The 56,961-nt window shown below is 69.0% G+C and carries 46 protein-coding genes, 1 pseudogene and 1 riboswitch (1 of these 48 only partly in view); of the genes and pseudogenes, 28 read left to right on the forward strand and 19 right to left on the reverse strand.

Annotated features, from left to right (window positions below; genetic code table 11):
- Window positions 1–186: pseudogene (locus ACAH41_RS26330) on the reverse strand (hypothetical protein); the annotation flags it as partial.
- Window positions 179–1,642, reverse strand: a complete 1,464-nt coding sequence (locus tag ACAH41_RS26335) for an ATP-binding protein (protein ID WP_325649596.1) — start codon at window positions 1,640–1,642, stop codon at window positions 179–181. The gene ACAH41_RS26335 and the pseudogene ACAH41_RS26330, both read right to left, overlap by 8 nt.
- 130 nt (window positions 1,643–1,772) lie before the next feature.
- Between ACAH41_RS26335 and ACAH41_RS26340 the strand changes: the two genes are divergently transcribed.
- From ACAH41_RS26340 to ACAH41_RS26355, 4 genes are all read left to right on the forward strand, one after another.
- A complete protein-coding gene (locus tag ACAH41_RS26340) occupies window positions 1,773–3,095 on the forward strand; it encodes a tryptophan--tRNA ligase (protein ID WP_325649594.1) in 1,323 nt (440 codons plus the stop codon).
- Complete coding sequence (locus ACAH41_RS26345) at window positions 3,092–4,156, forward strand: MBL fold metallo-hydrolase (protein ID WP_325649592.1); 1,065 nt, start codon at window positions 3,092–3,094, stop codon at window positions 4,154–4,156. The genes ACAH41_RS26340 and ACAH41_RS26345 overlap by 4 nt, the downstream gene beginning before the upstream one ends.
- A 111-nt stretch (window positions 4,157–4,267) precedes the next feature.
- Window positions 4,268–5,770: a DUF805 domain-containing protein gene (locus tag ACAH41_RS26350; protein WP_325649591.1), complete on the forward strand. Its 1,503-nt coding sequence runs from the start codon at window positions 4,268–4,270 to the stop codon at window positions 5,768–5,770.
- A gap of 149 nt (window positions 5,771–5,919) precedes the next feature.
- Window positions 5,920–8,178, forward strand: coding sequence for a DUF3857 domain-containing protein (locus tag ACAH41_RS26355; RefSeq protein ID WP_325649590.1), 2,259 nt, complete (start codon window positions 5,920–5,922; stop codon window positions 8,176–8,178).
- Window positions 8,179–8,232: 54 nt separating this feature from the next.
- On the opposite strand, the gene dbpA is transcribed toward ACAH41_RS26355, so the two are convergent.
- Window positions 8,233–9,705, reverse strand: a complete 1,473-nt coding sequence (gene dbpA / locus ACAH41_RS26360) for an ATP-dependent RNA helicase DbpA (protein WP_325649589.1) — start codon at window positions 9,703–9,705, stop codon at window positions 8,233–8,235.
- Between the two features lie 279 nt (window positions 9,706–9,984).
- Between dbpA and ACAH41_RS26365 the strand changes: the two genes are divergently transcribed.
- Window positions 9,985–10,674, forward strand: a complete 690-nt coding sequence (locus tag ACAH41_RS26365) for a DUF1294 domain-containing protein (RefSeq protein WP_325649588.1) — start codon at window positions 9,985–9,987, stop codon at window positions 10,672–10,674.
- A 121-nt stretch (window positions 10,675–10,795) separates the two neighbouring features.
- On the opposite strand, the gene ACAH41_RS26370 is transcribed toward ACAH41_RS26365, so the two are convergent.
- The 5 genes from ACAH41_RS26370 to ACAH41_RS26390 all read right to left on the reverse strand — a co-directional run bounded on the left by ACAH41_RS26370 (window position 10,796) and on the right by ACAH41_RS26390 (window position 16,491).
- A complete protein-coding gene (locus tag ACAH41_RS26370; RefSeq protein ID WP_325649659.1) occupies window positions 10,796–11,800 on the reverse strand; it encodes a dienelactone hydrolase family protein in 1,005 nt (334 codons plus the stop codon).
- A gap of 184 nt (window positions 11,801–11,984) precedes the next feature.
- Window positions 11,985–13,091, reverse strand: coding sequence for an AraC family transcriptional regulator (locus ACAH41_RS26375; protein ID WP_325649587.1), 1,107 nt, complete (start codon window positions 13,089–13,091; stop codon window positions 11,985–11,987).
- A 31-nt stretch (window positions 13,092–13,122) separates the two neighbouring features.
- Entirely contained in the window at window positions 13,123–13,584 is a 462-nt protein-coding gene (locus tag ACAH41_RS26380) for a thioredoxin family protein (RefSeq protein ID WP_325649585.1), read from the reverse strand.
- A gap of 94 nt (window positions 13,585–13,678) precedes the next feature.
- Complete coding sequence (locus ACAH41_RS26385) at window positions 13,679–15,163, reverse strand: patatin-like phospholipase family protein (RefSeq protein WP_325649583.1); 1,485 nt, start codon at window positions 15,161–15,163, stop codon at window positions 13,679–13,681.
- Window positions 15,164–15,174: 11 nt separating this feature from the next.
- On the reverse strand, window positions 15,175–16,491 hold the full coding sequence (locus ACAH41_RS26390; RefSeq protein WP_325649581.1) for a leucine-rich repeat-containing protein kinase family protein: 1,317 nt from the start codon (window positions 16,489–16,491) through the stop codon (window positions 15,175–15,177).
- 199 nt (window positions 16,492–16,690) lie between these two features.
- Here ACAH41_RS26390 and ACAH41_RS26395 point away from each other — a divergent pair, with 199 nt between their 5' ends.
- From ACAH41_RS26395 to ACAH41_RS26405, 3 genes are read left to right on the forward strand one after another with little or no spacing between them, the layout of a single operon-like run.
- A complete protein-coding gene (locus ACAH41_RS26395; RefSeq protein WP_325649580.1) occupies window positions 16,691–18,595 on the forward strand; it encodes a TonB-dependent receptor domain-containing protein in 1,905 nt (634 codons plus the stop codon).
- Window positions 18,595–19,116: a YfiR family protein gene (locus ACAH41_RS26400; protein WP_325649579.1), complete on the forward strand. Its 522-nt coding sequence runs from the start codon at window positions 18,595–18,597 to the stop codon at window positions 19,114–19,116. The genes ACAH41_RS26395 and ACAH41_RS26400 overlap by 1 nt, the downstream gene beginning before the upstream one ends.
- Complete coding sequence (locus ACAH41_RS26405) at window positions 19,113–20,477, forward strand: diguanylate cyclase domain-containing protein (protein ID WP_325649578.1); 1,365 nt, start codon at window positions 19,113–19,115, stop codon at window positions 20,475–20,477. The genes ACAH41_RS26400 and ACAH41_RS26405 overlap by 4 nt, the downstream gene beginning before the upstream one ends.
- A 15-nt stretch (window positions 20,478–20,492) precedes the next feature.
- Here ACAH41_RS26405 and glpK read toward each other — a convergent pair whose 3' ends face one another.
- Together glpK and ACAH41_RS26415 are read right to left on the reverse strand one after the other, a co-directional pair.
- A complete protein-coding gene (glpK, locus tag ACAH41_RS26410; RefSeq protein WP_325649576.1) occupies window positions 20,493–22,004 on the reverse strand; it encodes a glycerol kinase GlpK in 1,512 nt (503 codons plus the stop codon).
- Between the two features lie 12 nt (window positions 22,005–22,016).
- Window positions 22,017–22,784, reverse strand: coding sequence for a DeoR/GlpR family DNA-binding transcription regulator (locus tag ACAH41_RS26415; protein WP_325649574.1), 768 nt, complete (start codon window positions 22,782–22,784; stop codon window positions 22,017–22,019).
- 166 nt (window positions 22,785–22,950) lie between these two features.
- Between ACAH41_RS26415 and glpD the strand changes: the two genes are divergently transcribed.
- From glpD to ACAH41_RS26455, 8 genes are all read left to right on the forward strand, one after another.
- Window positions 22,951–24,579 (forward strand): glycerol-3-phosphate dehydrogenase, encoded by a 1,629-nt coding sequence (gene glpD / locus ACAH41_RS26420; RefSeq protein ID WP_370538679.1) that lies wholly within the window; start codon window positions 22,951–22,953, stop codon window positions 24,577–24,579.
- Window positions 24,570–25,646 (forward strand): ABC transporter ATP-binding protein, encoded by a 1,077-nt coding sequence (locus tag ACAH41_RS26425; RefSeq protein WP_325649570.1) that lies wholly within the window; start codon window positions 24,570–24,572, stop codon window positions 25,644–25,646. Before glpD ends, ACAH41_RS26425 begins: the two co-directional genes overlap by 10 nt.
- A gap of 1 nt (window position 25,647) precedes the next feature.
- Window positions 25,648–26,718 carry an ABC transporter ATP-binding protein gene (locus ACAH41_RS26430; RefSeq protein ID WP_325649568.1) on the forward strand — a complete coding sequence of 357 codons (1,071 nt, stop codon included), beginning with the start codon at window positions 25,648–25,650 and terminating at the stop codon, window positions 26,716–26,718.
- Window positions 26,715–27,608, forward strand: a complete 894-nt coding sequence (locus ACAH41_RS26435; protein WP_325649567.1) for a sugar ABC transporter permease — start codon at window positions 26,715–26,717, stop codon at window positions 27,606–27,608. Before ACAH41_RS26430 ends, ACAH41_RS26435 begins: the two co-directional genes overlap by 4 nt.
- Window positions 27,601–28,413, forward strand: coding sequence for a carbohydrate ABC transporter permease (locus ACAH41_RS26440; RefSeq protein WP_325649565.1), 813 nt, complete (start codon window positions 27,601–27,603; stop codon window positions 28,411–28,413). Before ACAH41_RS26435 ends, ACAH41_RS26440 begins: the two co-directional genes overlap by 8 nt.
- Entirely contained in the window at window positions 28,410–28,595 is a 186-nt protein-coding gene (locus ACAH41_RS26445; protein WP_325649563.1) for a hypothetical protein, read from the forward strand. The genes ACAH41_RS26440 and ACAH41_RS26445 overlap by 4 nt, the downstream gene beginning before the upstream one ends.
- Window positions 28,588–28,896, forward strand: a complete 309-nt coding sequence (locus tag ACAH41_RS26450; protein ID WP_325649561.1) for a DUF2160 domain-containing protein — start codon at window positions 28,588–28,590, stop codon at window positions 28,894–28,896. Before ACAH41_RS26445 ends, ACAH41_RS26450 begins: the two co-directional genes overlap by 8 nt.
- 76 nt (window positions 28,897–28,972) lie before the next feature.
- Window positions 28,973–30,709 (forward strand): ABC transporter substrate-binding protein, encoded by a 1,737-nt coding sequence (locus ACAH41_RS26455; RefSeq protein WP_325649656.1) that lies wholly within the window; start codon window positions 28,973–28,975, stop codon window positions 30,707–30,709.
- Window positions 30,710–30,785: 76 nt separating this feature from the next.
- Here ACAH41_RS26455 and ACAH41_RS26460 read toward each other — a convergent pair whose 3' ends face one another.
- Window positions 30,786–31,313, reverse strand: a complete 528-nt coding sequence (locus tag ACAH41_RS26460; protein ID WP_325649559.1) for a hypothetical protein — start codon at window positions 31,311–31,313, stop codon at window positions 30,786–30,788.
- Between the two features lie 111 nt (window positions 31,314–31,424).
- Here ACAH41_RS26460 and ACAH41_RS26465 point away from each other — a divergent pair, with 111 nt between their 5' ends.
- Window positions 31,425–35,096: a CHAT domain-containing protein gene (locus tag ACAH41_RS26465; protein ID WP_325649557.1), complete on the forward strand. Its 3,672-nt coding sequence runs from the start codon at window positions 31,425–31,427 to the stop codon at window positions 35,094–35,096.
- Here the strand turns inward: ACAH41_RS26465 and ACAH41_RS26470 are convergent.
- Both ACAH41_RS26470 and ACAH41_RS26475 read right to left on the reverse strand, forming a co-directional pair.
- The gene (locus ACAH41_RS26470; RefSeq protein ID WP_370538668.1) at window positions 35,093–35,800 is read right to left on the reverse strand and encodes a hemolysin III family protein; all 708 of its coding nucleotides are present in this window, start codon (window positions 35,798–35,800) and stop codon (window positions 35,093–35,095) included. The genes ACAH41_RS26465 and ACAH41_RS26470 overlap by 4 nt on opposite strands.
- 121 nt (window positions 35,801–35,921) lie before the next feature.
- Window positions 35,922–36,608: a methyltransferase domain-containing protein gene (locus ACAH41_RS26475; RefSeq protein WP_325649554.1), complete on the reverse strand. Its 687-nt coding sequence runs from the start codon at window positions 36,606–36,608 to the stop codon at window positions 35,922–35,924.
- A 155-nt stretch (window positions 36,609–36,763) separates the two neighbouring features.
- Between ACAH41_RS26475 and ACAH41_RS26480 the strand changes: the two genes are divergently transcribed.
- Complete coding sequence (locus ACAH41_RS26480; protein WP_325649655.1) at window positions 36,764–37,258, forward strand: CreA family protein; 495 nt, start codon at window positions 36,764–36,766, stop codon at window positions 37,256–37,258.
- 92 nt (window positions 37,259–37,350) lie between these two features.
- Here ACAH41_RS26480 and ACAH41_RS26485 read toward each other — a convergent pair whose 3' ends face one another.
- Window positions 37,351–38,871: a CoA-acylating methylmalonate-semialdehyde dehydrogenase gene (locus ACAH41_RS26485; RefSeq protein ID WP_325649553.1), complete on the reverse strand. Its 1,521-nt coding sequence runs from the start codon at window positions 38,869–38,871 to the stop codon at window positions 37,351–37,353.
- A 106-nt stretch (window positions 38,872–38,977) separates the two neighbouring features.
- Between ACAH41_RS26485 and ACAH41_RS26490 the strand changes: the two genes are divergently transcribed.
- Together ACAH41_RS26490 and ACAH41_RS26495 are read left to right on the forward strand one after the other, a co-directional pair.
- Window positions 38,978–39,910 carry a LysR family transcriptional regulator gene (locus tag ACAH41_RS26490; protein WP_325649551.1) on the forward strand — a complete coding sequence of 311 codons (933 nt, stop codon included), beginning with the start codon at window positions 38,978–38,980 and terminating at the stop codon, window positions 39,908–39,910.
- 642 nt (window positions 39,911–40,552) lie between these two features.
- The gene (locus tag ACAH41_RS26495; protein WP_325649550.1) at window positions 40,553–41,275 is read left to right on the forward strand and encodes a YecA family protein; all 723 of its coding nucleotides are present in this window, start codon (window positions 40,553–40,555) and stop codon (window positions 41,273–41,275) included.
- 189 nt (window positions 41,276–41,464) lie between these two features.
- Here ACAH41_RS26495 and ACAH41_RS26500 read toward each other — a convergent pair whose 3' ends face one another.
- Window positions 41,465–42,796, reverse strand: a complete 1,332-nt coding sequence (locus ACAH41_RS26500; RefSeq protein ID WP_325649549.1) for an Hsp70 family protein — start codon at window positions 42,794–42,796, stop codon at window positions 41,465–41,467.
- Between the two features lie 47 nt (window positions 42,797–42,843).
- Entirely contained in the window at window positions 42,844–44,151 is a 1,308-nt protein-coding gene (locus ACAH41_RS26505) for a D-amino acid dehydrogenase (protein ID WP_325649547.1), read from the reverse strand.
- Window positions 44,152–44,437: 286 nt separating this feature from the next.
- Here ACAH41_RS26505 and ACAH41_RS26510 point away from each other — a divergent pair, with 286 nt between their 5' ends.
- Window positions 44,438–44,647, forward strand: a complete 210-nt coding sequence (locus ACAH41_RS26510) for a hypothetical protein (RefSeq protein WP_325649546.1) — start codon at window positions 44,438–44,440, stop codon at window positions 44,645–44,647.
- Window positions 44,648–44,671: 24 nt separating this feature from the next.
- Here ACAH41_RS26510 and ACAH41_RS26515 read toward each other — a convergent pair whose 3' ends face one another.
- On the reverse strand, window positions 44,672–45,514 hold the full coding sequence (locus tag ACAH41_RS26515; RefSeq protein ID WP_325649545.1) for a metallophosphoesterase: 843 nt from the start codon (window positions 45,512–45,514) through the stop codon (window positions 44,672–44,674).
- 42 nt (window positions 45,515–45,556) lie between these two features.
- A riboswitch (yybP-ykoY riboswitch) is annotated at window positions 45,557–45,763 on the forward strand.
- 3 nt (window positions 45,764–45,766) lie between these two features.
- Between ACAH41_RS26515 and ACAH41_RS26520 the strand changes: the two genes are divergently transcribed.
- Window positions 45,767–46,339 (forward strand): TMEM165/GDT1 family protein, encoded by a 573-nt coding sequence (locus tag ACAH41_RS26520; RefSeq protein WP_325649544.1) that lies wholly within the window; start codon window positions 45,767–45,769, stop codon window positions 46,337–46,339.
- 52 nt (window positions 46,340–46,391) lie between these two features.
- Here ACAH41_RS26520 and ACAH41_RS26525 read toward each other — a convergent pair whose 3' ends face one another.
- The gene (locus ACAH41_RS26525) at window positions 46,392–48,254 is read right to left on the reverse strand and encodes a phosphoenolpyruvate carboxykinase (GTP) (RefSeq protein WP_325649542.1); all 1,863 of its coding nucleotides are present in this window, start codon (window positions 48,252–48,254) and stop codon (window positions 46,392–46,394) included.
- Between the two features lie 449 nt (window positions 48,255–48,703).
- Here ACAH41_RS26525 and ACAH41_RS26530 point away from each other — a divergent pair, with 449 nt between their 5' ends.
- The 5 genes from ACAH41_RS26530 (at window position 48,704) to ACAH41_RS26550 (ending at window position 54,964) form a co-directional block, all read left to right on the forward strand.
- The gene (locus tag ACAH41_RS26530) at window positions 48,704–48,958 is read left to right on the forward strand and encodes a FeoA family protein (RefSeq protein WP_325649540.1); all 255 of its coding nucleotides are present in this window, start codon (window positions 48,704–48,706) and stop codon (window positions 48,956–48,958) included.
- Complete coding sequence (locus ACAH41_RS26535; protein WP_370538669.1) at window positions 48,955–50,871, forward strand: ferrous iron transporter B; 1,917 nt, start codon at window positions 48,955–48,957, stop codon at window positions 50,869–50,871. Before ACAH41_RS26530 ends, ACAH41_RS26535 begins: the two co-directional genes overlap by 4 nt.
- A 4-nt stretch (window positions 50,872–50,875) precedes the next feature.
- Window positions 50,876–51,124: a hypothetical protein gene (locus tag ACAH41_RS26540; RefSeq protein WP_325649536.1), complete on the forward strand. Its 249-nt coding sequence runs from the start codon at window positions 50,876–50,878 to the stop codon at window positions 51,122–51,124.
- Window positions 51,125–51,236: 112 nt separating this feature from the next.
- The gene (locus tag ACAH41_RS26545; RefSeq protein ID WP_325649535.1) at window positions 51,237–51,806 is read left to right on the forward strand and encodes an MOSC domain-containing protein; all 570 of its coding nucleotides are present in this window, start codon (window positions 51,237–51,239) and stop codon (window positions 51,804–51,806) included.
- 245 nt (window positions 51,807–52,051) lie between these two features.
- Window positions 52,052–54,964, forward strand: coding sequence for a diguanylate cyclase (locus tag ACAH41_RS26550; protein WP_370538670.1), 2,913 nt, complete (start codon window positions 52,052–52,054; stop codon window positions 54,962–54,964).
- Here the strand turns inward: ACAH41_RS26550 and ACAH41_RS26555 are convergent.
- Window positions 54,946–56,049, reverse strand: a complete 1,104-nt coding sequence (locus ACAH41_RS26555) for an alkene reductase (RefSeq protein WP_325649530.1) — start codon at window positions 56,047–56,049, stop codon at window positions 54,946–54,948. The genes ACAH41_RS26550 and ACAH41_RS26555 overlap by 19 nt on opposite strands.
- 59 nt (window positions 56,050–56,108) lie before the next feature.
- Between ACAH41_RS26555 and ACAH41_RS26560 the strand changes: the two genes are divergently transcribed.
- A protein-coding gene (locus ACAH41_RS26560; protein ID WP_325649528.1) for a 23S rRNA (adenine(2030)-N(6))-methyltransferase RlmJ crosses the window boundary here: on the forward strand, window positions 56,109–56,961 show its 5' portion. It continues 35 nt past the right edge of the window; the window shows 853 of its 888 coding nt (coding positions 1–853); the start codon lies at window positions 56,109–56,111; its stop codon lies beyond the right edge, outside the window.

The following is a 56,961-nucleotide window of genomic DNA, read 5'->3' on the forward strand; positions in this document are numbered from 1 at the left end:
GGGCACGCTGGCCGGCGCCGACGGCGGCTCCGGCGGCGCGCTGGCGGCCGGGGCCGGGGCGGGCGGCGCGGGCTGCAGCAGCTCGCAGCCGCCCAGCGCGAGGGCGCAGGCCAGCACGCCCAGTGGCAACAACAACCGGGCGTGGTGCAACAAAGGTCCCTTCAACAGGCAAAAACGTTCAGGCATGGGTGGCTTGGACAGACGCGGGGGTCACCACGGCAAGTGGCGAGCCCAGCGGCAGGAGGATTCGGAAACAGGCCCCGTCGGCGTCGGCAGCCAGCACGACCTGGCCGCCGTGCGCGGCGACCTGCTCGCGCACGATGGACAGGCCGATGCCGCTGCCGCGCGGCTGGTTCTCGGGCTGCACGGTGCCGCGGAAAAACGGGTCGAAGATGCGCTCGCGCTCTTCGTCGGGCACGCCCGGGCCCTGGTCGCTGACCTGCAGCACCACCTGGCCGTTCAGCGTGCCAACCCACCAGCGGATCTGCCCGCCCTGCGGACTGAAGCGGATCGCGTTGGACAGCAGGTTGCCCAGCGCCATGCCCAGGCGCTCAGGGTCCACCGGCAGCACCAGGCGCTCGTCGCCCTCGACCACCAGCTTCAGCCCGCGCGCCTGCCACTGCAGCCGCTGGGCCTCGACGACCTGCTGCAGCAGCGCACGCAGCACCGTGGGCCGGCGCTGCAGCCGGCTGGCATCGAAGGCTGCGGCGTTGTAGCGCAGCAAGTCCTCGATCTGCTGCTGCAGCACCGCGGTGTTGTGCTGCAGGATGCCGACGATCTCGGCCTGGTCGGTGCTCAAGGCACCGCCCACACCATCCTGCAGCAGCGACACGCCTTCGCGCAGCGCCGCCAGCGGCGTCTTCAGCTCGTGCGAGATGTGGCGCAGGAAGCGGTCCTTGTCCTCGTCCAGCTCGGTCAGCCGCAGGCGCAGCCAGTCCAGCTGCTTGCCCAGGCTGGCCAGGTCGGCCGGGCCACGAATGGCCACCGGCTGGTCCAGCCGGCCTTCGCCAAGCGCGACGATGGCCGTGCCCAGGCGGCGCAGCGGCCGCGTGAGCCACACGCCAAAGGCCAGCGCCGCCAGCGCCGCGACCACGATGGCCACCAGCACCTGCTGCACCAGCAGGCTGCGCTGGGCCTCCAGCGCGCCCTGCAGCGCCTGGTTGCGCTCGGCGATGCTCTGCTGCACCTGCAGCGTGAGCCGCCTCGTCAGGTTTTCCAGCACCCGGAATTCGGCGGTGACGGACTGGTCCTGCGCGCCGGCCGGCAGCCCGTGGTCGTCCAGCAGCTTGCCGACCTGGCCGACGCTGCCCACCCATTGCTGCGCCAGCAGCGCGGTGGGCTTGAACTTCAACAGCGGCGCCAGCAGCTCGCGGGCCTCGCGCGAGGCGTCTTCGAAGCGCTGGCGCAGGCCGCCGTCGCCCAGCACCAGGTACTGGCGCGCGGCGCGCTCCATGTCGGTGCTGCGCTCGACCAGGCCGCCGGTCGCCAGGTTCAGCTGGATGGCTTGCTGCCCCGCCTCGCGGCTCTTCGCCAGCAGCCCCTGCAATGCCTGCAGCCCGCTCAGCGACACGGCGCCCAGCATCACCGACATCATCACAAAGGCCAGCAGCAGCAGCTGCCGGAACGAGGCACGCAGGACCAAGGGGAAGACTCCGGCCAACAAAGGGTTCACCCGAGTGTAAGGTCCCTGGATTCGAGGGAAGGCGCAAGCCAGGGAAGCTTGCGACAATGCGTAAGCTCCTTCCTTCATTCCGATTCCCGCCTTGCTGCCCATGTCTTCCGCATCGACCCAGCGCGTCCTGACCGGCGTGACCACCACCGGCATCCTGCACCTGGGCAACTACGTCGGCGCGATCCGCCCGGCGATTGCCGCCAGCCGAGAAGAAGGCATCGAGAGCTTCTTCTTCCTGGCCGACTACCACGCGCTGATCAAGTGCGACGACCCGGCCCGCATCGAGCGCTCGCGCATGCAGATCGCCGCGACCTGGCTGGCCGCCGGGCTGGACCCGGCACGCGTGGTCTTCTACCGCCAGAGCGACATCCCCGAGATCCCCGAGCTGACCTGGCTCTTGACCTGCGTCACCAGCAAGGGCCAGATGAACCGCGCCCATGCCTACAAGGGCGCGGTGGACGCGAACGTGGCGGCGGGCGGGGACCCCGACGCCGGCATCACGATGGGGCTGTACAGCTACCCCATCCTGATGGCCGCCGACATCCTGATGTTCAACGCCCACCGCGTGCCGGTCGGCAAGGACCAGGTGCAGCACATCGAGATGGCGCGCGACGTGGCGCAGCGCTTCAATCACCTCTTTGGCAACGGCCGCGAGTTCTTTGTTCTGCCCGAGGCCAACGTCGAGCCCGAGATGGAGCTGCTGCCGGGGCTGGACGGCCGCAAGATGAGCAAGAGCTACGACAACAGCGTGCCCTTGTTCGAAGGCGGCGAAAAGGCGCTGCGCGAGGCGATTGCCCGCGTGGTCACCGACAGCAAGCTGCCAGGCGAACCCAAGGAGCCGGAAGGCAGCACGCTGATCGCGCTGTTCGACCCCTTTGCCACCGCCGAGGAACGCGCCGCCTTCCGCGCCGAGCTGCGTGCCGGCCTGGGCTGGGGTGATGCCAAGCAGCGGCTGTTCGAGCAGGTCAACCGGCACATCGGCCCGATGCGCGCGCGCTACGACACGCTGATGGCCCACCCGGAGCAGCTCGAAGAGATCCTGCAGCAGGGCGCCCAGCGCGCCCGCGCCATTGCCGCGCCCTTCCTCGCCACGCTGCGCGAAGCCGTCGGCCTGCGCCGCTTCCAGCCGCTGGCTGCCGCCGCGGCGGCGCCGGTCGCCAAGGCCAAGGCCGCGCTGCCGGTCTTCAAGCAATACCGCGAGGCCGACGGCCAGTTCTACTTCAAGCTCAGCGCGGCCGACGGCCGGGTGCTGCTGCAAAGCCAGGCCTTTGCCGGCGGGCGCGATACGGGTGAATGGGTCAAGCGCCTGAAGACCGAAGGCGCCACAGCGCTGGCCGGCGCGCCGGTGGCCAAGGGCGAAGGCGTGGCCGACAGCGAGTTGGCCGACGCGCTGGCCGCCCTGGTCGCGGCAGAAGCAGCGTGAGCGGCGGCCCGGACAAGACCCCGCCCGCGCACCACGTGCCGGGCGGCGGCTACCGCAACCTGGCCGTCGAATTCCGCCCACGCTCGCTGGGCGAGGTCCTGCGCTGGCGCTGGCAGGCCACGCTGGACGGCAAGCCCTTCCCGCCGCAAGCGCCCACGCCGCAGGTCGCCCCGGATCTGGCCCATCTGCTGGCCAACCGCGGTGCTGCGCAGCAACCCGGGGTGACCTGGCTGGGCCACGCCACCGCGCTGGTGCAGCTGGGCGGCATCAGCCTGCTGACCGATCCTGTGTTTTCCGAGCGCTGCTCGCCGCTGCCGTTCGCCGGCCCGAAGCGCCACCAGCCGCCAGGCATTGCGCTGGCGGACCTGCCGCACATCGAGCTGGTGCTGGTCTCGCACAACCATTACGACCACCTGGACGCCGCCTCGGTGCAGGCGCTGGCGCGCCAGCCCGGCGGCCCGCCGCAGTTCATCGTGCCGCTGGGGCTGAAGGCCTGGTTCGCGAAGCTCGGCATCGTCAACTGCATCGAGCTGGACTGGTGGCAGGCGCACACGCTCCCGGCCGCCAAGGGCGACGTGACAGTCGAGCTGGTGCCGGCGCAGCACTGGTCGGCCCGCGGCCTGGGTGACCGAATGGCCACGCTGTGGGGCGGCTTTGCCGTCTTCGCGCCGGACTGCCATTTGTTCTATGCCGGCGACACCGCCTACAGCCGCGAGTTCGCCCACATGCGCGAGCGCTACGCGCCACGCCAAAGCCCGGAACACGGCGGCGGTTTCGACCTGGCGCTGCTGCCGATTGGCGCCTACGAGCCACGCTGGTTCATGGGCACGCAGCACATCAACGTCGAAGAGGCCCTGCGCATCCATCGCGACCTGGGCGCCAAGCGTTCGCTGGGCCTGCATTGGGGCACCTTTGCACTGGCCGACGAAGCGGTGGACGAACCACCGCGCGAGCTGGCCCGGCAACGCCCGGCCAGCGGCCTGAGCGAAGCCGAGTTTTTTGTCACCGCCATTGGCGAAACGCGCCGGCTGCCGGCGCGCGAACACCCGCACGGCGGTTGATGGGAAGAGAAATGCCCGTGTGGCAAGTGCCGGCCTGGGGAGGCCGCAGCACACGGGTTTGAGCAACAACGCATCAAGGAACGCCTGAGGGGGCGTGGAGGGGGAGTCGAGATGCAGGACATGGTCAGGCTGGTGTATGCCGGCGAGATCCTGGAGGGCCACGCAGCGGCCACGGTGCAGCAGGCGCTGGCCGAATGGCTGAAGCTGGACGACACGCGCCGTGCGGCGCTGGGCTCGGGCCGGCGGCTGGTCATCAAGAAGGCACTGGCGGCCGACCAGGCGCACAAGTGGGTGGCGCAGTTCAAGGCCCGCGGCGCGCGCCTGCTGGTCGAGCCGCTGCCGCCGGAAGTGCCACAGGCAGTGCCGGCGCCAACGTCGGCAACCGCGGTGCCGCGGCCCACCATCGCGCCGCCGCCGGTGGCCACCGCGCCGGCGCCGTTCACGCTGGAACTCGCGCCGCTGGCACCGCCCGCCAGCCCTGCGCCGCCACCCTGGGCCGCGCCGCGGGCCGATGCGAGCGCACCGCTGCCGCTGTCCTTGCTCGGCCCGGACCCTGCCGCGATGCCGCAGATGATCAAGACCATCGCCCCGCCGTCCGACGAAATGATGGACTGCCCGGCCTGCGGCGAACGCCAGAGCAAGCGCATCCTGTGCAAGGCCTGCGCCTGCGACATGCCGCGTGGCATCGCCGCCAAGGAAGAGGCCGCCGCCGCGGCCCGCGCCGAACGCGAAGCCGAAGCGCAGGCCAGGCGCGAGACCCGCGGCGGCCCGCGCAAGGCCCCCATGACCGCCACCGAACGGCGCCGCGCAGCGATCGCATCCCGCCAGCGCGGCGAGGAACCCACGACGTATTTCGGCAGCGACGACGCGCCGCTGTTCGGCCTCAGCTTCGAAGGCCGCATGCCGCGCATGCGCTACTTCTTCTCGGGCCTGCTGTTCTACGTCGGCATTGCCGCGCTGGGCATCCTGCTGGCGCTGCTGCCAGGCATGATCTTCAAGGGGCTGCTGGCCATCGTCGGCATCGCGGTGCTCGTCGTCTGGACGCTGCGCGTCACCGTGCTGCGCTTGCATGACATTGGGCAGAACGGCTGGTGGGTGCTGGTGCTGCTGGTCCCGGTGGTCAACTGGATCGCCACCGTCGCGCTGCTGTTCTACCCCGGCGAAGCCTATGAAAACGAGCACGGCCCCAAGCCGGTCGACGACAGCGGCCGAGGGGTGGTGATCGCGCTGGGCGTGCTGATCCTGATGTTCCTGCTGCTGCTCAGCCTGGCCTTGCCCGCGTACAAGCACTACGTGGACAAGGTGCACGAAGAAATGGACGACGATCGTCCCGACGCGCAGGAACGCGGCGACGACACCATGCCCAGCGCCGCCGAACTGCAGGGCGTGCTGCACAGCGCAGGCGCGGCGCATCGCTTCCGCGAGGAATACGCCCACGCCAAGGGCCACCGCGCCTTCAGCGTCTCCAACGACGGCGCCTCAGGCTGGTACGCCGGCGCTTCCAGCATCGACACCGCGGTGCGCGAAGCCCTGGCGAGCTGCGACCACGACCGCCGGCCGTACACCAGCGAGTGCTACGTCGTGCACGTGGACACGGATTGGGCGATGCGGTGAACAAACCTTGGTCTTGCGGGCGAAACGCCGATCACGCCACTCGTCTTCGGCGCTTCGTTGGGGCGCTTGTCACCGGGCTGCTGGTCGCGTGTGGCCCGCTCGCCGGCCATGCGGCCGAATGGAGTCGAGCCGCACAACCCGCCTGGGTGGTGCCGCACGCCGTCAATGCCAGCCTCCACAGCAAGCCCCGCGACTCGCAGGGCGGCGTGTTCTACCTGCTGGTCGACGACCAGACTCGCGTGGGCGCCGACGGCCGGACCGACTACCGCCACCTGGCCTCCAAGGCCACCAGCGAGCGAGGCCTGGAAGACATCGCCCGCGTGAGCGTGACCTTCGACCCCAGCTTCCAGACCTTGGCGCTGCACACGCTCAAGGTCCACCGGGATGGCCGGGTGCAGGACCGGCTTCCCAAGGCGCAAGTGCAGTTGCTGCAGCGCGAAACCGAACTGGAAGCGCGGGTGTACGACGGCAGCAAGACAGCCAACATCGTGCTGGACGACGTCCGCGTCGGCGATGTCGTGGAATACGCCTACAGCCTGCGTGGCAACAACCCGGTGTTCCAACAGCGCACCTTCGGCTGGCTGGACATGCAATGGGGCTCGGCCGTGGCTCAGGTCGAGCAGCGGCTGTTGATGCCCAAGCAACGTGGCCTGCAATGGCGCACCACAGGCGAGACACCGAAGCAGCAGGTGAGCGAGCAGGGCGACGCGGTGGACTACCGCTGGTCCATCGTGAACCAGCCGGCGTTGCATCGCGACTCGCAAACGCCCGGTTGGTACGACCCCCTCGCTTCGGTGGCCTGGAGCGAGTTCGCCGACTGGGCCGCCGTGGCGCGCTGGGCCGAGCTCCTCTATGCCGTGCCCACCACCCTGAGCCCCGAACTGCAAGCGGAAGTCGATCACATCGGCGCCGAAGCCACCTCACCCGACCAGCGCCTGCTGGCCGCGCTGCGCCTGGTGCAGTCGCAGATCCGCTACCTGGGCATCGAGATCGGCCCAGGCTCTCACGCCCCGCGGCCGCCAGCGCTGGTGCTGCAGCGGCGCTATGGCGACTGCAAGGACAAGACCCTGCTCACCATTACCTTGCTGCGCGCGCTGGGCATCCCGGCCGACGCGGCACTGGTCAACACGCGGCTGCGGCAGGCCGCCGCCGACCGCCTGGCGTCGCCCGGCGTGTTCAACCATGTGATCGTGCGCGCGACACTGGGCCAGCAGGCCATCTGGATCGATCCGACGCAGACGCCGCAGGCCGGCGACATCGGCCAGATCGCGCAGGCCGATTTCGGCGCTGCCCTGGTGCTGGATGGAAAGAGCAGCCAGCTCACCACCATGCCAGCCCTGCAGGCAAGCCGCACCGAGCGGCAGATCACGCAGCACTTCGACCTTCACGCGGGCCTCTCGGCACCGGTGCCCCTGACCATCAGCAGCGAGTTCACCGGCAGTGCCGCGGACGACCTGCGCGACACGCTGCAGGACCGTGATCGCGCCGAACTGGAACGCGACTACCTCAACTACTACGCCCGCTCTTATGCCGGGATGCAGCGCAGTTCGCCCATGACGGTCGAGGACGACCTCGCACACAACCGCATCAGGACCGTCGAGCACTACCTGCTGCCGCGGTTCGGCGCGCCAGGAGAGGACCTGGTGGGCTGGCTGCGATCACCCGACCTGAAGCACCTGCTAGCGGATCCTAAGGAAACCGTGCGCACGATGCCCTTGCGGGTCGACTTTCCCCAACGCCTGTCGCTGACGGTCACCGCCCAGTTGCCGCCAGGCTTCCGCATCCAGGAGGGAAGGGACAAGGTGGCCACAGCGAGCTTCGAACTCGCCAAGGACTGGCAGTTCAAGGACAACTTGCTGCAGATCCACTACCAGTACGCCAGCCTGCGCGACCACGTGCCTGTCGATCAGCTTGCACAGCACCTGACCAGCCTGGACGCCGCACGCGACATGGTTGGGTTCCGGCTGCATCAGCCTTCACAAGCAGCGGGAAAACCAAACGCCCGCACATTCGACCTCGCAGTTCTGAGCGCGGCAATCGTCATCCTCGTCACGACCTACTGGACGGCTGGCGGTCTCAGGGCATTCGCACTCATGGTCCGCATGCAAGACCAGCCAGACCGCAAGCTGCCGACCAATGGCCTCATCCGGCGGGTTTACCTGTCGCTGCTCCAGTTCATCGTCTGCAGCGCCCTGGCCTTGTTCATCATGTTCAAGCTCGAGTTGCTGCCTTGGCAGTGGGTGTTAGGCACGGCGCTGGCCTGCCTGCTGTTCTCGCGTCTGTTCTGGCGCACCTTCCTGCGGCGATGGCAGCCCCATGCCGCAAACCTCGCCGAAGACCGCGCAGAGTTCGAGGCGCAGGCTCGAAGACACCGGCTCTGGCAGCCCATGCCAAGTCTCGCCACCTGATGCGCCTCCCGCTGCCGGGGCGCAACGCCATCTACAGCGATGGCGGATGTTCCCTCAGCGAATCACCTCATCCAGCCGCCTGAGCTTGGCCTTTCGGCCTTTGAGCGTGCCTTGGGAGAGTTTGGCGACGACCTGGTCGGCGATGCTGGCTTCGACGGCCACGTAGGTGTGGAAGTCGGTGACCTTGATCTTGCCGATCTGGCTGCCGGCGAAGCCGGCGTCGCCGGTGAGGGCGCCCAGCACGTCGCCGGGGCGGATCTTTTCCTTCTTGCCGCCGAGGATCTGCAGCGTGGCCATGGCCGGGCGCAGCGGGCCGCCGGGGGCGTCCTTCAGCGTGCTCAGCTTTTCCCAGTCGAAGGGCTTGCCCTGGGCCAGTTCGATGCGGCCGATGCGGCCCATCTCGTCCATGCTGACCAGGCTCAGCGCCAGCCCGTCGTGTCCGGCGCGGCCGGTGCGGCCGATGCGGTGCACGTGTTGCTCGATGTCCTGCGTCACATCCACATTGATCACCGCTTCCAGCTGCTCGATGTCCAGCCCGCGGGCGGCCACGTCGGTCGCCACCAGCACCGAGACGCTGCGCTGCGAGAAGCGGATCAGCACCTGGTCGCGCTCGCGCTGGTCCAGGTCGCCATGCAGCGCCAGCGCGACGAAACCTTCGGCGGCCAGCACGTCGACCAGGTCGCGGCACTGCTGCTTGGTGTTGCAGAACGCGATGGTGCTGGCCGGACGGTAGTGGCGCAGCAGCTGGCCGACGACGTGCAGCCGGTCGCTGTCGGAGATCTCGAACGCCAGCTGGTGGATGCGGCCGGCCTGGGCGGCACCGGCAACGCCTGCAGCGTCGGCAGTGCCGGTGCGGGCCGTCGGTGCGCTGACGGTGAGCTGGCGCGGCTTGCGCAGGAAGCGTGCGGCCAGCTTGGCAATGCCTTCGGGGTAGGTGGCAGAGAACAGCAAGGTTTGCCGCTGCGCCGGGCACTGGCTGGCGACGGTGACCATGTCGTCGATGAAACCCATGTCCAGCATGCGGTCGGCTTCGTCGAAGACCAGCGTCTGCAGGCCGCCGAGCTGCAGCGCGCCCACGTCCAGCAGGTCCATCAACCGGCCCGGCGTGCCGACGACGACATGCGCGCCATGCGCCAGGCTTTCGCGCTGCGGGCGCATCGGCGTGCCGCCGCACAGGCTGAGGATCTTCACATTGCCGGCGGCGCGCGCCAGCCGGCGCAGCTCTTCGGCGACCTGGTCGGCCAGCTCGCGCGTGGGGCACAGCACCAGCGCCTGGACCTGCCAGAGGCTGCTGTCCAGCGCGGCCAGCAGGGCCAGCCCGAAGGCCGCTGTCTTGCCGCTGCCGGTGGGCGCCTGCACGATCAGGTCCTCGCCGGCCAGCGCCGCGGGCAGGCTGGCAGCCTGCACCGGCGTCATCTGCGTGAAGCCCAGCGCGGCCACGCCGGCCTTCAGCGCCGCAGGCAGCGCGAGTTGATCGAAGGCGGCCACGGAGGCCGGGGAGACGGGGGCGGGAGAAGCGGCAGACATGGCGCATTGTCCGCCGCAGCCGCCTGGGTGGCTGCGGCGCGCTCGGTTTCACCTGTTTGAACGGTTCCGCATGCTCCAGGTCGACTTTGTGGGGGCGGCATCCTCAAGCTTGAGGAGGTACGGCTTGCCTGGCAGCAACAATCGGCCCGAAGGCACCTTGCGGGCCAGCTCGCCGCTGGCAGGATGGCAAAGGGCGAGTCAGTTCGCGGTCCCGATGGCCCGCGACCCACTGCTGCGCCCAGGCAGGTTTGTGCGGTTGTTGTTTGTCCGGAAGGTGCCGTGTCGCAGTTGGGTCACATCGAGCACTGGGAAACCGAGGGCGGCTACGGCTTCGTCCTGGCCGAGCAGACGCGCTATTTCTTTCACATCACCGACTTCGAGCCGGCCACGCCCGGCGCGGTGCCGGCCATCGGCCAGGCAGTGCATTTCGAGCTGGCACACGACAGCGGCCCCGGACGGCGAGCCGTGCTGGTGCGGCCGGCGGACGGTGCCACCTGGCGCTCGCCCTCCCACCGTCCGCGCTGGGGCGACGCGCCGCTCACCCCTGCCGACGAAGTCAGCCGCGCCTGGTCCAACGCGCCGCCCGCCGGCCGCCGCGTCAAGCCGCATGCAGGGCGTGCCGCGCCGGCCAGCATGCTGCTGCTGGCGTTCACCGTGGGCTGGCTGCTGCTGCTGGTCCGCGGCATTTCGCAGGGGCGGCTGCCCAGCGCCACCTGGCCGGCGCTGGCCGCGTTGAACCTGCTGACCTTCCTCGTCTACGCCTGGGACAAGCAGGCCGCACGCAAGGGCCGCTGGCGCATTCCTGAAAAGCTGCTGCACACGCTGGCCTTGCTGGGCGGCTGGCCTTCTGGCTGGGCGGCCCGCCGGCTGCTGCACCACAAGACGCTGAAGCCCGGTTTCCGCGAAGCCTACTGGGGCACGGTGCTGCTGCATTGCGGCACGGTCGCCGTGTTGGTCTTGCACGGCTGAGGAAAGTGCGGGCCGTGCCACGGTGAAGCCCATCACCATCGCCACTCAATCAGAATGTCCCGCCTGTGCTGCCCTTCCTGGCGCGCACATGGCGCCGCGCAGCTGAACCACGCCGCCCCTGTCACTTCAACAGCCACTGCTGGAACCAGCCGACGATCTGCTGGTCCACCGCGCGCATCTGGCCGCGGTCGAAGCCCGGTGGGTCGTTCAGCAGCGAGCCTTCCAGGCCTGTCAGCCCCGGTGGCAATGGCGACAGCAGCGCGCCATGGCCCGCGCCAGGCGAATTGGCCAGCTGCACGCAGGCACCGGCGCAGGCCTGCAACACGCGGTCGCTGTGGAAGCGCGGGTGCAGCCAGCGGTCCTCGGGAGCGGTGACCAGCGCCAGCGGCACCACTGGGTGCGCCAGCGTGGCCATGTCGAAATCGGCCGCGGCCGGCACACCGGCGACGATGGCGGCAATGCGCGGGTCGGTGTGGCCGTACCAGGCGGTGTCGCTGCCGAAGCGCCGGCGAAGTTCGGCCTGGGCCACCCAGCGCTTGAGGCCGTCCAGCCAATCGCCGTGCAGAGTGGTGATCAGGCCGACGCAGGACTGGAAGTCCTCGTCCAGGTGGGCGGCGCACTGGCGCTGGAACTCGGCTGGTGACCAGCGGCCGCCGGCCAGCGTGAGCGCGGTGTGGCCGCCGGCGGACATGCCGTAGACGCCCACCCGGTCCACCTGCAGCAGCGGGCCGAAGCGCGCATCGGCGGCCACCGCGTCGATCGCGCGGGACACTTCTTCGGGCCGCCGCTTCCAGCTCTCGGGCCCGGCGTCGCTGGCATCCCTGAAGTGGTCGCCGCGGTGCTGGGGCAGGGCCACCACGAAGCCGACCTGCACCAGCGCGCGCGCCAGGTCCGAATGCACCACCGGCGAGCCGCCGGAGCCGTGCGAGATCACCACCAGCCGGCCATTGCCCGGCTGCGGCGGCGCATCCGGCGCCAGCGCCAGCGTGAGCGCACCCAGCCGCACCGGCCGCTCCGGCGCAGCGCTCGGGTAGTAGAGCGTGACCGGCCCGTCTTCTCCCCGCGGCGGCAGCTCGGCCATGCCGACGGCTGCGTGGGCCCCGCAGGCGGCCAACCAACCCAGCATCAAGGTGCCGGCGGCTTTGCGCCAGCCAGCCTTCTTCTTCGCAACATGCGCGTGCATCGTGAGCCTTCTTCGGCAGCCCCCTGGCCACCGGTGCCGGCACGATGCGGCGTTTGGCGGCGCGCGTCTCGCCGTCAGTTGGAATGCCCATCCGGCGGGAGCTTTCGGCTGGCCGGAAGCTGCGGTTTCAGGTTTCGGCCAGGCGTTGGCGGCGGAATTCGCTGGGCGTGAGGCCCATCGCGGCCTTGAAGGCCCGGTTGAACGGGCCGATGGACTGGAAGCCCGCGGCCATCGCGATGTGCAGCACCGACTGTTCGCGGCAGGCCGGGTCGGCCAGCGCCTGGCTGGCCGCCTGCAGCCGCCAGCTGTTGACGAAGGCGGTGAAGTGCCGGTGGCCGAGCTGGCCGTGGATGGCGCGGCGCAGCCGGTATTCGGGCACCGCCAGGCGCGCGGCCAGCGCCGCGATGGTCAGGCCTTCGTCGAGGTGCAGCGCTTCGTCGCGCATCAGTTGCTGCAGCCGATCCGCGAGGTGCTGGTCTGCAGCGTCCACCTCGGGGATGGCTGCGGCCGCGAGCGCGGCAGGCACCTGCTCCGGCGCAGCCGCCGGGGCCGGATCCGCCGGCAACACCACCGCCACCAGGTCCGCGCCGCCACGCAGCATCAGGCCGATCAGCAGCGCCAGCCCTGCAAGGTCGACCGCCGCCGCCGTGGCCGAGAACCTGCCACCTTCGCCAGCAAAGCGCAGCGCCAGTTGGGCGGCGGTGTACAGCACGCCGCCAGCCACCACCAGCAGGCGCAGGCGCCGGCGCGGCTCGACCAGGTCGCCCCGCCAGTGCGCCAGCGTGGCCTTCAGCGCAGCCAGTGCAAAACCCAGCGGCATCAGGCGCAGGACAACATGGGCCAACTGCTCTGCGGTGCTGGCGCCGGGCCGCGCCAGCCAGCTGCAGTTCAGCGCCGCGAGCAGCACCACGGCCGCCCAGGCCAGCAGGTGCCGCGGCCCGAGCCGCGCGTCATCGTCGAACAGCGCTTGCGCAAAGGCCCAGAACAGCACGCTGTTGGCCGTGGCCACCGCGATGCATGGCAGTTGCCACAGCAGCGACACCCTGACCTCGAAGCTGGGCGCGGAGCTGACGAGCTGCACCACCAGCCCGGCCGCCAGCCAGCCACCAGTGGTGGCCAGCGCACTGCCGCGGCGGGCCCGCCACAGGCGGCCCGCCAGCACGGCCAGCAGCGCGATCAGGCCGCCGCGCCAGGCGGCGTCCAGCAAGGCGGCGAGCAGGTCGGCGTCGGACATCAAAGGAAGCGCAGCCCGGCCCGAGAGTCGCTCACGGGTGTTTGGCGTGGGCCGAGAAGAAGTCGTAGATGCCGGTTTCGCTCATGTGGCGCGCATCGGCCAGTTCGCCGCCGCGGGTGGCGTAGATCAGCTGGTTGTCCGGCGACAGCACCACCGCGGCCGGAATGCCCTTCTTGATCGGGTTGCCGTAGCTGGCTGCCAGGTCCAGGTTGCGGTTGAAGTTGCCCACGTCCACCTTCACCACCTTGAAGGACTTGGCCATCAGCTCGGCGTTCTTGCCACTCTTGAGCGCCGCGTCCAGCGCCCGGCAGTCTTCGCACCAGTTGGCGCCGAAGATCACCAGCACCGGCAGCCTGGATGGGCCAGCCTGGGCCAGCGCGTCGCGCAACTCGGCCTTGGCGTCGGCGGTTTCGTTGTAGGGCAGCGTCGCGGCCCAGGTGGCCGTGGCGGTGGCCGCTGCAGCAGCGAGAACGAGCAAGGTGCGCCGGATCATGGATCGATCTCCTGTGGGATGAGCGTTGGTGGCCAGGCAACTTTTGGCGGCCCGGCAGCCGATGCGGCACTTTACCGAAGGCGCGCCGCCGCGTTCACGGGCGGGGCACTGCCGGTGCTGCGGGCACAGCAGCCGCGAGGTCCAGCTGCAGCCGCTTCAACTCCGGTGACTGCCGGAACAGCGTGTGACCCGCGTCCAACACCTGGTCCACCGCGGCGGGTGGCAGGCTCAGCGCGGTGGGCAGGGCGCGCAGGCTCAGCGAGTTGGACAGGCCGGCCAGTGGTGAGCTGCCGACGGATTCGCCGCTGCTGGCTTCCAAGGCTTCGAGGCTGACTTCGATCAGGTAGGTCTTCAGCGGCGGGGGCGCATTCGGGTCGGCGTTCGGGCCGGCGGCTTCCTGCGGCCAGCGGGCGACGGCTTCGCGCAGCAGTTCGAGCGAGTCGTTCGAATGCCGGCCCAGCGGGATGTCGGCCACGGCCTGGGTGACGCGCAGCACCGAGGGCACCGCGTCGGACCGGTCGGCCTCCAGGCCGGCATGGCCTTCGGCATTGACGACGATGCAGACCAGCCAGCGCACGCCATGGATGCCGGACTGCTCCATCACGGCGCGCAAGCCGCCTGCGGCCATCGTGGCTTCCAGCTCGGCGCGGATCGCCAGGTTGTCGGCCAGGCCGCCGTCCAGCAGGTGGATGTAAGGCCTGGCCTTGCCGTCCTGATAGCTGGCGGCCTGCTGGTAGTACTGGGCGCGGCGGCGTTCGCCGAACAGGCCGTAGAGGTCCAGCGCGGGCGGCTGCGGGCAGTGGCCGGCGTAGTTGCGCAGCGTGATCGGCGACAGCGCGATCGGCACCGCCGACGACGCTGCCACGGCGGTGGCCAGCTTCACGCTGCCCAGGTCCGAGCACATCAGGTCGAACTGCTCCTGCTTGAACTCGAAGCGTGCGCCCAGCGACATGTCGGTCGCGTTCAGCGTGACCCAGGGGCGCTGGCGCCGGGCCAGCACGTCGGCATAGGTGGCGCCGTGGAACACCTCGCGGTCCAGGAACTCGGCGAACAGATCGCCACGGCCGTAGGTGGGCGAGAACAGCCAGCCCCATTGGGCAGGGGCCAGCAGCTCGCTGACAAAGTCGCCCTGCAGGTCGCGCCGCAGCACCTGCTGCTCGAAGGCCGGGAACATCGCGTCGCCATGCTGGGCCAGGTAGGCGGCGGGCCAGCTGCCTCCGGAGACTGCGCTGATGACGTCCAGTTCGTCGAACAGGCTGTGCGGGCCGCGGCCGTCGCCGAGGTCGATGGGCACCTGGCGCATCGCGTCCAGCACCGCATAGGCCAGTGCCGCGGCGCGCGCGCCGCCACCGGAGAAGGACGCGACGACGAGCAGCTCGTTGCTGTTGCGCGCGTTCGCAGGCAGGTTGCTGAGCCGGTAGCCGCCTTCGGCAGTCTCGGCCGCAGCCCTGGCCTGCAGCGGCTGGTTGTAGACCGGCCGGGTGGCCGAACAGCCCGCCAGCCCCGCCATGCCGGCGGCCAGCGCCAGCGCAAGACAGCGGCGGCGAACGAACCGGGCGGTGGCGGACAAAGCGGGCATCAGTGCCAAGCCTAGCCTGCCGCGCGGTCGCCCGCCATCACCCGAATGGCCTGCTGCATCGCCGGCCGTTCGCGAGGTGACCGCGCCAGGCAGGCATCGCGCAGCGCGGGCAGCGGCGAGCTGGCGGGCAGCGCCGAAGTGAGCGCCAGCAGTTCGTCCAGCAAGACGCCGAAGGCGCGCACTTCGAGCGACTGCAGCGCGGCGGCCAGCGCCGGCTCGGCGGCCGGCAGGCGGGTTGCGGCGCCGAAGTCGCCCAGTCGCACGCTGCTGCCCTGGCCTGGCAGCCAGTGCAGGTTGTGGGCGTACAGGTCGCCATGCAGCAGGCCACGCGCATGCAGCTGGCCGACCGCCTGCGCCACGCCCAGCGCCAGCGCGTGGGTGTTGGCCGCGGTCAGCTTCAGGCCGGGCGGGTAGACGTCCCGCGTGCAGCTGGCCAGGCTGGGTGGGCCGGCCAGCACCTGGTGGCCGGTGGCCAGCAGCGGCATCAGCAGGCCATGCGTGCCCTGCGGATGGCCTTGCAGACGGGCCAGCACGCCAACCAGGTTTGGATGGTCGCCGGCGGCCAGCGTGGCGGCCATCTCGTCTTCGGGCAGCCCATCGCTGGTGACCTCGCCCTTGAACAGCTTCAGCGCCACGTCGACCGGCTGGCGCCCGGCCGGTGACCAGCGGGCGCGATGGATCAAGCCCGAAGCGCCTTCGCCCAGCAGCTCGCCGACCGCAAGCTCGGCCCATTCGGCCACCGGCAGCGGTGCCGGCGCGGCCTGTTGCCAACCCAGGTCGTGGCCGGCCAGCGCCAGCCAGCTCAGGCGCGGCAGCTCGGTCAGCCACGCGGGCAGTGCCTGCAGCGGGTTGGCGGCCAGGCGCAGCAGTTCCAGCGTGTTGTTGCCGGCCAGGCTGTCGGGCAGGTGCGTCAAGCGGTTGCCTGCCAGCATCAGCTTTTGCAGCGGGCGCCGGCCGAGTTCGTCGGGCAATTCGGCCAGGGCGTTGTCGGTCAGTGTGAGCCAGCGCAGCCGCGGCGGCAGCGCTTCGGCGGGCAGCTCGGCAATGCGGTTGGCCTTGAAGCCGACCTGCAGCAGGCCCTCGCAGCGGCCCACGGCTTCGGGCATACGCGTGAAGCAGTTGCCGGAGGCGAACAACACCTGCAGCCGGTGCAGGCGGTGCAGGTCGGGCGGCAGGTCGCTGAGCTGGTTGTCGCTGAGGTCCAGCACCTCCAGCGTGCCGGCCAGCTCAAACAGCTCGCGCGGAAACTCGGTCAGCCCGCCGCGCAGGTTGACCCGGCGCTGGCCGGCCAGTGCGCCGCTGCGCAGGGAGTCGAGGGTGTGGTGCATGGGGCGGGCAAACGGAGGAAGACCGGCGAAGGAAAGCGGCCGAAAGCGTGAATTCGGCAACAAGCCGAAGGATTGTCCCAGTGCAGGCCGGCCCACCGCGGCACTCGGCTCAAGAACGGCTGCCGCGGGACGAAATGAAAGTGTCCCCCGCTCGGTCGCCCGATCCCGGGGTTGGCCCTTGCCTGCCTGCGTGCCTTCCATGTTGTTTCGAAATTCCTGTCGGTGCGCCTGGGGCGCAGCTCTGCTGAACCTGGCGCTGCTGGGCCCTGCCCGCGCCGACGACCTGACCGAGCTGCCGCTGGAGCAGCTGATGAACACCGAGGTGCTGAGCGCCGCGCGCTTCGCCCGCCAGGTGACCGATGCGGCTTCCGCCGTCTCGCTGCTGACGGCACAGGACATCCAGGCCCTGGGCTTGCGCACGCTGGGCGAGGTGCTGGACCAGATGCGTGGCCTGCAGGTGAGCGCCGACACCAGCTATCTCTACCTGGGCGCCCGCGGCTTCGGCGGCCCCGGCGCCTACGCCGGCCGGGTGCTGATGCTGGTGGACGGCGTTCCGGCCAGCGACAACCTGTTCGACCAGGTCTTCCTCGGCCATGACGCGCTGATCGACGTGGCGATGATCGACCGCATCGAATACGCGCCGGGCGCCGGCTCGGCCATGTACGGCAACAACGCCTTCCTGGGCGTGATCAACATCGTGACCCGCCGTGGCCGCGACCTGAACGGGCTGGAAGCGGCCGTGTCGGGCGGCCGCAATGGCGACGGCAAGCTGCGCCTGAGCTGGGGCCAGCGGGCCGACAACGGCGCCGAATGGCTGGCCTCGCTGACGCTGCATGCCAACGATGGCACGCCCAGCTCCGACCTGGGCAAGATCCCTTACGAGGACAGCGACGCCGAGGCTTGGCAGCTGCTGCTCAAGGGCCAGTGGCAGGAGCTCAGCCTGCAGCTGCTGAGCTCGGCCCGCACCGTGCGCTCGCAATACCCGGGCGTGCCGGCCAGCACCAGCCGGCAGGACGGCGGCCACGTGGTCTCGCTGGGCCATGACCACAGCTTCGACGACGGCGCGCTGGCCGGCTGGCGCAGCTCCATGCGGGCGCAGCTGGGTGGCCAGCGCTACCTGTATGACGTGGACTTGCAGGGCTACCACGGCAGCATCCGTGCCGAAGGCGCCTGGTGGAGCCTGGACACCCAGGCCAGCTATGAGGGCTGGCAGCGCCAGCGGGTGGTGCTGGGCCTGCGCCTGCGCGAGGACCCGAAGCTGCACTACGACGAGGTCGACTCCGGCTACCCGGACGAGAACCTGGCCATGCACCGCCGCAGCCTGGGCGTCTCGGTCGAAGACGAGCTGCGCCTGACCGAGCAGCTCAGCGCCACGCTGGGCCTGCGCGCCGACCGCCGCACCAACGTCGCCTGGACCTGGAGCCCGCGCGCCGCGATGGTCTGGGCCCCGCTGCCGGACTGGCAGCTCAAGGGCTCGCTGGGCCGCGCCACGCGCTTTGCCTCGGCCGCCGAAGAATCCTTCGGCCAGTCGCCGCAGGACCATGGCGAACACGTGCTGCACCGCGAGCTGGCCACCGAATACCGGCACGACACGCTGCGCTGGCTGGCCACGGTGTACGACTACCGCATCAGCGAAATCATCTGGCCCGACCAGGACATCACGTCGTTGCGCGGCCGCGGCGCGGAGCTGGAGGCCGAGTGGCAATGGCATGGCCTGCGACTGCGCGCCAGCCAGGCCTTCCAGCGCAGCCACAACAACCTCGGCAACGAGCTGGCCTATTCACCGCAGCGCATTGGCAAGCTGCAGGCCTCCGTGCCGCTGGATGGCGAACGCTGGCGGCTGAGCGCCGCCGTGCGCCGCACCAGCAGCTACCGGTCCACCGGGGACGACTACTCGCCCAGGGAACGGGTGCTGGTGCCGTCCAGCACCCGCATTGACCTGACGCTGCAGGCGCTCAAGCTGATCGGCCCGCTGGACCTGACGATCGGCCTGCGCAATGCCGGCAACACGCCCGAGCACGGGCTGGACCTGTACATGGGCAACCCGGCCGATGCGGGCCGCAAGGTCCGCTACGGCTGGATCGAACTGCGGGGGCACTTCTGATGCGATGCTCGCTGCGCCATGGCCTGGCGGTGCTGCTGCTCGCCAGTGCCGCTGCACATGCCCAGGTCGACGAACGGGCGATGAAGGCCGCCTACCTCTACAACTTCATCCAGTTCGCCCAGTGGCCGGTGCCGCCGGACGAACCCTTCCGCCTGTGCGTGCTGGGCCGCACGCCGATGGACGAGCCGCTGGCCAGGCTGGAAGGCAAGCGCGTGCTCAACGACGTGCACATCAAGGTCGTGCACGTGAGCCTGCAGGACCCGCTGCTGCCTTGCCACGCCCTCTACCTCGACGACAGCCAGCGCAAGCTGGCACCGGACCTGCTAGCCAGGCTGGACAGCGCGCCCATCCTCACCATCACCGATGGCGACGGCCTGGCCGACCAGGGCCTGATGATCGAGATCCAGAAGCGCGACTTGAAGCTGGGCTTCGAGGTCAACCTGGCGATGGCCAGGAGAGTCCGCATCAGCTTCAACGCCCGCATGCTGAAGATGGCCAACTACGTCGCGGGTGCCAAGTGAAAAACCTGCGCCTGCGCCGCCGCCCCGTCGCGCCGCAGGACGCCGCGCATCCCCCCATCCGCCGGCTGATCGCCACCTTCGGCCTGTGGCTGACCGGCGCGCTGCTGGCCGGCTTCACGCTGGTGATGACGCTGCATGAGCTCAACAACCGCCACCACGAATTGAAGGACAGCCTGCGCACGGTGGCCGGCATCATCGCCACCAACAGCGAGGCCGCCGTGATGTTCGCCAGCGACCGCGAGGCCAACGACATCCTCGCCTCGCTGCGTGCCTCGCCCGACGTGCTGCAGGCCCGCCTCTTCACGCCCGACGGCATGACCCTGGGCGCCTACAACCGGGACACGCCCGAGCAGCGTCCCGACACCTGCCACACGCTGCAGCCCGAGGGCCAGGGCTGGCTCACGCGCTGGTGCGGCGTGGCCTTCTACCTGCCGGTGCAGCGCCACGGTGAGCGGGTCGGCACGCTGGCGCTGGAAGCCGAGCTGCGGCCGATGTACCTGGCACTCGCGCGCAGCGTGGGCTTCAGCATGCTGGTGGCGCTGCTGGCCTTCGGCCTGTCGGTGCTGCTGTGGCGCCGCGTGGCGGCGCGCATTGCCGACCCGCTGGCCGAGCTGGTGGACGCGGCGCTGCACGTCTGGCGCCATGAGGACTTCGAGCGCCGCGCCAGCGCGGCCGGTGCCGCCGAGGTGGTGGCCCTGTCCAGCGCCTTCAACCGCATGATGGAGCAGCTGCAGCAGCGCGACGTGCGCCTGCACCACGAGCTCGGCCAGCGCCGCCAGGCCGAGGCCAGGCTCAACGACCTGGCCTATTTCGACAACGTGACCGGGCTGCACAACCGCCACTACTTCATGGAACGCATCAGCCAGGCCCTGGCCCGCGCCGGGACGCAGGACAGCGGCAGCGCGCTGGTCTACATCGACCTCGACGGCTTCAAGCGCGTCAACGACACGCTTGGCCATGACCAGGGCGACGCGCTGCTGCGCATGGTCGGCGAGCGGCTGCAGCAGACGCTGCGCGGCAGCGACGTGATCTGCCGCCTGGGCGGCGACGAGTTCGCGGTGATCCTGGAGCAGACCGGCAGCCGCGCGCAGCTGGAAGCCGTCGCCGGGCTGCTGGTCGACGTGCTCTCGCAGCCCTATGCGCTGGCCGGTGGCGTGGACCATGTCTCGGCCAGCCTCGGCGTCTGCACCTTCCCCGATCACGCACGCGAGCGCGAGGTCTTGCTGCGCCGCGCCGACCTGGCCATGTACCAGGCCAAGCAGGCCGGCAAACGGCGCTATCACTTCTACAACGCCGACGATGCGCGCGGCGCCGCCGAGCACGAGCGCCACCGCAACGAGCCGCAGGTCACGAGCTGGTGACGTGCAAGCCGCCGCTCAGGTTGCCGTGGCCTGCCTGACCGCCCGCTCCCAGCGCATCATCAGCTCCTCCGCCCGTTCGCGCGGCAGCGTCGGGTGAAAGACGCGTTCGGCTTTCCACTGGCTGGACAGTTCGTCCAGCGTGCGCCAGACGCCGCTGGACAGGCCGGCGAGGTAGGCGGCACCCAGCGCGGTCGTTTCGATGACTTGCGGGCGCAGCACCGGGATGCCGAGCAGGTCGGCCTGGAACTGCATCAAGAGGTCGTTGACGCAGGCGCCGCCGTCCACGCGCAGCTCGGTGACCGGGTGGCCGCCAGCGGCCACGGCGTCGCGGCTCATGGCCTGCAGCAGCGCGGCGCTCTGGAAGGCGATGCTTTCCAGCGCGGCGCGGGCAATGTGGGCCACCGTGCTGCCGCGCGTGAGGCCGACGATCGCGCCACGCGCTTCGGCGTTCCAGTACGGCGCGCCCAGGCCGGTGAAGGCCGGCACGAACATCACGCCGCCGGCGTCCGGCACGCTTTCGGCCAGGCCCTGCACCTCGGAACTGGCCGAGATAGCCTGCAGGCCGTCGCGCAGCCACTGCACCACGGCGCCGCCGATGAAGACGCTGCCTTCGAGCGCAAATTCCGGGCGCCAGGCGGCCGAGCGGTCCACATGCGGCTGCGCAGCCGCGGTGGTGATCAGTCCGTTGCCGCTGACCTGGAAGCGCTCTCCCGTGTGCATCAGCATGAAGCAACCGGTGCCGTAGGTGTTCTTGGCCATGCCGGCCTTGAAACAGGCCTGGCCAAAGAGGGCACTTTGCTGGTCACCGGCCATGCCGCCGACGGGCAGCGAGGCGCCGAGCAACGCGGCATCCGTCTCGCCGAACAGGTGGCTGCTGGGGTGGACTTCGGGCAGCAGGCTGGCGGGGATCTTCAGCAGCTCCAGCAGGCTTTCGTCCCAGCGGTTCTCGCGCACGTTAAACAGCATGGTGCGCGCGGCGTTGCTGACGTCGGTCGCATGCACGCGGCCACCGGTGAGCTGCCACAGCAGCCAGCTGTCGACCGTGCCGAAAGCCAGCTCGCCGCGCTCGGCGGCGGCACGTGCGCCGGCCACGTTGTCGAGAATCCAGCGGATCTTGGTGCCGGAGAAATACGCGTCGATGATCAGCCCGGTCGCTGCCTGCACCGCCTGCGCGTGGCCTTGCTCGCGCAACTCGGCGCACAGCGGCTCGGCGCGGCGGTCCTGCCAGACGATGGCGTTGTAGACCGGCTGGCCGGTGCGGCGGTTCCAGACCAGCGTGGTCTCGCGCTGGTTGGTGATGCCGATGGCCTTCATGTCGGCCGCCTGCAGCCGCGCCTTGGCCAGCGCCTCGCGCGCGGTGGCGAGCTGGCTTTGCCAGATCTCCAGCGGGTCGTGCTCGACCCAGCCGGGCTGCGGGAAGTGCTGCGTGAACTCGCGCTGCGCCTGCGCGACGACACGGCCGCTGTCGTCGAAGACGATGCTGCGGGAACTTGAGGTACCTTGATCGAGCGCGAGGATGTAGGTCATTCTTTTCGTGTCTCAGGGCTGCGCGACTTCGCATTGCACGCCGGCCTCGGCCAACAGCGCGGGGAACGGCGCGGGCGGCTCGGCGTCGGTGAACAGGCGGTCGAGCTGGGCGAAGCGCGCCAGCTCGACCATCGCCGGACGGTTGAACTTGCTGTGGTCGGCCGCCATCCAGACCTCGCGCGACTGCGCCATGATGACCCGCGAGACCTTGACCTCGCGGTAGTCGAAATCGCGCAGCGAGCCATCGGGCTCGATGCCCGAGATGCCGATCAGGCCGATGTCGACGCGGAACTGGCGGATGAAATCCAGCGTGGCCTCGCCGACGATGCCGCGGTCCCGGTGGCGCACCAGGCCACCGGCGACGATGACCTCGCAGTCCGGGTTGCCGGCCAGGATGCTGGCCACGTTCAGGTTGTTGGTGATGACGCGCAGGCCCTGGTGCTCGAGCAGCGCACGGGCCACCGCTTCGGTCGTCGTGCCAAGGTTGATCAGCAGCGAACAGCCGTTGGGCACCTGGGCGGCGATGGCGCGGGCGATGCGCTGCTTGCCGTCCGCGTGCAGGGCCTCGCGCTGTCGGTAGGCGATGTTCTCGGTGGTGGAGCCGGGCAGGCGCACGCCGCCGTGGAAACGCGCCAACAGACCGGCCTCGGCCAGCAGCTTCACGTCCCGCCGCACGGTCTGCAGCGTCACGCCGAAACGCTCGGCCAGCGCCTCGACCGACACGCTGCCGCGCGCCTTCACCTCGGACAGCAGCTCGGATTGGCGGGGGTTGGGCGTCATGCGGGGATTGTGGGCGGCGGCGTGGAGCCTGAGGCAGGCGTTCGGGGCGCAGCGTAATCGAACCAAAACGAAAACAAACCGATGAAACCTCTCTTGCAAACGAACATCCAATTCAGGTAAAACGAAAAAGGACGAACAAAACGAACCGAGGAGACACCGCTTGCCCATTGCCTCGCCCGCATCGCCAGGCCACAGCGCCAGCACGTCGCAGAACTGCGACGTGCTGGTCGTTGGCGGCGGCATCAATGGCTGCGGCATTGCACGCGACCTGGCCGGCCGCGGCTGGAAGGTGCTGCTGGCCGAGCAGGATGACCTGGCCGCGCACACCTCCTCGGCCTCGACCAAGCTGATCCACGGCGGGCTGCGCTACCTCGAATACCGCGAGTTCGCGCTGGTGAGGAAGGCGCTGCAGGAGCGCGAGGTGCTGCTGAAAAGCGCGCCGCACATCATGTGGCCGCTGCGCTTCGTGATGCCGCACGACCCCAAGGCCAACTTCCTGCGCCCGGTGTGGATGATCCGCCTGGGCCTGTTCCTCTACGACCACCTGGCCAAGCGCGAGGTGCTGCCCGGCTCGCGCGGCGTGGACCTGCGCCAGCACCCGGCCGGCGCACCGCTGCAGCCCGGCTTCACGCGCGGCTTCATCTACTCCGACGGCTGGGTGGACGATGCGCGCCTGGTGGTGCTCAACGCACTGGACGCGCAGGCCCGCGGCGCCGAGGTCCTCACCCGCACCCGCGTCATCGCAGCCCAGCGCAGCGCCAATGGCTGGCTTGCCACGCTGCGCGGGCCGGACGGCAGCGGGGGTTTTCAAGAGCGCCAAGTGCAGGCCCGAGCACTGGTCAACGCCGCCGGCCCCTGGGCCGAGCGCTTCCTGCGCGACACCGCCACGCCTGCGGCCGGCGAAGCGCTGGCCACCAAGCACCTGCGGCTGGTCAAGGGCAGCCACATCGTCGTGCCACGCTGCTTCGAGCACGACCATGCCTACATCTTCCAGAACCCCGACAAGCGCATCATCTTCGCCATCCCCTACGAGCGAGATTTCACGCTGATCGGCACCACCGACCAGGAACTGCATGGCGACCCGCGCGGCGCCAAGATCGCCCCTGACGAGATCGCCTACCTGTGCGAGCAGGCCAGCCGCTACTTCACGCGGCCGGTGCGGCCCGAAGAGGTCGTGTGGACCTACTCCGGCGTGCGGCCGCTGCTGGACGATGCGGCCGGCGATCCATCCGCCGTCACACGCGACTACCTGCTGGAAACGCAGACCGGCGCGGCGCCGCTGCTTTCTGTCTGGGGCGGCAAGATCACGACCTTTCGCAAGCTCGCGGAAGAAGCCGCGGACCAGGTCGGCGAGATGCTGGGCGAGCGCCGCAAGCCTTGGACCGAGGGCGCTTTCCTGCCCGGTGGCGACCTGCGCGAATGGATCGGCCCGCCGCAGCGGCCGGACACCGATTTCGAGCGCCTGGTGCAGACCATTGGCCAGCGCCACCCGTGGCTGCCACGCGAGCTGACGCGCCGGCTGGCGCGCGCCTACGGCAGCCGCATCGGCCTGGTGCTGGGCGGCGCCGAGTCGCTTGCGGGCCTGGGCGAAGAGGTCGCTCCCGGCCTTCACGAAGCCGAGCTGCGCTACCTGGCCGAACACGAATGGGCCCGCAGCGCCGACGACGTGTTGTGGCGCCGCAGCAAGCTGGGCCTGCACCTGACCGATGACGCACGCCAACGCGTGCTGGACTGGATGACGAAGTACATGAACGAACAACCCCAACCCAGCGCCGCGGGGGCCACATGCAGCTGACGCTGGACAAGATCAGCCAGCGCGTCGGCCCGCAGACCTGGCTTTACGAGATGAGCATCGCGCCCAAGCCCGGCGCGGTCACCGTGCTGCTGGGCGCGACGCAAGCCGGCAAGACCACGCTGATGCGCTTGATGGCCGGGCTGGACAAGCCCACCGCCGGCCGCGTGCGGGTGGACGGTGCGGACGTGACCGGCCAACCGGTGCGCGAGCGCGACGTGGCCATGGTCTACCAGCAGTTCATCAACTACCCGTCGATGACGGTGTACGACAACATCGCCTCGCCGCTGAAGCTGAGCGGCAAGCCCAAGGCCGAGATCGACCGGCGGGTGCGCGAGCTGGCCGCCAAGCTGCACATCGAGGTCTTCCTGGACCGCCTGCCCGCTGCGCTTTCCGGCGGCCAGCAGCAGCGTGTGGCACTGGCCCGCGCGCTGGCCAAGAACGCCCCGCTGATGCTGCTGGACGAACCGCTGGTGAACCTGGACTACAAGCTGCGCGAAGAGCTGCGCGAAGAGCTGACGCAGCTGTTCGCCGCGGGCGATTCCACTGTCGTCTACGCCACCACCGAGCCGGCCGAAGCGCTGCTGCTGGGTGGCTACACCGCGGTGATGGATGCCGGCGAGCTGCTGCAGTACGGCCCCACCGCCGAAGTCTTCCACCGCCCGGCTTCGCTGCGCGTGGCAAAGGCGTTTTCCGACCCGCCGATGAACCTGCTGGCCGCGGTGCCGGCCGAAGGTGGCGTGCGCGTGGGCGGCAAGGAGGTGTGGCCGCTGAGCTTGCCGCAAGGCGCTTCGAGCAGCTTCACGCTGGGCCTGCGTGCCAGTGCGGTGCGGGTGGCGGCCCGCCCTGGCGACCTGGCGCTGCCAGGCCGTGTCGAACTCGCCGAGCTGTCCGGCTCGGACACCTTCGTGCACGTGCACACCGCCGTTGGCGAGCTGGTGGCGCAACTCACCGGCGTGCACGACTTCGAGCTGGGTGCCACGATCACGCTGCACCTGGCGCCCACTCAGCTGTACTGGTTCGACGCGAACGGCGCACTGCTGCAGGCCCCTGCGGCCCGGGGGACCTGACATGGCCAAGATCGAACTCGACCTGGCGCACGCCTACCGGCCCAACCCCAAGCAGGACAGCGACTACGCGCTGCTGCCGCTGAAGATGACGTTTGACGACGGCGGCGCCTATGCGCTGCTGGGCCCTTCGGGCTGCGGCAAGACGACGATGCTCAACATCATGTCCGGCCTGCTGGTGCCTTCGCAGGGCACGGTGAAGTTCGACGGCCAGGACATGACACGCGCCACGCCGCAGCAGCGCAACATCGCCCAGGTGTTCCAGTTCCCGGTCATCTACGACACGATGACCGTGGCCGAGAACCTGGCCTTCCCGCTGAAGAACCGCAAGGTGCCGGCGGCGCAAATCCAGCAGCGTGTCGGCCAGATCGCCGAGATGCTGGAGATGAGCCACCAGCTGAACCAGCGCGCTGCAGGCCTGTCGGCAGACCAGAAGCAGAAGATTTCGCTCGGCCGTGGCCTGGTGCGGCCGGACGTGTCGGCGGTGCTGTTCGACGAGCCGCTGACCGTGATCGACCCGCACCTGAAATGGCAGCTGCGGCGCAAGTTGAAGCAGATCCACCATGAGCTCAAGCTCACGCTCATCTACGTCACGCACGACCAGGTCGAGGCGCTGACCTTTGCGGACCAGGTGGTCGTGATGTCGCGCGGCATGGTGGTGCAACTGGGCACACCCGAGGCCTTGTTCGAGCGGCCGGCGCACACCTTCGTCGGCCACTTCATCGGCTCGCCAGGCATGAACTTCCTGCCGGCGCAGTCGGAGGGCACCCAGCTGCAGATTGCCGGCCAGTCGCTGGCAGCGCCGCGGCCCTTGCCCAGCGGCGCGCTGAAACTGGGCATCCGCCCCGAGTACCTGCTGCTGGACGTGGCCGGTGCGCCGGGCACGCTGCCGGCGAAGGTCAAGCAGGTGCAGGACATCGGCACCTACGTGCTGGTCAGCTGCGAGCAGGCGGGGCAGGTGCTGAAGGTGCGCTTGTCGCCGGACGCCGAACGGCCCGAAGCCGGCCAGCAGGTCGGTTTGCAGGTGCTGGGCGCGCACACCTGCTTCTATCAAAACGAGGAGTTGGTGGCATGAGCGCGACCGCAAAACCGGTGAACCAGAAAGCCTGGTTCCTGATCCTGCCGGTCTTCATCTGCGTGGCCTTCTCGGCCATCCTGCCGCTGATGACGGTGGTGAACTACTCGGTGCAGGACATCATCTCGCCCGAGCGGCGCGTGTTCGTCGGCACCGAATGGTTTGCCTCGGTGATGCGCGACGAAGACCTGCACGCTGCGCTGTGGAACCAGCTGCGATTTTCGCTTGCGGTGCTGGCGGTAGAGCTGCCGCTGGGCATTGGCCTGGCGCTGGCGATGCCGGCTCAGGGCTGGAAGTCCTCGGCCACGCTGGTCATCGTCGCGCTGTCGCTGCTGATCCCGTGGAATGTCGTCGGCACCATCTGGCAAATCTTCGGCCGGGCCGACATCGGGCTGATGGGCTACGGCCTGGCGCAGCTGGGCATCGACTACAACTACACCGGCGACGCCACGCACGCCTGGCTCACGGTGCTGCTGATGGACGTGTGGCACTGGACGCCGCTGGTGGCGCTGCTGGCCTTTGCCGGCCTGCGCAGCATCCCGGATGCGTATTACCAGGCCGCGCGCATCGACGGCGCGAGCAAGCTGGCGGTGTTCCGCTACATCCAGCTGCCGAAGATGCGCGGCGTCTTGATGATCGCGGTGCTGCTGCGTTTCATGGACAGTTTCATGATCTACACCGAGCCTTTTGTGCTCACCGGTGGCGGCCCCGGCAATGCCACCACCTTCCTCAGCCAGTACCTGACCCAGAAGGCAGTCGGCCAGTTCGACCTGGGCCCGGCGGCGGCGTTTTCGCTGATCTATTTCCTGATCATCCTGCTGTTCTGCTTCGTGCTCTACAACTGGATGCAGCGAGTCGGCCAGGCGCAAGAGGAGACCGGCCATGAATGAAAGTCGTTTTCAAAAGCGCACGCTGCTGCTGATCGCCTACCTGGTCTTTGCGCTGCTGCCCATCTACTGGATGGTCAACATGAGCTTCAAGACCAACCAGGAAATCCTGGCCAGCTTCAGCCTGTGGCCGCAGCACTTCACCTGGGACAACTACAAGCTCATCCTGACCGACGAGAGCTGGTACTCGGGCTATGTGAACAGCATGATCTACGTGGCGATGAACACGGTGATCTCGCTGACCGTGGCACTGCCCGCGGCCTATGCCTTCAGCCGCTACAGCTTCCTGGGCGACAAGCATGTGTTCTTCTGGCTGCTGACCAACCGCATGACGCCGCCCGCGGTGTTCCTGCTGCCGTTTTTCCAGCTCTACACCACCGTGGGGCTGATGGACACGCACCTGGCCGTGGCGCTGGCGCACCTGCTGTTCAATGTGCCGCTGGCGGTGTGGATCCTCGAAGGTTTCATGTCGGGCATTCCGCGCGAAATCGACGAGACCGCGTACATCGACGGCTACAGCTTCCCGCGCTTTTTCCTGACCATCTTCCTGCCGCTGATCAAGGCGGGCGTGGGCGTGGCTGCCTTCTTCTGCTTCATGTTCTCGTGGGTGGAACTGCTGCTGGCGCGCACGCTGACCAGCGTCAACGCCAAGCCCATCGTCGCGACGATGACGCGCACCGTGAGCGCGAGCGGCATGGACTGGGCGACGCTGGCGGCCGCGGGTGTTCTCACGATCGTCCCTGGCGCAATCGTGATCTGGTTCGTCCGTCACTACATCGCCAAGGGCTTCGCCATGGGCCGGGTATGAACAAGATGCTCAGCGCACACACACCGTTCGCCCTGAGCCTGTCGAAGGGCTTGCGCGCTGCCACGCAGGGCTTCGACAAGCTCAGCCCGAACGGATGGGCACAACCCTCGCCGCCGTTCTCCCTGAGCCTGTCGAAGGGCCCCATGCCGCTTCCTTTCCTTGACGAGGCATCCCATGCTTGACTGGATGGTCTGGACCACCCCGGTGGCCGTGTTTTTCAGCTGCATCGTGCTGATGCTGGTCGGCATGACGCTGTGGGAGATCAAGTCACCCACCGTGATGCGCAAGGGCTTCCTGCCGATCGCGACCACGCGGGGCGACCGGCTGTTCATCGGGCTGCTGACGGCGGCCTACATCAACTTGGCGTTCGTGGGCAGCGCCGGCTGGCTGGCAGAGCTGCTGAAGCTCGACAGCGAGCCCAGTGTGTGGATCAGCTTCGTGGTGTCGATGGGCGCGCTGGCGCTGATCATGCGGCGCGGCTGAGGGCTGGCACGACGGCCCCGTGTTTTCGTTTCGTGTGTAGTTGAGTGACCCGTTCTACAAGAGGAGACAAATGATGATGAGCAAGTTGCGCATTTCGACCCTGGCGCTGGCCGCCCTGGCTGCCCTGGGCAGCCACGCGGCCTGGGCCGGCGAGGCCGAGGCGAAGAAGTGGATCGATGGCGAGTTCCAGCCTTCCACGCTGAACAAGGACCAGCAGCTGGCCGAGATGAAGTGGTTCATCGAGGCGGCCGCGAAGCTGAAGGCCAAGGGCGTCAAGGAAGTCTCGGTGGTCTCGGAGACGCTGACCACGCACGAGTACGAGTCCAAGACCCTGGCCAAGGCCTTCGAGGAAATCACCGGCATCAAGGTCAAGCACGACATCATCCAGGAGGGTGACGTCGTCGAGAAGCTGCAGACCTCGATGCAGTCCGGCAAGTCCATCTACGACGGCTGGATCTCGGACAGCGACCTGATCGGCACGCACTACCGCTACGGCAAGATCATGGCGCTGTCGGACTACATGGCCGGCGCCGGCAAGGAGTTCACCAACCCCGGGCTGGACCTGAAGGACTTCATCGGCACCAGCTTCACCACCGCACCGGACGGCAAGCTCTACCAGCTGCCCGACCAGCAGTTCGCCAACCTGTACTGGTTCCGTGCCGACCTGTTTGCGCGCGAAGACCTGAAGACCAAGTTCAAGGCCAAGTACGGCTACGACCTGGGCGTGCCGCTGAACTGGTCGGCCTACGAAGACATCGCCGCCTTCTTCAGCGAAGACGTGAAGACCATCGACGGCAAGCCGATCTACGGCCACATGGACTACGGCAAGAAGGACCCGTCGCTCGGCTGGCGCTTCACCGACGCCTGGCTGTCGATGGCCGGCACCGCCGACATCGGCATTCCGAATGGCATGCCGGTGGACGAATGGGGCATCCGCGTCGCGGCCGACAAGTGCACGCCAGTTGGCGCCTCGGTCGAACGCGGTGGCGCGACCAACTCGCCGGCCGCCGTCTACGCGCTGACCAAGTACATCGACTGGATGAAGAAGTACGCGCCCAAGGAAGCCATGGGCATGACCTTCGGCGAGTCCGGTCCGGTGCCGGCGCAGGGCCAGATCGCGCAGCAGATCTTCTGGTACACCGCCTTCACCGCGGACATGACCAAGAAGGGCCTGCCGGTCGTCAACGACGACGGCTCGCCGAAGTGGCGCATGGCCCCCGGCCCGAACGGCCCGTACTGGAAGCAGGGCATGCAGAACGGCTACCAGGACGTGGGCAGCTGGACTTTCTTCAAGGACGGTGACCCGAACCGCACCGCCGCCGCCTGGCTGTATGCGCAATTCATCACCGCCAAGACCACCTCGCTGAAGAAGTCCATCACCGGCCTGACCTTCATCCGCGACTCGGACATCCGCTCGGACTACTTCACCAAGAACGCGGCCAAGTACGGCGGCCTGATCGAGTTCTACCGCAGCCCCGCGCGCGTCGCCTGGACGCCCACCGGCACCAACGTGCCCGACTACCCGAAGCTGGCCCAGCTGTGGTGGAAGAACGTGGCCCAGGCGGTCACCGGCGAGAAGACCCCGCAAGGCGCGATGGACAACCTGGCCAAGGAGATGGACGACGTGATGGCCCGCCTGGAACGCGCCGGCATGGCCCATTGCGCTCCCAAGCTCAACAAGAAGGAAGACGCGGCCAAGTGGCTGTCCGACAAGGGCGCGCCCTGGGCCAAGCTGGCCAACGAAAAGCCCAAGGGCGAAACCATTGCCTACGACACGCTGCTCAACGCATGGAAGGCCGGCAAGGTGCGCTGAGCAAGCGCTTCACTCACTGTCTGTCCTTTGCAGCGGCCTTCGGGCCGCTTTTTTGTGTGCGCCACTGGGCCTTGCGTCAGTCCCGCCAGGCCCGCTCGACCAACTCGGTGGTGTCCATCGGCCTGCCGGCTTTCGCCGCGGCGGTTTTCCACTCCGGTGGTGACGGCGCCATGCGCTGGGGCGGGATGCCGTCGGCAAAGCCGAGCTTGATGGCGAAGACCAGCGGACCGCCCTGGACTTCGAGCGGCGGCACCTTGCGGATGTCGGCGACCAGCGCGGTGGCGACTGCGGCCGGCAGCGCCGGGTCGAAGTCCAGCCAGGCGTTGGAACGTTTGCCGGGGCGCACCGCGACGACGATGAAGCCGCCGACCGAAGGCAGCGCATCGTTGGCCGCCGCCAAATTGCGGATCGCCGCCTGCACCGCGCCGGCGTAGGCGGACAAGGCCTCGTCGCCGGGCATGCGGCCCTGCAGTTCGTCCTCGGACTGCATCATCACCAGGTTGAAGACCTTCACCGGTGCCGCGCTGGCAAGCGATGTGAAGAGGACGAGCAGGCCCGCGGCGGCCCACCGCCAGGGGACGTTCGCGCCAAGGCGGCTTTGCATGCGCTGATACTCCGTGTGCTGGGTGAAACCCGCGCAGCGTAACCGGGCCGGCCCCGGCTTCGCAAGCGCGCCGTGTCGCCTGTTGTGCCACCTGCAGACCGCTCATCGCCAATGCCCATCCGCCGCTCGCCTTCCGCCTCGCCCCATCCGCCCACGCTGAAGCTGCAGCTGCCTGGCCATGCCGCGCCGGCCCGCGCGCTGCCTGTGCGGCAGGTGACGGTGCAAAGCGCCAGGCGCATCGAGCTGGACGGTGGCGCCGGGCGACGCGGCGGTGGGGTGGAGGTGATGGCCGATGCGGCGCCGGACGAGGTGCTGCGGCTGACGCTGGAAGACGGGCTGGTGCTGTGGTCGCGGGTGGACGATTTCCTGCACGAGCATGCGCAGCCGCCGGCCACGCGGGGCAAGGCAGCGGGCAGCCGGGCGGTGCCGCAGCAGTTGGTTCCCAAACAGCTCGGCGTGGGCACCAAGCGCGGCGCTGTGGGTGTCGCACTGCAGGCGCTGGAACTGTTCGGTGTGGATGTCAGCGGCCACACTGCGGCAGCGCTGGGCGCGCGGCTGGAAGCGCGGCAGCTGGGTGACCGGGCGCCAGGGCTGTACCGCGTGTCGCTGGACGATGGGCCGCCGGTGCTGCAGTCAATGGCGGCGGGTGACCTGCCCGCCGATGCGCCGCTGCTGGTCTTCCTGCATGGCACGATGTCCAGCCTGGCCGGCAGCTTTGGCGACCTGTGGCGCGACGATGCGCAGGCGCAGGCAGCGCGGGCCAGGCTGCATCAAAGCTACGGCGAACACGTCTTCGCCTTCGAGCACCGCAGCCTGACCGAAAGCCCGGTGGCCAACGCGCTGGCGCTGGCCAGGGCGCTGCCGGTGGGCGCCACGCTGCACCTGGCGTCGCACTCGCGCGGCGGGCTGGTGGGCGAGCTGCTGTGCCTGGCACAGCGCGGGCCGGGCGGCACGGCGGCGATCCGGCGGGCCGGGCTGTTCGACGGCATGCCGCAGGACCAGGCCAACCTGGCCGAGCTGCTGCAGGTGCTGGACGCCAGGCGCCCGACCATTGCGCGCTTCGTGCGCGTGGCCTGCCCGGCCCGCGGCACCACGCTGGCCTCGGGCCGGCTGGACCGCTGGCTGTCGGTGCTGGGCATGCTGGCGGGAGACGGCTGGCTGGGCGACGCGACCGACTTCCTGTTGAAGGTCGTCAAGGAACGCACCGACCCGCGCACGCTGCCGGGGCTGGAAGCGATGATGCCCGGCTCGGCGCTCACCCGGCTGCTGCGCCTGCCCGGGCTGCAGACTACCGCTGACCTGAGCGCCATCACCGGCGACCTGGCGCCCGAGGGCCGCTGGGGCAAGCTCAAGCTGCTCGCGGTGGACTGGTTCTACGGCGCCGACAACGACCTGGTGATCAACACCGGCTCGATGGCCGGCGGGCTGGCGCGGCCGGCGGGCGGCGCGCGTTTCCGCTTCGCGCAAGGGCCGGCGGTCCACCATTTCAGCTACTTCAATCAATCGGAATCGGTCCGCTGGATGCTGGCCGGGCTGACCCGCGCCGACGACGGGGACGGCGGCTTCCTGCCGCTGGCCGATGCGCAGCAGACGGAGCCGAAGGCACGTGCGGCAATGGCAGAAGCCGCCGTGGCGGATGGGCATCCTGAACCGAAGGCCGACGACACCGCGGCGGCGCTGCAGGTCAGCGTGCTGCACGGCCACCTGCGCTACGTGCCGCATGCGCTGCTGATCGGCCACTACGCGGCCAGCCGGCTGACGGGCACCGAGGCGGCAGTGGACCGGCTGGTCGGTGGCGCGATGCAGCGGTCGCTCTCGGCCGGGCTGTACCCCGAGGCGCCGGGCACGCAGCAGCTGTTCCACGCAGCCGGCGGCGACACGGCGCTGCTGCCGCTGGTGATCGTGGCCGGGCTGGGCGAAGAAGGCCAGCTGCGCCTGCCCGAGCTGGCGCACACCGTGCAGCAGGCCGTGATCGCCTTTGTGCAGCAGCATGACGCTGGCGGGGCAGAGGGCCTGACGCTGGCCGCCACGCTGCTGGGCAGCGGCGGCGTGGGCATGACGGCTGGCAGCGCGGCGCAAGCCATCGTGATGGGCGTGCGCGAGGCCGGGCAGCGCTTGCGCCAGAGCGGCTGGGCGGGTGTGGCGCAGCTGCAGCTGGTGGAGCTGTACCTGGACCGGGCGACCGAGGCATGGCAGGGGCTGTCCATCCTCTGCGGCAGCCGGCCGGGCGAATTGGCGCTGCTGTCCGAAGTGCTGAGCGGCACCGGCGGCATGCGACGGCCGGCAGAGCCAGGCTACCGCGGCACGGGTTACGACTGCTTCTCGGCGCTGACGGTGCCGGACAACGGTGACGAACCGGGCGTCGACAAGGAAGACTTGCCAAGTGGCAGCGCCATCGCCTACACGCTGGACACGCACCGCGCCCGCTACGAGGTGCGCGCACTGCGCACCCAGCCGCGGCTGCTGCGCTCGCTGGTGCAGGCGGCTTCGACCCAGGCGAGGCACGATCCAGCGCTCGGCCGCGCGCTGTTCAAGCTGCTGATCCCGGCCGAAATCGAGGCCTACCTGGGCGGCAGCGACAGCGGGCCGGCGGCCAACGAACTGGTGATCCAGCTCGACCCTGGCACCGCCGGCATTCCGTGGGAGCTGCTGGACGCCTCCGCCGAAGACGGCGGAACCCGCCACAGGCCGTGGGCGCTGCGCACGCGGCTGTTGCGCCGGCTGGCGCTGGCGACCGGCCGCCCCGCCGTGCCGGCGATGCCGCACGACGCGCGGGCTGATGATGCGGTGCTGGTGATCGGCGAGCCGCAGGTGGACACCCACCGCTACGGCGCACTGCCGGGCGCACGCGCCGAGGCTCGCGCGGTGCTGAAGGCGTTGCAACCGGCGGCCGCGCAGGTCCTGGCCTGCGTGCCCGAAGGCAACGGCCCTGGCCCGTCGGCGCACGAGGTGATCACGACGCTGCTGGCGCGCGACTACCGGCTGCTGCACGTGGCCGGCCATGGCGAGCCCGGCGCCGATGGCGGCGTGGTGTTGTCGGACGGGAATGTGCTCGGCCCGCGCGAGCTTGCCGCCATGCGCAGGGTGCCGGAACTGGCATTCCTGAACTGCTGCCACCTGGCACAGCAGCCGGATGGCGCATTACTCGCCAGTACAGCGCTGGACTGGCCCGCCTGGGCGGCAGGGTTGGCCGGCTCGCTGGTCGGCATGGGCGTGCGCTGCGTGGTGGCGGCCGGCTGGGCGGTGGACGACGCGCCGGCCGCGCTGTTTGCCGAGACCTTTTATGCCAGCCTGCTGCGCGGCAGCCGCTTCATTGATGCGGTGGGCGAAGCGCGGGAGGCGGCCTGGGCGCAGCACCCGCAGAGCAACACCTGGGCGGCCTACCAGTGTTATGGCGATCCGGACTGGCGCTGGCGCACGGCGGTGGGCGACGCGCAATCTGCGCCGGCGGTGCAGCAGCGCTTCGAGGGCATTGTCTCGGCGCCTGCACTGGCGCTGCAACTGGAGAACCTGCTGCTGGGCGTGCGGCACAACGGCTTGCCGGCGGTTCAGGCCAGGGTGCAGCTCGGCGAACTGTCGGAACGTTTTGGCTCGCGCTGGGGCAGCTGCGGCGCGGTGGCCGAGGCGTTTGGCCTGGCACTGGCCGAGTGCGGGGACTGGCCGGCGGCAGCGCATTGGCTGCAGCGCGCGGTGGCTGCGGAAGATGCCAGCGCCAGCATGGCGACGCCGGCACACCTGGCGCGGGCCAGGAAGAAACTGCGCGGCAAGCGCGCAGCGGTTTAAGCCAGCGGCGCGACGATGGCCGGGCCGTGCGAATGCCAGAGCGCGGCGAAGAAGTGGCACGTGCTGCCGCCCAGCACGAACAGGTGCCAGACGAAGTGGGCGTAGCGCACCTTGTTGTCCAGCATGAAGACCAGCGCGCCCAGCGTGTAGCTCAGGCCGCCGGCCACCAGCCAGCCCAGGCCGGCCGGCGCCATGCGCTCGACCATGGGCACCACGGCGATCAGCGCCATCCAGCCCATCGCGATGTAAAGCCCGGTGGACAGCCACGGGTGCTGCAGCCGGTTCAGCAGCTTGACGACGATGCCGACCAGCGCCGCGCCCCAGACCAGGCCGAACAGCGTCCAGCCCCAGCCGCCGCGCAGCACGCCCAGCGCAAACGGCGTGTAGCTGCCGGCGATGAACAGGTAGATGGCCGCGTGGTCCAGCCGGTTCATCCAGACCTTGGCGCGGCCCAGCGGCAGCGCGTGGTAGATGGTGGAGACCATGTACAGCACCATCATCGTGATGGCGAAGACACAGGCTGCGATGACGCTCAGCGTGCCGCCCTGCTTCAGCGCCTGCATCACGAGGATGGGCAGCGAGGCCACGGCCAGCAGAAAGCCCAGCCCGTGGCTGATGGCGTTGGCAATTTCCTCGCCCAGCGTTTGCGGGCGGTCTTCGGCGAAGCTGGCGCGGGTCTCAGGAAAACGCCGGGCCGTTCCCAAGTTCTCTTGAGCCCCTTGGGGGGCCTGACGCGAAGCGGCGGGTCTGGGGGTGCTCATCCACCTATTGTGCAGGTGCAGCAAAGACCATGGGAACCCTTATTGGTGGGGGGCTGTCGTTTGCTCACGCAGGCACCGTGCCATGCGCCACGAACACGGTGCCGAACCAGCAGGGCTGGACCTCCAGGCCGGGCAGCGCATCAGCCAGCTGTTGCCACGGCGCGTGCAGGTGGGTCAGCGTGGTGGTGGAGTACAGCGCAGCACCCAGCACCCAGGCATTGCAGCTCCAGGCCCACCACGGCGCCCATTGCAGGCCGCAGGCCACCACCCTGGCGCCGGGCTTCAGGTGCGCCAGTACATGGGCCAGCGCCTCGGGCTGCTGCAGCACGTCGTGCGTGAAGTGGAACAGCGCCGCGTCGGCCAGCGGTGCCAGCGCCAGCGGGGCCTTGGCGGCCTCGTTTTCCAGCAGCGCGACCTGCCGCAGGTTCAGCGTGTCCACCCTCTGCCAGGCGTGGGCCATCATTTGCGCACAGGGCTCGACACCCAGCACCCTGCCGCGCCGGCCGACCGCCTGGGCCAGCAAGGGCAGGCTGAGCCCTGTGCCGCAGCCCAGGTCCAGCACCGTCTCGCCGGGCTGCAGCGCCAACGCCGAGATGGCTTGCTGGCGCAGCGGCTCGAAGGCCGACAGTTCTGCGTCATAGTGCGCGGCGCGGCGCTGGTAAAGCGCCTGGGCTGCCGCCAGGTCGGGCGCCGCAGCCCCCGTGGAGCCAGCGGGCGGGGCCTGGGACGGGTGAAGTGGCGTGGGCGTCATGGCGCAGTCCTCCTTGAGGCTGGAGCATCAGGGCCCATGTCCGGCTTGTCCAGCGGAACTCTTGTCCAGCGCGGCATCGGCCTGCTGGCGCTGCGACGGACAATGCCCCGGCCAATCGGCCGCCACATGAAGGGAATGCGCAGATGACGGAAACAATGCAGCGCCGCCGGACCGTTCCGGGCTGGCGGCTGGTCGCGGGCCTGGGCCTGCTGGCGGTGGTGGCTTGCGGCGCCAGCGCCGAGCCGGTCGGCGAGGTCGACACGGTCTTCAAGTGGATCGGCCCGGACCACAAGATCGTGGTGGACGCCTATGACGATCCGCTGGTGGCCGGCGTGACCTGCTATGTCTCGCGTGCGAAGACCGGCGGCATCAAGGGGGCGCTGGGCCTGGCGGAAGACAAATCTGAGGCATCCATCGCCTGCCGGCAGGTCGGCCCGGTGTCGTTCGCCAAGCCGCTGCGGCAGCAGGACGAGGTCTTCAGCGAACGCATCTCGCTGGTCTTCAAGCGGCTGCGCGTGGTGCGCATGGTGGACGCCAAGCGCAACACGCTGGTCTACATGACCTACTCGGACCGGGTGATCGAAGGCTCGCCGCAGAACAGCGTGACCGCCGTGCCGGTGGACCGCAGCACGCCGATCCCACTGCGCTGATTGGACAGACTCAAGGCAACGCAGGGCCGCCCCAAGTTGCCTTGATCCCCCCGGGGGGTGGGCCGGGCGCAGCCCGGTCCTTGGGGCGCCATTTACTTGGCGGTCGGCATCACGAACTCGGCGCCCTTGGCGATGCTGGCGGGCCAGCGCTGCATCACGCTTTTCTGCTTGGTGTAGAAGCGCACGCCTTCTTCGCCGTAGGCATGGGTGTCGCCGAACAGGCTTTTCTTCCAGCCGCCAAAGCCGTGCCAGGCCATCGGCACCGGGATCGGCACGTTGATGCCGACCATGCCGACCTGCACCCGGCGGCTGAACTCGCGCGCCACGTTGCCGTCGCTGGTGAAGCAGGCCACGCCGTTGCCGAACTCGTGGGCATTGACCAGCGCCAGCGCTTCGGCGAAGTCCTTCACGCGCACGCAGGCCAGCACCGGGCCGAAGATCTCTTCCTTGTAGATGCGCATCTCGGGCGTCACGTGGTCGAACAGCGTGCCGCCGGTGAAAAATCCGTTTTCCAGGCCGGCAACCGTGTGGCCGCGGCCGTCGACCACCAGTGTGGCGCCTTCTTCGACGCCCACGCCGATGTAGCCCTCGATGCGGTCCCGCGCCTCGCGGGTCACGATGGGGCCCATCTCGGCGTCCAGCGCCATGCCGTTCTTGATCTTCAGCGTGCGGGCGCGCTCGGCCAGCTTGGGCACGAGCTTGTCCGCCACGTCGCCTACCAGCACCGCGACCGAGATCGCCATGCAGCGCTCGCCGGCCGAGCCGTAGCCGGCGCCGACCAGCGCGTCCACCGCCTGCTCCACGTCCGCGTCCGGCATCACCACCATGTGGTTCTTCGCGCCGCCCAGCGCCTGCACCCGCTTGCCGTGATGCGCGCCGGTCTCGTAGATGTACTGGGCGATGGGCGTGGAGCCGACGAAGCTGATGGCGCGCACATCCGGGTGCTTGAGCAGCGTGTCGACCGCCAGCTTGTCGCCCTGCACGACGTTGAAGACACCGTCCGGCAGGCCGGCTTGCTTCAGCAGCTCGGCCATGAACAGGCTGGCCGACGGGTCGCGTTCGCTGGGCTTGAGCACGAAGCAGTTGCCGCAGGCCAGGGCGACCGGGAACATCCACATCGGGACCATGCATGGGAAGTTGAACGGCGTGATGCCGGCGACCACGCCCAGCGGCTGGCGCAGCGTCCAGTTGTCGATGCCGGTGGAGACCTGGTCGGTGAAGTCGCTCTTGAGCAGTTGCGGCGCGCCGCAGGCGAATTCCAGGATGTCGATGCCGCGGCTGACTTCGCCCTGCGCGTCGGTGAAGACCTTGCCGTGCTCGGCGGTGATCATCGCGGCCAGCGTGTCGCGGTGCTGGTTCATCAGCGCAAGGAACTGGTTCAGCACGCGGGCGCGGCGGATCGGCGGCGTGTCGGCCCAGGCCGGGAAAGCTGTCTGGGCGGCGGCCACGGCGGCGTTCACGTCGGCCTCGGCCGCCAGTTGCACCTGGCGCGCCACGGCGCCGGTGGCCGGGTTGTAGACCGCCTGGCTGCGGCCGCTGCTCGCCGGCACACGTTGGCCGCCAATGAAGTGGCCGACATCGGCGGTATGGGTGAAAGCTTCAGGGGCGCCCATGGCGGTCTCCAGTGGTTCGGCGGAAGCTTCGAGTCTAGGCAGCGCCAACCCTGCTGCCAATGCCAAAAGCCTGGATTCATTGTTCACTTTGGCGAACAATCCGGCGATGAGCTCGAACGACAACATGCCGCCCTGGGGCCACTTGCACGCCCTGGCCACGCTGGCCGAAGCCGGTAGCTACACCGCCGCCGCGCGCCGCCTGGGCCTGAGCAAGGCGGCGATGAGCCAGCGCATCAGCGAGTTGGAAAAAGCCGCCGGCGTGCCGCTGGTGCGGCGCACCACCCGCAGCGTGCGCCTGACCGAAGCCGGGCAACTGCTGGCCGAGCGCACCCGGCCCGCGTTCGAGACCCTGCAGGACGCTTTCAGTGGCGTGCGCGACCTGGCCGGCGCGCCACGCGGGCTGCTGCGAGTGACCGCGCCGGTCGCGCTGGCGCGCCAGCAACTGGTGCCGCGGCTGCCGGCCTTTCTGGCGCAGTACCCGGAAGTGCGGCTGGAACTGGAGTTGTCTGACCGGCTCAGCGCGCTGGCGCAGGACGGCTTCGACCTGGCACTGCGCCACATCAACTCACCGCCGGAAACCCATGTCGCCTGGCAACTCTGCGAAACCCGCTCGGTGCTGGTGGCCAGCCCGGACTACCTGGCGCGCCAGGCGGCACCGGCGCATCCGCAGGAGTTGGCCTGGCATCAATGCCTGTTTTACCCGCGGGCCGGTGACACGCCAGGCTGGAGCTTCGAGCCGTGCGGCGGCGGCGAGCGCCTCAGCGTGGGCGTGGCCGGGCCATTGGCGGCCAACAACAGCGAAGCCTTGCGCGACGCGGCGCTGGGCGGGCTGGGCGTCACCCTGCTGCCGGACTTCAGTGCCCAGGCCGCCCTGCGGGATGGCAGCTTGCGCCAACTGCTGCTGGATTGGCGCCCGGTGGGCAGCTTCGGCACGCACTTGTGGGCCATTCGGCCGCGCACGGCGCAGGTGCCGCGCACGGTTCAAGCGTTGGTGAGCTTTTTGCTAGCAGGTTTTCATTTGGGCTTCCCGTTGCCATGAAGCAGCAACAGAAGCCTGCTCGAATGTTGCCGGGCAGGGTACGCCGATCCTGGACGGCAAAAAAAAAAACGACCCAGCTCTTGCGAGCTGAGTCGGATAAGTCCTCCAAGAGGACGTCGTTGGGACCGTTGGCGGCAATGGTCTTGCCAGGATGCCGGATGCAAGAAGCACCTTGGAACCGGGCGAAATCATTGCCAGATGGCGTGAACAGCGAGCGCATGACTGCAACCTGGTTCACCGTCTGAGCCTAGGCATCAGGAATGTGCCGGCTTGGACACAATTCGATACCCTTGCCTTCTCAACACGCCCCGACATCGAACGAATAAGCGATGACGGAGAGCCGCTTCAAGTTTTGCTGTGCGCGGCCGTGAACAAGGACAGAACATCCGGTGAACGCACGGCCTTGTCGAAAAACAAGGCCGTGCACGGAACAGCATGCAAGCGCTCTTCGCTGAACATTCCATCGACCGTGAGATGTACTGTACGGCGATGCTTCTGCCGGTGACATCCCCCTGACGGGGGATTAGGTAAAAGGTCACAGAAGAGGGACAAGCGGTTTGCGCGGGCGCCACACTGGCGAAGTGTGGTGCTTGCATTTGGGGCGGGCAGTGCCCTGGCTTGGCGCGCGAGAGACAATCCATCATGGCCACCTCTTCCGCAGCACCTTCCCCGCAAGCCCTTGCCCCGCTGAACGATGCCGACATGGAACGGCTGGAGCAGCTGCTCGACGCCGTGCCGGCACCGTTGGAGCCGCTGGACCTGATGATGCTGGACGGCTACCTCTGCGGCGTGCTGCTGCAGCCGACCCCTGTGCCCGAAGCGCGCTGGTTCCCGCATGTGATCGATGCCGACGGCCGCGCCGCACCGGCCAGCTTTCCCAGCGCACCCCTGCAAGCCCTGGTGCGCCGCCGCCACGCGGAGCTGAACCGCGCCATCCACGGCCGCCAATGGTTCGACCCTTGGGTCTTCGAGCTGGACGACGAGGACGATCCGCTGCAGGCCGTGATGCCCTGGGTGGCAGGTTTTGCGCTGGCGATGGAATGTTTCCCGCAGCTGATGCGCAACGACGCGCGCGAAGTGCTGGAACCGCTGGCCGTGCTGTACCGCGTGTTCGATCCCGAAGACCTGGAAGACGCGGACGACCTGCTGGAAATGATCGAGATGATCGAGCCGCCAGCCGATTTGTCCGACGCGGTCGAGGGCCTGGTGACCAGCACCTTGTTGCTGGCCGATGTCAGCCGCCCGCAATCGGGCCGGCCTGCCGGTGCCGCCGCCAAGGCGCGCAAGCCCGCGTCGCAGCGCGGCGCGGCAGCAAGGCCCGCAGGGCGCGCGGCCCCGGCCAAAAAGGCCGGGCCGAAGCACTGACCGGCCCGTGCGCGCGCAGGCCAGCGCCGGGCCGCCCCAAGCGGCCTGCGCCACCCGCCCGGCGGGTGGTTCGGGTACGCCCGCGAACCGGGTGCACCAGCCCGCAGCCGGCGCCGAGCCGCCTCAAGGCGGCTGCGCAACCCGCTTGGCGGGTGGACTCAGGTATCCGTGAGTCCGGGTGCACCATTTCTAACGAAAGACCCGCTGGGCGTGCAGCCCCAGGCCCTGGGCCACGCTGGCCAGGCGATCGCCGCGCACGGTGCGCGCGTTGGCAAACGGCGCGGCAATGCGCGTGGCCAGTGGCGCCAGACCGGTCGAGCCGCCAGTCAGGTAGACCGCTTCGATGCGCTCCGGCGTGACGCCGGCCAGCCGCACGGTTTCGACGCCCGCCTTGACGATGCGCGCCAGGTCCGCCTCCAGCGCCGCCATGGCCTGCGCTTCGCCCAGCGTGGTGCTCAAACGGGGCTCCACGGCGTCCAGGTCGATGTGGGCCGCGCGGCCTTCGGCCACGGCGATCTTCGCGCCTTCGGCCTCGCCCATCAGCGCATGGCCCAGGCGCTCGTCGACCACGGCCATCAAGCGCGTGTGCAACTGCGGGTCGGCATAAAAGGTCTTCATGCGGCGCAGCTCCATGACCCGCTGCGGCGTGTAGACGGTGTTGATCAGGTGCCAGGTCGCCAGGTCGAAATAGACCTTGCTGGGCACTTCGCGTGACGACGGCGGTGGCCCCAGCGCCTTGAAGCCGGCCAGCGGCAGGATGGCGCTGAGCTCGACCTGGCGGTCGAAATCGGTGCCGGCGACGTGCACACCGTGGCTGGCCAGGATGTCGCCTGCACGATCGATCTGCGTGGCGCGCTGCGGGCCGACGCGCACGACCGAAAAGTCCGAGGTGCCGCCGCCGATGTCGGCCACCAGCACCAGTTGCTCGTGGTCGGTGCTCGATTCATAGTCCAGCGCGGCGGCAATCGGCTCGAACTGGAAGCTGATCTCGTCGAAGCCGACCAGGCGCGCCGCCGCTTCCAGTGCGGCCTGGGCCTGTGCGTCCCGCACCGGGTCGTCGTCAACAAAAAACACCGGCCGGCCCAGCACCGCGCGCCGCAACGGCCCGCCGGCTTCTGCCTCGGCCAGCGACTTCAGGTGCTTCAGGTAGCCGGCGATCACGTCGAGGAAACGCACCGAACGGCCGGCGCCGACATCGGTGCCCTGCTCGATCAGCGGCGAGCCGAGCACGCTTTTCATCGAGCGCATCAGCCGGCCTTCGACGCCGTCCACGTAGGCGGCCAGTGCGGCACGGCCGTAGAGGCGGCGTGGGTCGGCGTGCGGCGATTGGCCTTCCATCGTGTAGAAGACCGAGGTCGGCATGGTGCGCTGGCCGGGCTCGACCTCGACCAGGCGCACGCTGCCCGCGTCAGGCAGTGCGATGGCCGAGTTCGAGGTGCCGAAGTCGATGGCGCAGAAAGCGGCGGGCTGAGCGGCGGGCTGGCGCGCCGAAGGGTCGTGGGAAGAGGCGGCGTCTGGCATGGGGGCGGGATTGTGTCATGCCCGCCCGTTACGCTGCAGACGGCGCTTCAGGCGACCTGGACCATGGGCTGGCGCGCCGGCGCAGCCTCGCCGCAGAAGCCGAACTGCAGTTGCGGCTGGCGGCCGCACATCAGCTCGGCCAGCGCCCGGCCGGAGCCGGCGCCATGGGTCCAGCCCAGCGTGCCGTGGCCGGCGTTGAGCCACAGGTTGCCGATCTTGCTGCGGCCGATGTAGGGGATGTTGGTGGGCGTGCTTGGGCGCAGGCCGGTCCAGAAGTTCGGCTCCGAGGTGTCGGCCACGCCGGGGAACAGCTCCTCGTAGCGCTGCACCAGCGAGGCGCAGCGGACCTTCGCGGTCGTCGTGTCCAGCCGCGTGTCGTAGCCGGCCATCTCGGCGGTGCCAGCGATGCGGATGGTGTCGCCCAGGCGCGAGATCGCGATCTTGCGGCCGTCGTCCAGCAGGCTGACGGTGCTGGCGGCTTCGGGGCGCTTGAGCTTCATCGTTGCCGAGTAGCCCTTGGCCGGGTAGATGTCCAGGTCCACACCGACCGGGCGCAGCATGGGTGCGGTGTACGAGCCCATTGCGGCGACCAACTGGCCGACCGCCAGCGTGCGGGCCTGGCCGCTGAGCTGGTCCTTCACGCGCACGCCGCTGATGGCGTCGCCGCTGCGCTCGAAGCCCAGCACGTCGTGCTGCCAGAGGAACTTCACGCCACGCTCGGCGCAGCGGCGGGCCAGTTCCTGCGTGAAGACACGGGCGTCGCCGGATTCGTCGCTGGCGGTGTACGTGCCGCCGTGGATCTGGCTGCCAAAGGCCGCCAGTGCCGGCTCGACCTTCAGCACTTCCTCGCGGCTCAGCACCCGACGGTCCACGCCGTATTCGCGCATCAGCCCGGCTGCCTGCGCGCCGGCTTCGAAGTCGGCCTGAGACGAGAAGAAATGCATGATGCCGCGTTCCAGGCGGTTGTACGTGATGCCGGTCTCATTGACCAAGGCCTTCAGCGACTCATGACTGTAGGCACCCAAGGCCACCAGTTGCTGCACGTTGCGTGCAAATGCCGCGTCGGTGCACTGGGTCAGGAACTTGGCACCCCAGCGCCATTGGTACGGGTCCATGCGCGGGCGGAACAGCAGCGGCGCATCGTCGCGCAGCAGCCACTTGGCCACCTTCAGCGGCGCGCCGGCATTGGCCCAGGGTTCGCAGAAGCAGACGGAGATCTGCGCGCCGTTGGCGAAGCTGGTTTCCAGCGCCGCATCGGGCTGGCGGTCCACCACCGTGACCTCATGGCCTTCAGCCGCCAGGTACCAGGCGGTGCTGATGCCGATGATGCCGGCGCCGAGAACAATGACCTTCATGCCGCAGCCTCGTAAAGATGCGGGCCGCGTCAGGCGGCCCAATGGGCGGAATTGTGGACGGCAGGGGGCGAATCAGAAAGACGGATTACTTAAATTCGACATTCATAAGATTCGTGAATGTTTCAACTCGGTGCATGCCTGTCGTCACCCCAGACCGGGTGCAAAGCGTGTGCCGGGTGGCCGCAGGATAAAACCCTGAATAGCGTGTGGTTCTTGGCTTCATTCAACTTATCTCAGGGTGTGCCGCGGCCGAAACTTTCCTTAACACTTTTGAGGAGAGGTCCACATGAATTCCCGACCCAACAGCCTGCTTCGCCGCCTGATCGGCCTGCCAGCCGGTTCCGCCAGCCACCAACAAGACCCGGCCGACATGGGCACTGCCATTGGCATGGAATACACGCTGGACCAGCCACCGCTGCCGCATCACGCCGAGTCCGGCGGCGTCCGTGGACAAACGCCATCCCGCGGCTGGTTTGCCCGCCGCCACAACAACTGAGCGCGCGGAGCGCCACATCGGGACTCAGTCCGGCAGCTCGATCAGCAGCCCGGGCCGGTAAGCCGCCTGCTCGCCCTTGTTGGCATAACCCAGCGGGTTGGCGACGACACGGCAGGCCCAGGGCAGCCCTTCGGCGCTGCAGCCTTGCACCGTGTAGTCGTTGAAACAATGCAGGTGGCCATGCATCCAGACCTCGGCCTGGGGCAGCAGGTCGTCCATCGCATTGCAGAAACCTGCAGTGCCAGGGTTCACGCCATAGCGCGGGTCCGCGCTGCGCAGCGATGGCGCGAAATGCGTCACCACCACGGTGCTGCCGTCGAACGGCCGGGCCAGTTGCTCGCGCAACCAGGCCTGGCTGGCGAGTGACAGCCCGCGCACGGCTTCGGCCAGCATCGGCTGGCCGTCCTGCAGGCTGGTGTTCTTGCGCAGGTAGAAATTCGCCGCGCGGAAGGCTTTCTCGCGCAGCTGCAGCTGCTGGGTGACACTGGCATCGGCAGGTGCCAGCGCGTCGAAATCGCTCCACAAGGTACTGCCAATGAAGCGCACGCGCCCTCGCACCAGCACCTCGCTTTCCAGCCAGGTGATGCCGAGCTGCTCGCACAGGCCGCGCAGCCTGTCGTAGGTCGCACCGTACTCCTGGTGGTCGAACTCATGATTGCCCGGCAGGAACATCACCTCGGGCCAGGCCGCGCCGGCGCCCTGGGGCGAAAAGCGCGCGAGGCCAAAATCGTCGTCCTTCAGCCGCGAGCCGGCCTGGTAGGAGCCGATGTCGCCGGCCAGCACCAGCAGGTCGACGCCGGGCACCGGCACGGGGACAAAACCTGGATCACGCTCCAGGTGCAGGTCGGACATCAATTGGATCTTCATGGCGGGTGCAGTCTATCCAGGCCGCGCTGGCTATACTGCCGGCCACTCGTCATTGGGGAGTAGCCGCCCTGTCCCCACAGGGGTCCGCGTCAACACACTTGGCCCTCACGGCCATGGCGCGCACAGCAACCACCAAGCGCCGCTGGCCTCAGCGCGCTGGGCCTGGCAAGACCTTTGACTGCATCGCCTCCGGTAGGGCCGGGGTTGCGCGTGCAGTCCTGGTTTCTTGGTGCCGGCCCCGGAGTTGTTCAGATGGAAGCTTTCCTCGTGTCCACCGGCGTCGTCGCGCTGGGTGAAATGGGCGACAAGACGCAGTTGCTGGCCGTTTTGCTGGCCGCCCGGTTCCGCAAGCCCTGGCCCATCATTGCCGGCGTGCTGGTCGCCACGCTGATCAACCATGGCTTTGCCGGCGCCGTCGGTGGCGCGGTGGCGGCGCTGCTCGGGCCGGACCTGCTGCGCTGGGTGATCGGCAGCTCCTTCCTGGCCATGGCCGCCTGGATGATGGTGCCGGACAAGCTGGACGACGCCCCCGCAGGCAACAGCAGCCGTTTCGGCGTCTTCGGCACCACGGTGATCGCGTTTTTCATTGCCGAGATGGGCGACAAGACGCAGATCGCCACGGTGGCGCTGGCCGCCCGCTACGCCGACCTGTTCGCGGTCGTCGCCGGAACGACGCTGGGCATGATGCTGGCCAACGTGCCTGCGGTATTCCTCGGCGACCAGATCGCGCGCAAGGTCTCGATGACGCTGGTGCACGGCATCGCCGCGGCAGTGTTCGCGGTGCTGGGCCTGCTGACGCTGTTCAACGTCGGCCGCTTGTTCTGAGCATGAAAAAAGCGCCCCCGCAGGGCGCTCCTGACGGTGCGCTGCCTGCGCTTCAGGCGCCCAGCGCCTTCTCCAGCTTGGCCTTGGTGGCACTCAGTTCGGCCGGCAGGTGGTAGGCCAACTGGGTGAACAGCTCTTCGTGCAGCTTCAGCTCGGCGGTCCAGGCGGCCGGGTCGGCGCTGATGATGCTGTTGAACTGCTCGCGGCTGAAGCTCAGGCCGTCCCAGCTCAGGTCTTCGTAGCGCGGGCTCAGGCCGAAGAAGTGCTCCTGGGCCTGCGCCTGGCCTTCGATGCGCTCGACCATCCACTTCAGCACGCGCATGTTGTCGCCGTAGCCCGGCCAGACGAACTTGCCGTCTGCGCCCTTGCGGAACCAGTTGACGCAGAAGATGGCCGGCAGCTTCGCGCCCTGGGCCTGCAGCCGGGTGCCGAGCTCCAGCCAGTGCTGGAAATAGTCGCTCATGTTGTAGCCCATGAAGGGCAGCATGGCGAACGGGTCACGGCGAACCACGCCTTGCTGGCCGACGGCTGCGGCGGTGGTTTCGGAGCCCATGGTCGCGGCCATGTAGACGCCCTCGGTCCAGTCGCGCGCCTCGGTCACCAGCGGCACCGTGGTGGAGCGGCGGCCGCCGAAGATGAAGGCGTCGATCGGCACGCCAGCGGCATCGTCCCAGGCCGGGTCCAGCGCCGGGTTGTTGGTGGCAGGCACGGTGAAGCGGGCGTTCGGGTGCGCGGCCTTGGCGCCGGTCTCCTTGCCAATCTGCGGCGTCCAGTCCTTGCCTTGCCAATCGATGGCGTGCGCGGGTGCCGGGCCCATGCCTTCCCACCAGACGTCGCCGTCATCGGTGAGGGCCACGTTCGTGAAGATCACGTCGCGGTCCAGGCTGTGCATGCAGTTCGGGTTGGTCTCGAAATTGGTGCCCGGGGCCACGCCGAAGTAGCCGGCTTCCGGATTGATCGCGCAGAGCTTGCCGTCGGCACGCGGCTTGATCCAGGCGATGTCGTCGCCGATGGTGGTGACCTTCCAGTCACCCAGCGCGGCCGGCGGGATCAGCATCGCGAAGTTGGTCTTGCCACAGGCGCTGGGGAAGGCGGCGGCGACGTGGTACTTCTTGCCCGCCGGACTCGTCACGCCCAGGATCAGCATGTGCTCGGCCAGCCAGCCTTCGTCACGGCCCATGGTCGAGGCGATGCGCAGTGCAAAACACTTCTTGCCCAGCAGCGCGTTGCCGCCATAGCCCGAGCCATAGGACCAGATCTCGCGCGTCTCGGGGTAGTGCACGATGTACTTGGTCTTGTTGCAAGGCCACGAGACATCGGCCTGGCCGGCTTCCAGCGGCGCGCCCACGGTGTGCACGCAAGGCACGAAGTCGCCTTCCACACCCAGCAGTTCGACCGCAGCGCGGCCCATGCGGGTCATCACGCGCATGTTGACGGCCACGTACGGCGAGTCCGACAGTTCGACGCCGATGTGCGCGATGGGCGAGCCCAGCGGCCCCATCGAGAACGGCACGACGTACATCGTGCGGCCCTTCATGCTGCCCTTGAACAGCGCCTGTTCGCCGGTCTGCAGCAGCGCGCGCATTTCGGCCGGCGCCATCCAGTTGTTGGTCGGGCCGGCGTCTTCCTTGCGCTGCGCGCAGATGAAGGTGCGGTCTTCGACCCGCGCCACGTCCGAGGGATCGGAGCAGGCGAGGTAGCTGCCAGGGCGCCTGGCCGGGTTCAACTGCTTGAAGGTGCCGGCGGCCACCAACTGCTGGCAGAGGCGGTCGTACTCTTCCTTCGAGCCGTCACACCAGTAGATGTCGCTGGGCTCGGTCAGCGCGGCCACCTCGGCCACCCAGGCCAGCAGGCGGGCATTTTTCACGTAGGCGGGCGCGTTCAAGCGAACACCTTCCTCGACGGGGCGGTTCATGGCAAGGCTCCAATCATCAAAGTCAAAAGACGGGATTGGGCGAACCTCGCCAATGTCACCGGGGCGGCGGCCAAACGGCCTGCCGGCACATGCGGGGCTCGCCCAATGCCGCGAGCGAGCGGGTACTGCCTGACGGGGTGGCAAGGCCGCAGAGGAGTTACACGAGGTTTCACTCCCCTCAACCCGATCACGACCCATCCGCACAGGAAGGAACCCGTCATGCGAATGTAACTTCGCCGTAATTCGAGCACCAAGCCTCGTCGCGCCATCATGCAAATCCGGCATGGACCGATGCCTGAATCCGCCAAGGGGGCCTGGAACGGCAAAGACCGACCAAAACACGCAGGCGCCACAGCAGGATGCAAATGAGACATACTCTCATTTGTATGCCAATGGCCGTGCCGGTCGCACCGGCACGTTCTCAGCCAATTTTCCCTTTCGTCCGCTTCATGCTGTTGTCCGAACTCCCCACCGGTGCGCTGGCGCACGTGGCGCAGCTGCAAACGCGCAGCGCCGACCTCGATGAAGCCGCGCTGCAGCGCCTGGCCGAACTGGGCTTCCTGCCGGGCGAGCCGGTGCAGGTGGTGCAGCGCGGGCCGGGCGGCCGGGAGCCGCTGGCGGTGATGGTGGGCGACGCGCTGTTCGCGCTGCGGCTGGCCGAAGCGGTCTGCATCGAGGTGGCGCTGGACGGAGCGGCGAAATGAGCGCCGGCACCGCAGCGACGATGGATGAATTGGGCGGCCGCGCTCCCAGCGTCGCGCTGGTCGGCAACCCGAACTGCGGCAAGACCGCGCTGTTCAACCTGCTGACCGGGGCGCGCCAGAAGGTCGCCAACTACGCCGTCGTGACGGTCGAGCGCAAGGTCGGCACGGCCCGGCTGGCCAGCGGGCGCACGGTTTCGGTGATCGACCTGCCGGGCGTCTACAGCCTGCGGCCGGTGACGCTGGACGAGCAGGTCACGCTGGAGGTCATCGAAGGCCGGCGCGCCGGCGAAGACGTGCCGGACCTGATCGTCGCGGTGGTCGACGCGACCAACCTGCGCATGAACCTGCGCCTGGTGCTGGAACTGCGCGGGCTGGGCCGGCCGATGGTCGTGGCGCTGAACATGGCCGACGTGGCGCGGGCCCGCGGCCTGGCGATCGACAGCAAGATCCTCGCGGCTGAACTTGGCTGCCCGGTGGTCGAAACCGTGGCGGTGAAAAACGACGGCCACAACGGCCTGCTGCAGCAACTCGGCGAGGCCATCGGCCGCCTGCCGGCCACCCCGGCCGCCGTCACCGAACACGGCCACGCCGCGCGGCCGGCGGTCGGCCTGGCCGAAGTCATCGCGCTGCAGCGCGAGGTGACCCGCATCCTGGCACTGGCCGCGCCGCAACCGATGCGCAAGCCGCGGCTGGACGCCCGCTTGGACGCGCTGGTGATGCACCCGTGGGTCGGCCCGGTCATCCTCGCCGCGCTGCTGTTCATCATCTTCCAGGCCGTCTTCTCCTGGGCCAACTGGCCGATGGACCTGATCAAGGACAGCATGGCCGGGCTGGGCGAATGGACCAGCGTGCACATGCCCGACGGCCCGCTGCGCAGCCTGCTGGTGGACGGCGTGATCGCCGGCGTCGGTGGCGTGATCGTCTTCCTGCCGCAGATCCTGATCCTGTTCTTTTTCATCCTGATCCTGGAAGACTCGGGCTACCTGCCGCGCGCGGCCTTCCTGCTGGACAAGCTGATGGGCAAGGTCGGCCTGTCGGGCCGCGCTTTCATTCCGCTGCTGTCCAGCTTCGCCTGCGCCATTCCGGGCGTGATGGCCACCCGCACCATCGCCAACTGGCGCGACCGGCTGGCCACCATCATGGTCGCGCCGCTGATGACCTGCTCGGCGCGGCTGCCGGTCTACGCGCTGCTGATCGGCGCCTTCGTGCCGGACCGCGCCGTCGGCCCATTCAACCTGCGCGGCTTGACGCTGTTTGCGCTCTACCTGGCCGGCGTGCTGTCCGCCTGCGCGGTGGCCTGGGTCTTCAAGCGCGTCTGGCACAAGAGCCGCTACCAGCCGCTGATGCTGGAACTGCCGCCCTACCGCGTGCCCAGCCTGCGCAGCCTGGCAATGGGCCTGTGGGAACGCGCCAGCATCTTCATGCGCCGCGTCGGCACCATCATCTTCTCGCTGACGGTGCTGCTGTGGTTCCTCTCCAGCTACCCGGCTGCACCGGACGGCGCCACCGGCGCGCCCATCCAGTACAGCTTCGCCGGCCAGCTCGGCAAGCTGCTGGAACACGTCTTCGCGCCCATCGGCTTCAACTGGCAGATCTCGATCGCGCTGGTGCCGGGCATGGCCGCGCGCGAGGTCGTGGTCGGCGCGCTGGGCACGGTGTATTCGCTGTCCGCGGCAGACGATCAGGTCGCAGAAAGCCTGGCGCCGGTGATCGCGCAAGGCTGGTCACTGGCCACCGCCTACGCGCTGCTGGCCTGGTTCATCTTCGCGCCGCAGTGCATTTCCACGCTGGCCGCCGTGCGGCGCGAGACCAACAGCTGGCGCTATCCGTTCTGGATGGCGACCTACCTCTTCGCGCTGGCCTACGCGGCCGCCTTCGTGACCTATCACGTGACCCTTTGGCTGGGAGGCTGACGCCATGCTGATGCAGAACCTGATCGTCCTTTCACTGGTGGCCGGCAGCCTGGCCTATGCGCTGTGGACGCTGATGCCGGCAGCGCTGCGACAGGGCCTGGCGCGCAAGCTGCTGCCCTTGGCGCCTAACCAGGCCTGGCTGCAGAAGGCGGCGCGGCAGGCCGGCGGCTGCGGCGGTGGTGACGGCGGCTGCAGCAACTGTGGTGACGGCGGCACGCCCAAGGTCCAGACCATCAAGATCCACCGCAGGTAAATCGGCACCCGCCCCCGCGAGTACGCGGGGTCACCCGGCAAGCGGGTAGGCGGGGCCGCTTGGGGCGGCCCGGCGCTGGCCCCGCTCGCCATCACCGGCGAAAATGCCGGGCATGAAAATCCTCAGCGTCAACGTTGCCCGCGCCCAGCGCGTGCAGATCAACGGCCGCGAGGTCATGACCGCCATTGGCAAGCGCCCTTGCAGCGCCCCGGTGATGATCCATCCGCTGGGCCTGGAAGGCGACGAGCAGGCGGACCCCACGGTGCACGGCGGCATTCAAAAGGCCGTCTACGCCTACCCCAGCGAACACCTGCCGTTCTGGCGCACCGTGCGCGCGCAGGCTCGCGCCGGCGCCTGGGACGAAGACGTGCCGCCCGGCCTCGTCGGCGAGAACCTCACGCTGCAAGGCGTCACCGAACGCGAATTGTGGGTTGGCGACCGCCTGATCCTGCCCAGTGGCGCCACGCTGGTCGTCAGCGAACCCCGCCAACCCTGCTTCAAGTTCAATGCCGCGATGGGCTTCAACCAGGCCTCGAAGCTGATGGTGCAGTCCGGCTACTGCGGCAGCTACCTCGCGGTGCTGGTACCGGGCGAGGTGCAGGCGGGCGACGAGATCACGCTGGTGCCGGGCGCGCGCGAGCTCAGTCTGTCCGAGTGGTTCCGCGCCAAGATGGCCCGCTGACCCGCTGCCGCTCCGCCAATGCCCGACGCCCGTGCGAATGGCGGGTCGCAGGCCCGCTTCTTCGCGTTTGTTGCGCTGATGCGCCGCGCTACGCTGCACCTGGAATGACACGATCTTCCGTGAAGGGCAGCAGGCCCGGCCACAGTCTGCAATGGTTGAGCGCACTGACCCGCTGGCCGCTGGCGTGGCGGTGCCTGTGCGCAGCGCTCGCCAGCTGTCTGGCGGCGATGGCAGGGCCAGCAGCCATGGCGCAGGCCTTGCCGCTGCAGTACATGCAGTCGGCGTCCGGCCTGGACAATCTCGTCGTCACCGCCCTGGCACAAGACGACAAGGGCCGGCTCTGGATCGGCACCGAGAACGGCCTGTACCTGCACGACGGCTCGCGCATTGCACGCGCCGATCCTGAAGCACTTCCGCTGGCGGACCGGCAGATCACCGCCCTCATGCCGGCAACCCAGGGCGGGCTCTGGGTGGGCACCACGGAGGCCCTGTGGCTCCGGCGGGACGGAGGTTTCACCCAGGTCACGGACCAGGCGGGCCGGCCGTTGCCAGTCGCCCTCGGGCAGACGCTGGCGCTCACCACCGCAGGCGACCTGCTGGTGCTCTCCAAGGGGCAGCTCAAGCGAGTGCCGGCTGTACCGGCCGCCAGCGCAGCAGCCACCTGGACGCCCGCGAGCCTTCAAGCCGTGCCCGCTCTGCCGCCAGAGGCCCAAGCCAAGCTGACCAGCCTGGTGCTGCAATCCATCCTGGTGGACCGCGAAGACAGCTTGTGGATGGGGTGTGGCAAGGCCTTGTGCCGATGGCAGCAAGGCCGGCTGGCGCAATGGACAGAGAAACAAGGCCTGCCGCAGACGCTCTGGCGCAGCCTGCTGCAGGCGCGCGACGGCAGCATCTGGGCACGCGCTCCTGAGCGCGTGATGCAGCTGCCGGCGGGTGGGCAGCAGTTCGAAGCCCGCACCCCCGCAGAACTGCGCCCGGGCACCCTGCATCCGCAAATGCCGATGGCGGAAGACGGCCTTGGCCGCATCCTGACCTTGGAGGACGGCGGCCTGCTGCGCTGGGATGGCAGCCGCTGGCAGCGCTTTGGCCGCAGCAACGGCCTCGAAGCCGCCGGCGGCGTGCACGCCATCCTGGTCGACCGCGACCGTGAGGTCTGGCTCGGCACGGCCGGGCGCGGCCTGGCGCGCTGGTCAGGCTACGACCACTGGTCCAACTGGACGATGGGCCAGGGCCTGCCGGACCCGGAAGTCTGGCGCTTCATGCGCGACAGCCGCGGCCGCTTCTGGTTGGGCACGGGCTCAGGCGTTGCACAGACCTCGGGGGGCGCAGGGACCACGGCCCCTCTGCAGGTGCACCCGACCGCCGGGACCGCCCACCAGGTTGGCAGTGTGGTGGAAGACGCGCAGCACCAGCTCTGGATGGCGACCTTCCAGGGCGAGGTGCTGCGGCGCGACGAACGCAGCGGCCGATGGCGCCGCGCGGTGGCCGGCCTGCCGGTGATCTACCAGTTGCTGCCCCGCCCGGATGGCACGCTGTGGGCGGCCACCGATGGCGGCCTGTACGACATCCGGCCAGATGGCACAGGCCAGGCGGTGGCCCGGCGGATCGAGGCTGAACGCTCAGCAACGGGCAGAGATGCCGCCATTTTGAACATGTGCCAGGACGATGCGGGTCGCCTCTGGCTGGCGACCAGCGCAGGCCTGTTGCTGCAACTGCCCGGCCAAGGCTTCACAAGGCCCCGGGTGCAGGGCTTGCCCAGCGCCACCACGGCCGTCTGGCCCCTGGCCTGCGGAAAGCACCAGCGCGTGTACTTCGCAACCCGTGACGGCGGCCTGTGGCGCATGGCGCCAGATGCCGCAGGCGGCTGGCATGCCGAGCGCGTGCGGGCCCAGGCGCTGGGCAGGCGCAACATCCAGAGCTTGCTGGAGGATCGCCGTGGCTGGCTGTGGGTGGCGAGCGATGGGGGCTTGCTGGTCACCGACGGCGAACGCTGGCGCCGCTTCGATCCCTCCGAAGGGCTGGTCTGGGGCGATTGCAACCAGAACGCACTCTATGAAGACGAGGACGGTGACATCTGGGTGGGCACCAGCCAGGGTGCGAGCAGGATTTCGCAACCCGAGCAGCTGCTGGGACAGGCCAATCTGGCGCTTGACATCGCCAGCATCCGCCGCGCCCAGGAAACGCCAGACCCTGCCTTGCCCTGGCAGGCGAACTGGTCCGAGCAGCCTCTGGCGATCCACTGGCGGGTGCCCGTCTTTGCCAACCGGGAAGGCTTGCGCGTCTGGTACCGGCTGCGCGGTCAAAGCGACGAGTGGACGGTCACCTCGAACCAGGAAGTGGGCTTTGCCGCCCTGCCCGAAGGCGACTACAGCTTCGAGGCCTGGGCAGAAAACCTGGACCTGGGCCAACGCTCGGCCACGGTCAGCTTTTCATTTCAGATCCTGCCACCCTGGTGGCGCAGCCAGTGGGCTCGCCTGGGCTATGCCGCTTTGATCGCCTGCCTGGTCATGGCGGCGCACCGATGGCGCGTGGGTCGCCTGATGCACCGGCAGACCGAGCTGAAGCGGCTGGTGCACGAACGAACGCAGGCGCTGGAGGCCTCCCATGAACAGATGCGCCAACTGGCACTCACCGACGGCCTGACCGGCGCGCTGAACCGGCGGGCCATCATGGCCACGGCCGAGCGGGAACTGGCCAGGGCCAGGCGAAGCGAGCCGCCGGTGATGCTGGTGCTGCTTGACATCGACCACTTCAAACGCGTGAACGATCGCCATGGCCACCCTGCGGGCGATGCCGTGCTGCAAGCCGTCGTGGGCTGCCTGCAGGCCGACATTCGCGAGTACGACGCCCTCGGCCGCTACGGCGGCGAAGAGTTCCTGCTGGTGCTGCCCGGCCTGTCCTGCGCCACCTCGGCCGGCCGGCAGCGCGTCGAGCACCTGTGCCGCCTGGTGGCGCAACACCCATTCGCGCTGGAGGACGGCACGCCGCTGACCGTCACCTGCAGCATGGGCGCGGTCGACAGCACGCAGGCAGAGGGCGCTGCCGAACTCAAGCCTTTGATCGACCTGGCCGACCAGGCCCTCTACCGCGCCAAGCAGCAAGGGCGCAATCGCGTGGCGTTTGCCAGCGCCACGGAAGCTCAGCCCAGGCTCGGATAGTCCGTGTAGCCCTCGGGCCCGCTGCCGCCATACAGGCGCTTCATGTCCGGCACGGCCAGTTCGGCGTTCTTTTCGAGGCGCAGCTTCAGGTCCGGGTTGGCAATCGCCGGCTTGCCGAAGGCGACCAGGTCGGCCTTGCCGGTTTCGATGGCATCCATCGCCATCGCGCGGTCGTAGCCGTTGTTGACCATCCAGGCGCCAGGGAAGAGTTTCTTCAGCGCGGGGAAGTCGAAGGTGATGCCCTGGTCGCTGAGGTCGCGCGGGCCGCCGGTCGCCCCTTCGACCACGTGCACGAAGGCCAGGCCCAGCGGGGCCAGGCCCTTCACCACGTACTCGTACAGCGCCTGGGCATTGCTGTCCTGGCCGATGTCGTTGGCCGGCGTGATGGGCGACAGGCGAATGCCGGTGCGGCCGCCGCCAATCTCGTCGGTGATGGCCTTGGCGACCTGCAGCAGCAGCTTGGCGCGGTTCTCGATCGGGCCGCCGTATTCGTCCGTGCGGTCGTTGCAGCTGTCGCGCAGGAACTGCTCCAGCAGGTAGCCGTTGGCGGCGTGGATCTCGACGCCATCGAAGCCGGCCTCGATCGCGTTGCGCGCGGCCTTGCGGTAGTCCTCGATGGTGGTGGCAATCTCGGGCAGCGTCAGCGCGCGCGGTGCGGACACCGGCGCGAAGCCTTCGGCAATGTAGGTCTTGGTGTTGGCAGGCTTCGCGGTGGACGAGACCGGCTGCGCGCCTTCGGGCAGCAGCGAGCTGTGCGAGATGCGGCCCACGTGCCAGAGCTGGATCACGATCTTGCCGCCCTCGGCATGCACCGCATCGGTCACCTTCTTCCAGCCCGTCACCTGCTCGGGGCTGTAGATGCCCGGCGTGTCGAGGTAACCCTGGCCCATCGGGCTGATCTGGCTGGCCTCGGTGACGATCAGGCCCATGCCGGTGGCCGGGTTGGCGCGCTGGCGGTAATACTCGACCATCAGGTCGTTGGGCACACGGCCGGCGCTGGCGCGGTTGCGGGTCAGCGGCGCCATCACGACACGGTTTTCCAGTGCGATCTGGCCGACTTGGAGGGGGGAGAAAAGATTGCTCATCCTTCCAGCCTAGTCCGCCCGGTACAGTCCGGTGTTGACCTGACAGAAAGACCCCCGAGATGCTGGCCTATCGACACGCCTTCCATGCAGGCAACCACGCCGATGTGCTAAAGCACCTGGTGCTGGTCCAGGTGTTGCGCTACATGGCGGAAAAGGACAAGCCTTACCGCTATGTCGACACCCACGCCGGCGCCGGCGGCTACCTGCTCAAGGGCCAGCAGGCGCAGAAGACAGCGGAGTACCGCGAAGGCATCAACCGCCTGTGGAGCCGGCCCGACCTGCCGCCGCTGGTGGCCGACTACGTGCGGCTGGTGCAGGAATTCAACCTGCAGCCGGGCGAAGACGGCGTGCAGCCGGTGCTGGAAAAAGGCATGACGCCGCCGCTGGCGCTCTACCCCGGCTCGCCCTCCATCGCCCGCCAGCTGCTGCGCCGCACCGACCAGATGCGCATGTTCGAGCTGCACCCGACCGACGCGCGCACGCTGGCCGCCCACTTCGGCGGCAACAAGCATGTGCAGATCTTCAACGAGGACGGTTTTGCCGGCCTCAAGGGCCAGGTGCCGCCGAATCCGCGCCGCGGGCTGGTGCTGATGGATCCGTCCTACGAGCTGGTGGGCGACTACGGCAAGGTCGTCGCGGCGCTGCGCGAAGCGGTGGTGCGCTTTGCCGAAGGCGTCTACATGGTCTGGTACCCGCAGGTCAGCCGGGTCGAATCGGCCCAGCTGCCCAAGCGGCTGATGGCGCTGTCGCCCAAGGGCTGGCTGCACGTGCGGCTGACGGTGAGCCAACCCGGCGAGCGCGGCTTCGGCCTGACAGGCTCGGGCATGTTCATCATCAACCCACCCTGGACGCTGCACGCGCAGCTGAAGGAAGTGATGCCCTTCCTGGTCGAGACGCTGGCGCAGTTCGATG

This window comes from Ideonella sp. (genome assembly GCF_041287625.1).
GTDB lineage: Bacteria > Pseudomonadota > Gammaproteobacteria > Burkholderiales > Burkholderiaceae_C > Ideonella.

Bases quoted from the DNA above. Each gene is read 5' to 3' on its own strand.
- ACAH41_RS26340 (WP_325649594.1), top strand. From the start codon at position 1,773: ATGTCTTCCGCATCGACCCAGCGCGTCCTGACCGGCGTGACCACCACC.
- ACAH41_RS26520 (WP_325649544.1), top strand. From the start codon at position 45,767: ATGGAAGCTTTCCTCGTGTCCACCGGCGTCGTCGCGCTGGGTGAAATG.
- ACAH41_RS26545 (WP_325649535.1), top strand. From the start codon at position 51,237: ATGAAAATCCTCAGCGTCAACGTTGCCCGCGCCCAGCGCGTGCAGATC.
- ACAH41_RS26375 (WP_325649587.1), bottom strand. From the start codon at position 13,091: ATGTCCGACGCCGACCTGCTCGCCGCCTTGCTGGACGCCGCCTGGCGC.
- ACAH41_RS26350 (WP_325649591.1), top strand. From the start codon at position 4,268: ATGCAGGACATGGTCAGGCTGGTGTATGCCGGCGAGATCCTGGAGGGC.
- ACAH41_RS26515 (WP_325649545.1), bottom strand. From the start codon at position 45,514: ATGAAGATCCAATTGATGTCCGACCTGCACCTGGAGCGTGATCCAGGT.
- ACAH41_RS26460 (WP_325649559.1), bottom strand. From the start codon at position 31,313: ATGCAAAGCCGCCTTGGCGCGAACGTCCCCTGGCGGTGGGCCGCCGCG.
- ACAH41_RS26505 (WP_325649547.1), bottom strand. From the start codon at position 44,151: ATGAAGGTCATTGTTCTCGGCGCCGGCATCATCGGCATCAGCACCGCC.
- ACAH41_RS26490 (WP_325649551.1), top strand. From the start codon at position 38,978: ATGAGCTCGAACGACAACATGCCGCCCTGGGGCCACTTGCACGCCCTG.
- ACAH41_RS26370 (WP_325649659.1), bottom strand. From the start codon at position 11,800: ATGCTGGGTTGGTTGGCCGCCTGCGGGGCCCACGCAGCCGTCGGCATG.
- ACAH41_RS26485 (WP_325649553.1), bottom strand. From the start codon at position 38,871: ATGGGCGCCCCTGAAGCTTTCACCCATACCGCCGATGTCGGCCACTTC.
- ACAH41_RS26480 (WP_325649655.1), top strand. From the start codon at position 36,764: ATGCAGCGCCGCCGGACCGTTCCGGGCTGGCGGCTGGTCGCGGGCCTG.
- ACAH41_RS26380 (WP_325649585.1), bottom strand. From the start codon at position 13,584: ATGATCCGGCGCACCTTGCTCGTTCTCGCTGCTGCAGCGGCCACCGCC.
- dbpA (WP_325649589.1), bottom strand. From the start codon at position 9,705: ATGTCTGCCGCTTCTCCCGCCCCCGTCTCCCCGGCCTCCGTGGCCGCC.
- ACAH41_RS26465 (WP_325649557.1), top strand. From the start codon at position 31,425: ATGCCCATCCGCCGCTCGCCTTCCGCCTCGCCCCATCCGCCCACGCTG.
- ACAH41_RS26385 (WP_325649583.1), bottom strand. From the start codon at position 15,163: ATGCCCGCTTTGTCCGCCACCGCCCGGTTCGTTCGCCGCCGCTGTCTT.
- ACAH41_RS26390 (WP_325649581.1), bottom strand. From the start codon at position 16,491: ATGCACCACACCCTCGACTCCCTGCGCAGCGGCGCACTGGCCGGCCAG.
- ACAH41_RS26450 (WP_325649561.1), top strand. From the start codon at position 28,588: ATGCTTGACTGGATGGTCTGGACCACCCCGGTGGCCGTGTTTTTCAGC.
- ACAH41_RS26440 (WP_325649565.1), top strand. From the start codon at position 27,601: ATGAATGAAAGTCGTTTTCAAAAGCGCACGCTGCTGCTGATCGCCTAC.
- ACAH41_RS26530 (WP_325649540.1), top strand. From the start codon at position 48,704: ATGCTGTTGTCCGAACTCCCCACCGGTGCGCTGGCGCACGTGGCGCAG.
- ACAH41_RS26455 (WP_325649656.1), top strand. From the start codon at position 28,973: ATGAGCAAGTTGCGCATTTCGACCCTGGCGCTGGCCGCCCTGGCTGCC.
- ACAH41_RS26425 (WP_325649570.1), top strand. From the start codon at position 24,570: ATGCAGCTGACGCTGGACAAGATCAGCCAGCGCGTCGGCCCGCAGACC.
- ACAH41_RS26495 (WP_325649550.1), top strand. From the start codon at position 40,553: ATGGCCACCTCTTCCGCAGCACCTTCCCCGCAAGCCCTTGCCCCGCTG.
- ACAH41_RS26400 (WP_325649579.1), top strand. From the start codon at position 18,595: ATGCGATGCTCGCTGCGCCATGGCCTGGCGGTGCTGCTGCTCGCCAGT.
- ACAH41_RS26540 (WP_325649536.1), top strand. From the start codon at position 50,876: ATGCTGATGCAGAACCTGATCGTCCTTTCACTGGTGGCCGGCAGCCTG.
- ACAH41_RS26415 (WP_325649574.1), bottom strand. From the start codon at position 22,784: ATGACGCCCAACCCCCGCCAATCCGAGCTGCTGTCCGAGGTGAAGGCG.
- ACAH41_RS26395 (WP_325649580.1), top strand. From the start codon at position 16,691: ATGTTGTTTCGAAATTCCTGTCGGTGCGCCTGGGGCGCAGCTCTGCTG.
- ACAH41_RS26500 (WP_325649549.1), bottom strand. From the start codon at position 42,796: ATGCCAGACGCCGCCTCTTCCCACGACCCTTCGGCGCGCCAGCCCGCC.
- ACAH41_RS26475 (WP_325649554.1), bottom strand. From the start codon at position 36,608: ATGACGCCCACGCCACTTCACCCGTCCCAGGCCCCGCCCGCTGGCTCC.
- glpK (WP_325649576.1), bottom strand. From the start codon at position 22,004: ATGACCTACATCCTCGCGCTCGATCAAGGTACCTCAAGTTCCCGCAGC.
- ACAH41_RS26555 (WP_325649530.1), bottom strand. From the start codon at position 56,049: ATGAGCAATCTTTTCTCCCCCCTCCAAGTCGGCCAGATCGCACTGGAA.
- ACAH41_RS26430 (WP_325649568.1), top strand. From the start codon at position 25,648: ATGGCCAAGATCGAACTCGACCTGGCGCACGCCTACCGGCCCAACCCC.
- ACAH41_RS26535 (WP_370538669.1), top strand. From the start codon at position 48,955: ATGAGCGCCGGCACCGCAGCGACGATGGATGAATTGGGCGGCCGCGCT.
- ACAH41_RS26435 (WP_325649567.1), top strand. From the start codon at position 26,715: ATGAGCGCGACCGCAAAACCGGTGAACCAGAAAGCCTGGTTCCTGATC.
- ACAH41_RS26445 (WP_325649563.1), top strand. From the start codon at position 28,410: ATGAACAAGATGCTCAGCGCACACACACCGTTCGCCCTGAGCCTGTCG.
- ACAH41_RS26525 (WP_325649542.1), bottom strand. From the start codon at position 48,254: ATGAACCGCCCCGTCGAGGAAGGTGTTCGCTTGAACGCGCCCGCCTAC.
- ACAH41_RS26510 (WP_325649546.1), top strand. From the start codon at position 44,438: ATGAATTCCCGACCCAACAGCCTGCTTCGCCGCCTGATCGGCCTGCCA.
- ACAH41_RS26550 (WP_370538670.1), top strand. From the start codon at position 52,052: ATGGCGCAGGCCTTGCCGCTGCAGTACATGCAGTCGGCGTCCGGCCTG.